This is a genomic window from Allobosea lathyri (assembly GCF_900108245.1).
Classification (GTDB): Bacteria; Pseudomonadota; Alphaproteobacteria; order Rhizobiales; family Beijerinckiaceae; genus Allobosea; species Allobosea lathyri.
Genome location: NZ_FNUY01000011.1, coordinates 1 through 56,466, shown reverse-complemented (window position 1 = coordinate 56,466; position 56,466 = coordinate 1). Strand labels below are relative to the sequence as shown.

Here is a 56,466-nt window from a genome sequence, read left to right as displayed (position 1 = left end):
CGAACTGGCGAGCATGGATGCCCCGCCCGATTGGCGCCGCGCGGACATCCTGCTGCGACAAGCCCTCTCGACCTATCCGGGATCGGGTCCCGTGTCGGACGAGACGAAGATATCGCGCTGGATGGGGCACCGGCCCTCGACGCCGGACGGGCTGCCTGTGATCGCGCCGTCCTCGGCCTCGCCAGACATCGTCTACGCCTTCGGGCACGGCCATGTCGGACTGGCGACGGGACCATGCAGCGGTCGCCTCGCAGCCGATCTGGTCGGTGGCCTGAAGTCTGCGATCGATCTGACACCCTTCGCCGCGAAGCGCTTCTGAGCGACGGATCGCCCCGACTGCGCGGCAGCGCGCAGTCGGCACGATGTTCGCATGCGCCGGGCTCCGCGGTTTGCGGTAACGTGAACGCGAGATCGCCGGCCGCCGCCAATGCAGAGCATGACGCAGAGCATCAAAATCCTCATCGTCGATGCCAATCCGGTTCGCGCCGCGATCATCGAGGAAGGATTGCGCGAGGCCGGTTCGCACGAGATCGTCAGGGTCGGTGGCACAAATGGGCTCGTCGCGGCGATCGAATTGCATGATCCCGACGTCGTCGTCATCGACCTCGAAGACCCCAGCCGCGATGCGCTTGCCGACATGTTCCTGGTCAGCCGCCATGTCCGGCGGCCGATCACCATGTTCGTCGACCAGTCGGATTCGGCCTCGATCGAGGCCGCCGTGGAGGCCGGCGTCTCCGCCTATATCGTCGATGGCCTGAAGAAGGAGCGCATGCAGGCGATCCTGCAGACCTGCATCAGCCGCTTCAACGCCTTCCGCAAACTGCGCGAGGAACTCGACGAGGCCCGCTCGCAGTTGGAGGAGCGCAAGCTGATCGACCGCGCCAAGGGCATCGTCATGCGCATGAAGAACCTGCCCGAGGAGGAGGCCTACGCCCTGCTGCGGCGCACGGCCATGAACGAGAAGCGCAAGCTCGTCGACATCGCACGTTCCATCATCACAGCCGCCGAGGTGCTGAAATGACCCTGCACCTGCGTGTCGGCTTCATGCCGCTGGTCGACTGTGCGCTCGTCATCCTCGCCAAGGACGAGGGTTTCGCGGAAGCCGAAGGCCTCAATCTCGAACTCGTCCGCGAGGTCTCCTGGTCCAACCTGCGCGACAAGCTCAATGTCCGGCTGCTCGATGCCGCCCATATGCTGGGGCCTGCGGCGGTTGCAGCCACGCTGGGGATCGGCGGCGTCAAGGCGCCGATGGCGGTGCCGATCGCGCTCAATCTCGATGGCAGCGCGATCACCATATCCTTGCGCCGCTTCGAGGAGATGGCGCGGCTGGCCGATGGCGATATGGCCGATCCGGCGGTGTCGGCGCGGGCTCTTGCCGCCATGATCGCGCGCCGCAAGGCGTCGGGCTTGCCGCCGCTGACTTTTGCCGCCGTCTTCGGCTTCTCCAGCCACACCTATCTGCTCTGCGAGTGGATGGCCGAGGCCGGGTTGAAGCTCGGCGAGGATGTCCGCTTCGAGATCGTGCCGCCGCCGCAGACTGTCGAGGCCCTGACCAGCGGTCGGGTCGACGGTTTCTGCGCCGGTGCGCCCTGGAATGCGGCTGCCGTCGCGGCCGGGATCGGTGCGATGGTCCTGTGCGGTGTCGATCTGCGCCGCAATTGTCCCGACAAGGTCCTCGCCTGGCGCGCCGACGATGCGGAGCGTCGCGCCGCCGCGGTCTCGAAACTCAACGCTGCGATCCTGCGCGCGAGCGACTGGGCCTGCCGGCCCGAAAACCGCGACCGCCTCGCCATGCATCTCTCGAAGCCGGACCGCCTCGCTCTGCCCCAGGACATTCTCGAACCGGTGCTGCACGGGGAGCTGCGCCAGGGAGCCGGCCGGCCGCCCCGCCAGATCGAGCGCTTCATCCGGTTCGACCGCGAGGCCTTGCGGCCCGATCCCGATCACGCGCATTGGATTCTCGCAGGCATGGAGCAGGCGGGCCAGATCGTCCGCAGCCCGGAGATGACCGAGCAGGCCCGGGCGATTTTTCGTCCTGCCCTATTCGAAGGCAGCTGACGCCGCTGCTGTGTCGTTGCATGTTTTTTGCGCAACTGCAGTAGAATTGTGCGGCGCAACAAAGCCCGCCTTGCGACGGCTGACGGAATTGAGGCACGTCTAAGCTATTGCAATTCAAAGGACCGGCAGGGTTTCAGCCAGTTGGCACGGTCCTTGTAAGAAATTCCGTGACGCGGCCAAGGCTGCCCGCGCCCTTTTCAGATCGAGACGCACAGCAACGCCGCTGTCGAACGTGCCTTTCCGAGGTGCTTTCGCGCGGCGTTTTTCGTTCCGGCGCAGACGCATTTCACCCCAACGCGAGTCCACCCGAGAGGCGATCGATGACCGAGACAGTCGAGACCAAGGCGAGGAAGACCGCCACCAGCCGCCGCCAGCTCATCCAGCTGTCGGGCGCGGCGGCGCTGCTGAGCGCTGCCAGGCTGGCTCTGCCGTCAGGTGCCTTCGCGCAATCCGCCGGTCCCGAGGTCAAGGGCACGCGGCTCGGCTATATCGCGCTGACCGACGCCGCCCCGCTCGTCATCGCCAAGGAGAAAGGCCTCTTCGCCAAATACGGCCTGCCCGACATGGACATCGCCAAACAGGCCTCCTGGGGCGCGACGCGCGACAACATGGCGCTCGGCTTCAAGGCCAACGGCATCGATGGCGGTCACATCCTGCGGCCCAAGACGCATCTCTACTCCACCGGCAAGGTCATGCAGAACGGCCAGCCGCTGCCGATGTACACGCTGCTCAACCTGAACCAGGACGGCCAGGCGATCTCGGTCTCCAACGAATACAAGGACCTGAACGTCCAGAAGGACGCCTCACCGCTGAAGCAGGCCTTCGAGCGCAAGAAGGCAGCCGGCAAGGAGCTCACGGCCGCGATGACCTTTCCGGGCGGCACGCACGATCTCTGGATCCGCTACTGGCTCGCCGCTGGCGGCATCGACCCCGACAGCGACATCAAGGTCATCGTCGTGCCGCCGCCGCAGATGGTGGCGAATATGAAGGTCGGCACGATGGACTGCTTCTGCGTCGGCGAACCCTGGAACGAGCAGCTCGTCAACCAGAACATCGGCTACACCGCCCTGACCACCGGCGAACTCTGGTTCAAGCATCCCGAGAAGATCCTGGGCATGCGCGCCGATTTCGTCGACGCCAACCCCAGGGCGACGCAAGCCATCCTGATGGCGGTGATGGAAGCCCAGATGTGGGCCGACAAGATGGAGAACCGCCAGGAACTCTCCGAGATTGTCGGCAAGCGGCAATGGTTCAACGTCCCCGTCACCGACATCAACAAGCGCCTGCAGGGCGACATCAACTACGGCAATGGCCGCGAGGCCAAGGGCACCAACCTCTACATGAAGTTCTGGGGCGAGGGCGGCGAGGTCTCCCATCCCTTCAAGAGCCATGACAGCTGGTTCGTCACCGAGAACATCCGCTGGGGCAAGTTCGAGCCGACGATCGACATCAAGGCTCTCGTCGACAAGACCAACCGTGCCGATCTCTGGCGCGAGGCCGCAAGGACGCTGGGCGTCGCGGGCGCCCCGACCAGCGATTCACGCGGCGTCGAGACCTTCTTCGACGGCGCGAAATTCGATCCCGCCGCGCCGCTGGATTACCTGAAGGCGCTCAAGATCAAGCGGATCGCTTGAGGATGACACATCGCACCCTCAGCCCTCATCCTGAGGAGCGCTCCGCAGGAGTGCGTCTCGAAGGAGATTCCAGCGCGCTCTGGACCCTCCTTCGAGACGCCGCTGCGCGGCTCGTCGGGATGAGGGCTGAGGGTGTTTTTCGCTTCGCAATGTCGGCACTGCCCCCCACCTCAACCCTCCCCACCGCAAGCGGGGGGAGGGAGTAATGGCCGAGCCGCTGATCATCGTGGGCAAGGGCATGGCGGCGACGCGGCTGGTCGACGAACTCAGCCAGCGCGCGCTCGGCCGCTATTCCATCGCGGTGATCGGAGCGGAAGACCGGCTGGCCTATAACCGCGTGCTGCTATCGCCGCTGCTGGCGGGCGAAATCGCCGAGCTCGATATCGAGCTGAAGCCCGCCGCCTGGTGGAAGGCGCGCGGCGTCTCCACGCTCTATGGCCGCGCCGTCGCCGGCATCGACCGCGCCGCCAGGACCGTCACGCTGGAGGACGGCCTGAACCTGCCCTATGGCAAGCTCGTCCTCGCCACCGGCTCCAGGCCGCTGAAGCCGGCTTTTCCCGGCGGCGAACTGCCGGGCGTCGCGACCTTCCGCGACACCGCCGATGTCGGCATGATGCGGGCCTATGCGCAGCGCGGGGCGCGCATCGTCGTGATCGGCGGCGGCCTGCTCGGGCTCGAGGCGGCCTATGGCCTCGCGAAGGCCGGCGGCAACGTCACGCTGCTGCATCTGGTCGACCGGTTGATGGAGCGCCAGCTCGACGCGGAGGGCGCCGCCCTGCTCGCCTCGGCAATGGCCGCGCGCGGCATCGCTGTCAGGCTGAACAGCGCCACAAAGGGCTTCATCGGAAATGGCAAGGTCGAGGGTGTCCAGCTGGCCGACGGCACGATCATCCCGGCCGATCTCGTGGTCATCGCCATCGGCGTGCGACCCAACACTGACCTAGCCAAGGCGGCGGGTCTTGCCGTCGATCGCGGCATCGTCGTCGATGACGGTCTGGCCAGCGACGACGCGAACATCTTCGCTATAGGCGAATGCGCGCAGCATCGCGGCTGCGTCTACGGGCTGGTCGAGCCGGCCTATGAGCAGGCGCGGGTGCTGGCGATGCGGCTTGCCGGCCAGAAACATGCCGGACTAGACGCCGCCTATCCCGGCTCTCTGCTCGCCACCAATCTCAAGGTCAGTGGTGTCGGCGTCTTCTCGGCCGGCGAGTTCGAGGCCGGGGAGGGGGCCGAGATCGTCGTGCTCCGCGACCGCGCCGCCGGCATCTACCGCAAATTCGTGCTGCGTGAGGGCCGGCTCGCGGGCTGCGTGCTGGTCGGGGACACGCAAGGGGCGCTGTTCTATCTCGGTTTGATCCGCTCCGGCCAGGACATCACGGCGATCCGCGCCGACCTGCCTTTCGGCGAATCCTATTGCGCCGACGGGCGCATCGGGGAGGCGGCCTGACATGCGCGTCGACGACACGCTTCCCGGCCCCGGCATGGCGGACGCCGCGATCCGCACGACCTGCCCCTATTGCGGCGTTGGCTGCGGCGTGCTCGCGACGCCAGACGGCAAGGGTGGGGCGCTGATCGCCGGCGATCCGGCTCATCCGGCTAATCGTGGCCGGCTCTGCTCGAAGGGCTCGGCGCTCGGCGAGACGCTGGGGCTGGGCAGCCGCGTGCTCCACCCGCTGATGCGCAATGAGGCCGGCGGTTATGACCGCGTGTCCTGGGATATCGCGCTCGACGCCGTCGCGGACGGGTTGAAGGCCATCATCGCTCGTGAAGGCCCCGAGGCCGTCGCCTTCTACCTCTCCGGCCAGCTTCTCACCGAGGATTACTACGTCGCCAACAAGCTGATGAAGGGTTTCATCGGCTCGCCCCATGTCGACACGAATTCGCGGCTCTGCATGTCCTCGACCGTCGCCGGCCACAAGCGCGTCTTCGGCTCCGATACCGTGCCCGGCAATTACGAGGACCTCGACTGCGCCGATCTGATCGTGCTGGTCGGCTCCAACACCGCCTGGTGCCATCCGGTCCTGTTCCGGCGCATCCAGCAGAACCGCAACGAACGTGGCGCGAGAGTCGTGGTCATCGATCCCCGCGTGACCGCCACAGCCGAGGATTGCGACCTCGTGCTGCCGCTCAAGCCGGGCTCTGACAGCGTGCTCTTCGCCGGCCTGCTCGTGCACCTCACCGAGGCCGGCCTGATCGACCAGACCTATCTCGAACGCCATACCAGCGGCTTCGATGCGACACTGGAGAATGCGCGCGCGATTGCGCCCGATCTCGCGTCGATCGCGCTTCGCACGGGGCTGAACGCTAACGACATCGCAGCCTTCTATGCGCTCTGGGCCGGCACGCCGGCCGTGGTCACGGCCTGGAGCCAGGGCGTCAACCAGTCGGCGCAAGGGACCGACAAGGTCGCCGCGATCCTGCATTGCCACCTCGCCACCGGCCGCATCGGCCGGCCCGGGGGCGGTCCGTTCTCGCTGACCGGACAGCCCAACGCCATGGGCGGGCGCGAGGTCGGCGGGCTCGCCAACATGCTCGCGGCCCATATGGGCTACACGCCCGTCGAGATCGACCGCGTCCGCCGCTTCTGGAACGCGCCGAACATGGCCCGCAGCGAAGGCCTCAAGGCCGTCCAGATGCTCGATGCCGTCGCCGAAAAGCGCATTCGGGCGCTTTGGGTGATGGCGACCAACCCCGCCGTCTCACTTCCAGATGCCGACAAGGTGAGCGCTGCCTTGAACGGGCTCGATCTCTTCATCGTATCCGAAAACGTGCTCTCCAACGACACGCTCGCAGCCAAGCCGCATATCATCCTGCCCGCCGCCGCCTGGGGCGAAAAGGATGGCACGGTCACCAATTCCGAACGCCGCATCTCGCGCCAGCGTGGCTTCCTGCCCCTGCCGGGCGAGGTGAAGCCGGATTGGTGGATCATCTGCGAGGTGGCCAGGCGGCTGGGCTTCGGCGCGGCCTTCGGCTTCCGGAATGGGTCGGAGATCTATGCGGAACATGCCGCGCTGTCCGCCTTCGAGAACGAGGGCAGCCGCGATTTCGATATCGGCGCGCATGCGGGCCTGTCCAAGCACGCCTATGATCGGTTGAAACCCGTGCAGTGGCCGGTTCCCATCGGCCAGCCACAGGGCACAGAACGTCTCTTCGCCGATGGCGGCTTCTTCACGCCAGATCGCCGCGCCAAGCTTTCGACGCTCGCGATCCCGGAACTGGCGGCTGCGCGCAGCGACGCCTTTCCGCTGCTCCTGAACACCGGCCGCGTCCGCGACCACTGGCACACGATGACGCGCACGGGCCTGAGCCCGCGCCTGTCCGCCCATATCGGCGAGCCCTGCATCTTCGTTCATCCGGCCGACGCCGCCCGCTTCGGCCTCGCCGAGGGCGGCTTCGCCCGCATCGCCAATGCGCATGGCGCGGTCATCCTCAAGGTTTCGCTCGATCCCGGCGCGCAACCGGGCTCGCTCTTCGCGCCGATCCACTGGTCGGGCGAGACGGCCTCGCATGCCCGCATTGGCGCCGCCGTCCAGCCTGCCTGCGACCCCTATTCCGGCCAGCCCGAGCTCAAGGCGACGCCATCATCGATCGCGCCGGTCGCTTACGCCTCGCAGGGCTTCGTGCTTTCGCGGGGGACCTTTGCTCTGCCGGCGGGCAGCTGGTGGGCGAAGCTCGCCGTCGAAGGCGGCGAGGGCCGGCTCTTTGCAACCGACGCCACGCTCGACGACCTGATGGCCGCCGTTCGGGATGCCTTTGGCACGGCCGATCTGATCGAGATGATCGACCGCGACAGCGGCGTCTATCGCTGCGCCGTGACGCAGGGCGGCCGGCTCACTGCGGCCCTCTTCGTCGGCCCAGCCGGGCGCGCGCCGCTCTGGGATACGGTCAAGCTCGCCTTCGCCGATCCGCAGTCCGTGCCGGAAAACCGGCTCGCCCTGCTTGCAGGCCGCAGGCTCGACGGCGCCGCCGATCCCGGACCGACCGTCTGCGCCTGCTTCGGTGTCGGGCTGAACGCGATCCGCGCGGCTTTCACTGGTGGTGGCACGGTGACGCCCGAGGATATCGGCCGCCAGCTCAAGGCCGGCACGAATTGCGGCTCCTGCCTGCCGGAAATCCGGCGCATCGGCGCATCGGCGCGCGAGACGGTGGCGGCATGAACGGTGGCGGCATGAATGGTGGCGGGATGACGGGCGCAACGGAACAGCTCAATCAGGGGAGTATCGGGATGGGTCAGGCTGTCTTGAAGAGCGCGACATCGGGCGCGAAGATCGTCGCCCTGCCGGGCGCGAAGGCGGAGGTGGTGACGCTTCCGGGTGTCGCGACCAAGCGGCTCGCCGACCGGCTCGGCCCCTGGCTGCGCACCGCGCTCGTCAATCTCGTGCCGCCGCTGATCACGGTGGCGCTGATCCTGCTCGTCTGGCAGCTGGCCGCGCACGGTCCGCAATCGGCTCTGCCGACGCCGACCAGGATCTGGGCCGAGGCTCGCGATCTGATCACCGAACCGTTCTTCTGGAACGGCTCACAGGATATCGGGCTGGGCTGGCGCATCCTCGTCTCGCTCCAGCGCGTCGCCATCGGCTTCAGCCTTGCAGCCGTCGTCGGCGTGCTCCTGGGCGCGCTCGTTGGCCAGTCGGTCTGGGCGATGCGGGGCTTGGATCCGGTATTTCAGGTGCTGCGCACCGTGCCGCCGCTCGCCTGGCTGCCGCTTTCGCTGGCCGCCTTCCGCGACAGCCAGCCCTCGGCGATCTTCGTGATCTTCATCACAGCGATCTGGCCGGTGATCATCAACACGGCGGTCGGCATCCGCAATATCCCGCAGGACTATCGCAACGTCGCGCAGGTGCTGCGGCTGAACCAGATCGAGTTCTTCTTCAAGATCATGGTGCCCTCGGCCGCGCCTTATATTTTCACCGGCCTGCGCATCGGCGTCGGCCTGTCCTGGCTTGCGATCGTGGCAGCCGAGATGCTCACCGGCGGCGTCGGCATCGGCTTCTTCATCTGGGATGCGTGGAACTCCTCGCGCCTGTCCGACATCATCGTGGCGCTCGTCTATATCGGCGTCGTCGGCTTCATCCTCGACCGCCTTGTCGCCTTTGTCGGCACCATCGTCACCCGCGGCACCCTGACCAATTGAGGAGGATGCGATGAGCTATCTCAAGATCGATCACGTCGACAAAACCTTCCAGCGCGGCGGGGCAACGACCGAAGTCCTGAAGGACATCAACCTCGTCATCGACAAGGGCGAATATGTCTCGGTCATCGGCCATTCCGGCTGCGGCAAGTCCACTTTGCTCAACATCATCGCCGGCCTTACGCCGGTGAGCGCGGGCGCTGTGCTGCTCGAGAACAAGGAGGTCGCGGAGCCCGGCCCGGAGCGCGCTGTGGTATTCCAGAACCACTCCCTGCTGCCTTGGCTCAGCGTCTACGACAATGTCAGTCTGGCCGTGAACAAGGTGTTCGGGGGCAAGAAGACCCGGGCCGAGCGGCATGACTGGATCATGCACAATCTCGACCTCGTCCAGATGGCCCACGCCCGGGACAAGCGTCCGGCCGAAATCTCCGGCGGCATGAAGCAGCGCGTCGGCATCGCGCGCGGCCTCTCGATGGAGCCGAAGATCCTCTTGCTCGATGAGCCTTTCGGCGCGCTCGACGCGCTGACCCGCGCGCATCTGCAGGATTCGATCATGCAGATCCACGCGACGCTGGGAAACACCATGATCATGATCACCCATGACGTCGATGAGGCCGTGCTGTTGTCGGACCGGATCGTGATGATGACGAACGGACCCTCGGCTCGCATCGGCGAGGTCCTGGACATCAGGCTGGAGCGCCCGCGCAAGAGGCTCGATCTGGTCTCCGACCGCACCTACATCGCCGCCCGCGAGGCGGTGCTGAAATTCCTCTACGAGCGCCACCGCTTCGTCGAGGCGGCGTGATGATAGGTTCGATGAAGTGCAAAGCGCAGGGTGACCCCTTCTCCCCTCGGGGGAGAAGGTGGCCCGGCGAAGCCGGGCCGGATGAGGGAAGGAACCGCGACGAGGCAAGACTTCCCTCATCCGTCAGCGCTTCGCGCTGCCACCTTCTCCCCCGGGGGGAGAAGGGAGGGCGGCTGCCATGAGCGAAGACTTCAACCCTGATCAGAAGCGCTATCTCGAAGGCTTCATGAGCGGCATGCAGTCCGCGCGCGCCGCGCGTGGTCTCGGCCCGCTCGGCGGTGCTCCGGGCAGCGGCAAGGCCGCACCGTCGGGACCCGACAAGGAGCATACGGAAGCGCAGGGACGCACCATCGCCGCGGGCGGCAAACTCGTCGACCAGGAAAAGTGGAAGGCGGCCGAGCACCCTTTCGACGCCTATGCGCGCTTCAAGGACCAGGCGAATGCCGGCATCTATCCCAAGCCCGAGGATAATTTCCGCTGGCGCTATCACGGCCTGTTCTATGTCGCGCCGGCCCAGAACAGCTACATGTGCCGGCTGCGCATCCCCAACGGCATCCTGAAGGCCTGGCAGTTCGAGGGCGTGGCCGATCTCGCAGAGAAGCTCTGCGGCCCCTATGCCCATGTCACCACCCGCGCCAACCTGCAGGTCCGCGAGATATCGGCCGAAAACGCGCCGCTGCTGCTGGAGGGGCTCGCCGATCTCGGGCTCACCGCCAAGGGCTCGGGCGCCGACAATATCCGCAACGTCACGGGCTCGGCCACGGCGGGAATCGACCCGCTCGAACTGCTGGATACGCGGCCCCATGCCCGCGCCTGGCATCATCACATCCTGAACGACCGCTCGCTTTACGGCCTGCCGCGCAAGTTCAACGTCGCCTTCGACGGCGCGGGCTCGATCGCGACGCTGGAAGACACCAACGATATCGGCTTCCAGGCGATCGAGATCGGGGAGGGCGCCGCCTTCGACGGCCAGCCGGTCGCGCCCGGCATCTGGTATCGCCTCGCGCTGGGCGGCATCACCGGCCATCACGACCTCGCCCGCGACACCGGCGTCATCGTCGCGCCGTCCGACGCCGTCGCAGTGGCCGATGCCATCGTGCGCGTCTTCATCGCCAATGGCGACCGCACCAACCGCGCCAGATCGCGGCTTAAATACGTGCTCGACGCCTGGGGCTTCGACAAATTCCTCGACGCCGTCGAGGACAAGCTCGGTCGCAAGTTGATCCGCATCGATGCGGCCTTCGCGAAGCCGCGCCCGGTCTATGACCGCCTCGCCCATATCGGCGTGCACGAGCAGGTGCAAAGCGGCCTGAACTGGATCGGCGTGGCTCTGCCGGTCGGCAAGCTCACCGTCGCCCAGATGCGCACCATCGCCGCGATCGCCAATACCTGCGGCGATGGCGATATCCGCCTCACCGTCTGGCAGAACCTGCTGATCTCCGGTGTGCCCGACGCCAGGGTCGAGGACGCGCTGGCGAACCTCCAGGCCATCGGCCTCTCCGCCGAAACCTCGATCCTGCGCGCCGGGCTGATCGCCTGCACCGGCGCCACGGGGTGTAAATTCGCGGCAGCCCACACCAAGGAGGATGCGCTCGCCATCGCCGCCCATTGCGAGCCGCGCATCACGCTCGACACGCCCGTCAACATCCACCTGACCGGCTGCCACCACTCCTGCGCCCAGCACTATATCGGGGATATCGGCCTGATCGGCGCGAAGGTTCCGGTCAACGAGGATGGTGACACCGTGCCCGGCTACGATCTGCTCGTCGGCGGCGGCTATGGCGTCGATGGCGGCATGGCCAGGCCCTTCCGCGAGAAGGTCAGGGCGGAGGACGCACCGGCGCTGGTCGAGGCTGTGCTGCGCACATGGGCTGCACATCGCGCCACGCCGGATGAAAGCTTCGTGGCCTTCGCCCGTCGCCATGAGATCGCGGCGTTGCAGGCGCTGGTCGCCGAGACAGGAGGGGCGGCGTGAGCGCAGATCTCTCGATTGAGCATCATGGTTGCGGCAGGCCGCATTCCCTCCCCCCGCTTGCGGTGGGGAGGGCTAGGGTGGGGGGCCGGAAAGCCAGAGCTCTGTCCTTGACACCCGAGCCGAGCGGCACTGCCCCCCACCCCAACCCTCCCCACCGCAAGCGGGGGGAGGGGGCGGCAAGCGTCGCGGCCCGCTGTTTCGGAAAGGATGTGGCATGACCGTCCAAACCCCATCCCCCATCGTCCAGGTCCTGCCGGAAACCGCCCCCTTCAGCGAAGCGCAGCGCTCCTGGCTCAACGGCTTCTTTGCCGGCCTGCTCTCGCTCGACAATGCCGGCGTCACCGCCCTCTCGCCCTCCGAAAATGCGGCGGTGATGGGCGCGGCCGATGACGGCGCACCCTGGCACGATCCGGCGATGGAGCTGCCCGAGCGCATGAAGCTCGCCGAGGGCAAGCCGCTGCCGCGCAAGCTCTTCGCCGCGATGGCGCAGCAGGATTGCGGCCAGTGCGGCTATGTCTGCGAGACCTATTCGGCCGCGATCGCCGAGGGCAAGGAACCGCGCCTGAACCTCTGTGCGCCCGGCGGCAAGGACACGCTGCGGATGCTGAAGGTGCTGGTGGAGGAGGGAGGCTCAGTGCCCGCCGCCCCGGCCGAAAGTGTTCCGGCCGCCCCGACCGGACCCATCGGCCGCTCGCGCGAAAATCCGGCGCTCGCCACCTTCCTCTCGCGTCGCAAGCTCAATGGCGAGGGCTCCGAGAAGGAAACCTGGCATGTCGAGTTCGATCTTTCGGAGTGTGGGCTCGATTATATCGTCGGCGACGCCTTCGGCATCGTCGCACAGAACGATCCGCGTCTCGCCGATGCGGTGATCGCCCTGCTCGGCGCCCGGCCCGATGCGATGATCAACGGCAAGACCCTGCGCGATATTCTGATAGGCGACGTCGCGCTCGGGCCGGCGCCCGACGCGCTGTTCCAGTTGATCTCCTACGTCACTGGTGCCGAAACCCGCGCTAAGGCCAAGCGGCTGGCAGCTGGCGAAGATCCCGATGGCGATCTCGACCGGCTCGATGTTCTCGGCACACTGCACAAGTTCGGCAGCGCGCGGCTTTCGCCCGAGGCCTTCGTCGAGGCGCTCGATCCGCTGCAGCCGCGCCTCTATTCGATCTCGTCCTCGCATAACGCGATCCCCGGCCGCATCTCGCTGACGGTGGACACGGTGCGTTACAAGATAGGCACGCGCCCGCGCTGGGGCGTGGCCTCGACCTATCTGGCCGAGCGTGTCCAGCCCGGCGAGAAGGTGCCGGTCTATGTCCAGCGCGCCCATGGCTTCGGCCTGCCGGCAAACCCCGAGACGCCGGTCATCATGTGCGGGCCGGGCACCGGCATCGCGCCGTTCCGGGCTTTCCTGCATGATCGCAAGGCGACGAAGGCGTCGGGCAGGAACTGGCTGTTCTTCGGCCATCAGCGCCGCGCCAGCGATTTCTTCTACGAGGACGAACTGAACGCCATGAAGCAGGAGCGCATCCTCACCGGCCTGACACTGGCCTGGTCGCGCGATGGCAAGGACAAGATCTATGTCCAGGACCGCATGCGCGAGCGCGGTGCCGAACTCTTCGCCTGGCTGGAGGAGGGCGCGCATTTCTATGTCTGCGGCGATGCCAAGCGCATGGCCAAGGATGTCGAGCGCGCCATGGTCGATGTCGTCGCCGAGCACGGCAAACGTTCAGTCGACGAGGCTGTCACCTATGTCGCAAACCTCAAAAAGGCCGGGCGCTATCAGGCCGATGTCTACTGACTGCCGACCAATTTGATTTGAGGAGGTCGGGAAACACCGCGTCATCCCGGACAAGCGGGGAAGCCGCGCAGATCCGGGACCCATCGGAGGGCTCCGAGCCTTACGATGGATCCCGGGTCGACCTGCGGTCGCCCGGGATGATGGTGTGGTTCCGAGTGTGATCACAAGCGGTCGAACGCGAGACGACGCTGGGTGGCCTACAGGCGGCTCAGCCATACTCCCTGCCGTCTGCCACGTTGAGCGCCATTTGTCGTCCCTTGACGGCATTCGGCCAGCCCCGCGCGGCAGCGCCTTGACAGATCAGGCGCGGCCATCGGACCTTCCCCGCTATAAAAAATTGGGGAGGCTTCCGGATTATGCGCCTGTTCGCTGCGTCGCTTGCCACCGAAACCAACACCTTCTCGCCGATACCGACATCCCGCGCGAATTTCGAAGCTTCCGCCTATTTCCCGGCCGGGCAGCACCCCGACCGCGCGACGCACACCACGGCTCCGCTCTATGTGGCGCGGCAGCGTGCTCAGCGTGACGGGTTCACGCTCGTCGAAGGCTCCTGCTTCTGGGCCGAGCCGTCAGGGACCTGCGCCAAGGCCGATTATGAGGAGATGCGCGACGAAATCCTCGCGCAGTTGAAGGCGGTGCTGCCGGTCGACGGTGTGCTGCTCGGCCTCCACGGCGCGATGGTCGCCCATGGCTATGACGATTGCGAGGGCGACATCCTCGAACATGTCCGCGCGCTCGTCGGGCCGAAAGTGCCGATCGGCGTCGAGCTCGATCCGCATTGCCACCTCACCGAGAAACGCGTGCGTCTGGCTGACGCGATCATCCTCTACAAGGAATATCCGCACACCGATTTCGTCGAGCGCGCCGAGGAACTGGTCGACATCATCTTGGCGACCGTGCGCGGCGAAATCCGGCCGGTGATGTCGCTCTACGATTGCCGGATGATCGAGCTGGTGCCGACCACGCGCGAGCCCGGCCGCGCCTTCGTCGACAGGATGAGCGCGCTCGAAGGCAAGGACGGCGTGCTCTCGGTCTCGCTCGCCCATGGCTTCCAGCAGGGCGATGTGCCGGAGATCGGCACGCGCGTACTGGTGGTCACCGACAATGCCAAGGCCAAAGGAGATGCGCTGGCGACAGCGCTCGGCGAGGAGTTCCGTTCGCTGAAAGGCCAGTTCGCGCCGCCGGTCGTGCCGCTTGACGAGGCGCTGGACAGGGCGCTGGGCAGCACCGCCAACGGACCGAGCGTGATCGCTGATTCAACCGACAATGCCGGTGGCGGCGCGGCCTCCGACAACACCAACATCATCCACCGCATGCGCGAGCGCGGTATCACCGATGCGGCCATCGGCCCGGTCTGGGACCCGGTCGCCGTCGCGTTCTGCCTGACGGCGGGCGTCGGCGCGACCATTCCGCTGCGCTTTGGCGGCAAGGCGGCCTCCACATCGGGCGCGCCTGTCGACGGCGATGTCACCGTGCTCGGCGCCATCCGCGGGGGCACGCAGAGCTTCGGCACGGCAAAAGTGCCGATCGGCGACGCCGTCGGCATCCGCATCGACGGCATCGACGTGGCGCTGCTCTCGCATCGCACGCAGGCGCTGGGGCTCGAGATTTTCACCAGCGTCGGCATCGACCCGACGCAGAAGCGCATCGTCAGTGTCAAGTCGACCAACCATTTCCACGCGGCCTACGGGCCGATCGCCAGCGCGGTGATCTACACCGATGGCGGCGGCCCCTCGCATCTCGACGTGCGCAAATATCCCTATCGCAAGATCGACCGGCCGCTCTGGCCGCATGACCCGCTGCCGCCCGGCCGCATCGTGGTCTGATTTGGAGCTTGCGAAGGAGGTTCGCACCGTGAGTTAATGCCCTTGACCGGCCAGACGGGGCGAATGCCCGCAGGCCGCGAATATCCGTGCATGACTATCCTGGGGAGGAGAACGACATGACGACCACACGCCGCAGATTTGTTCAGGGCGGTATCGCCGCCAGTGCGCTGACCGCCGCTCCGGCCAGCGTCCGGGCGCAAACGACGCCGACAGCTGCCCGCACCATCCGCGCCGTGCTGCATGGCGATCTGCGCGTCTTCGATCCGGTCTGGACGACCGCGAACATGACCTCCTACCACGCGGCCATGGTCTACGACACGCTGTTCGGCGTGGACGACAAATTCGAGCCCAAGCCGCAGATGGTCTCGAAATGGTCGCTCTCGGACGACCGCAAGACCTATAATTTCGAACTGCGCGACGGCCTGCGCTTCACCGACGGCACGCCCGTCACGGCCAGGGATTGCGTCGCCTCGATCCGGCGCTGGGGCGCGCGCGACGGTGGCGGCCAGCACATGATGGCCCGCCTCGCCGACACGCCGATCAAGGACGACAAGACCTTCCAGATCGTGATGAAGGAGCCCTACAGCCTCGCGGTCGAATGGCTGGCCAAGGCTGCGACCAATGCCTGCTACATCATGCGCGAGAAGGAAGCGCAGACCGACCCCAACCAGCAGATCACCACGATCCTCGGCTCGGGGCCCTTCACCTTCAACCAGGACGCCGTCGTCCAGGGCCAGCGCTACGTCTATGACCGCAACGCGAATTACGTGCCGCGCTCGGAGCCGGCCGTCTTCACCTCCGGTGGCAAGGTCGTGAATGTCGACCGCGTGATCTACGAGAACATCGCCGATGAGGCGACGGCCATCGCCGCGATCCGCGCCGGCGAGATCGACATGATCGAATACCCCAATGTCGACCTGCTCGACACGCTCTCGGGCGAGAAGGCGATCAAGCTGGAGGTGCTGAACAAGCAGGGCCAGCTCGGCTGGGCGCGCGTCAACTGGCTCCATCCGCCGTTCAACAACGTCAAGGCCCGCCAGGCGATGCTGCATCTCATCCACCATACCGAGGTGATGAAGGCGACCTTCGGCGACGAGAAGTACTTCCGCGGCTGCTCCTCGCTGTTCGGCATGGGCACGCCGATGGAGAACGACGCCAATATCGACTGGTTCAAGGGCGGCCAGAACATCGAGAAGGCCAAGCAGCTGGTCAAGGAATCCGGCTATGACGGCCGGCCCGTGGTCGTGCTGCATGCGACCAACATCGCCTATATGAACAATGCCGCGACCCTGATCGCGCAATGGATGCGACAGGCCGGCTTCAACGTTTCGCTGCAGGCCTCCGACTGGGGGGCGGTCATCACCCGCCGCGCCGTGAAGGCGCCGCCCGATCAGGGCGGCTGGAACGTCTTCTTCACCTCGGGCTCGGTCAACGCCTTCGGCAACCCGGTCGCGCTCAGCGGCCATGCCGCCAATGGCGAGAAGGGCTGGTTTGGCTGGCCCACCGACGAGAAGCACGAGGCCTTCCGCGACAAATGGGCGGCTGCCGCCAACGACGCCGAGCGCAAGCAGATCGCGCGCGACATGCAGCAGAACGCCTGGGATTTCGTGCCGCACATGTATTACGGCCAGTGGTTCCAGCCTGCGGCGCTGCGCAATCTCACCGGGCTCATCGGCATGCCAGAGCTGATCCCGTTCTGGAACGTCAAGAAGGGCTAGGCGCCCTGTCATGTCGACTGGATGGAGAGCCGTCATCCTGGACAAGCCGCGCAAGCGGGCAGCTCCGGGATCCATCGTAAGGCACACTGTTCCTCGATGGATCCCGGGACGACCTGCGGTCGCCCAGGATGACGTTAATGTCCATGCAAGGCACCGCACGCGTTGGTTGGGAGCGTTGTCATCCCGGACAAGCCGCGAAGCGGCGCCGATCCGGGATCCATTCCGGAAGCTCTGTCGGAAGCGCTCCGGAATGGATCCCGGGTCTCCGCTACGCTGCGCCCGGGATGACCAATCGAGATCAACCTGAACGCGAAATGATCTAGCCCGCGCAGTGCTGGACCGAGGCGGGCGGGAACGCCGAGGGAGAACGTCCTATTCATGCTCAGCTATCTCACCCAGCGTCTCGCATCGACCATCCTGGTGATGACGCTCGTCGGCATCTTCGTGTTCCTGCTCCTGCATTTCTCGGCGGGCGATCCTGCCGCGATCATCGCCGGCGACTATGCGACGCCGCAGCAGATCGTCGCCATCCGCCAGCGCCTCGGGCTCGACGACCCCTTGCTCGTCCAGTTCTGGCGCTGGGCGCTGCGCGTGATCCAGGGCGATCTCGGCGTCTCCATCTTCTCGAACACGCCGGTCAGCGTGCTGATCCTCCAGCGCCTTGAGCCGACGCTCTCTCTGGCCCTGCTGACCATGATGTTTGCCGTCAGCATCGCAGTCACGTTCGGCGTGCTCGCCGCCTGGCGGGTCGGCAGCCTTGTCGACCGTGTCCTGATGGGCTTTTCGGTGCTCGGCTTCTCGATGCCGGCCTTCGTCGTTGGCTATGCGCTGATCTACATTTTCGCGATCGAGCTGCGTTGGCTGCCGGTGCAGGGCTATCGATCGATCGTCGAAGGGGTCGGCCCCTGGCTGCTGCATCTCATCCTGCCGACGCTGACGCTGGGCCTCGCCTATGTCGCGCTGATCGCGCGCATGACCCGCGCCTCGATGCTGGACGTGCTGGAGGAGGATTACATCCGCACCGCCAAAGCCAAGGGCGTCGCGACCCGCACCATGCTGATGAAGCACGCGCTGAAGAATGCCGGCGTCCCCATCGTCACCGTGGTCGGCATCGGCGTCGCCCTGCTGATCGGCGGCGTGGTGATCACCGAGACGGTCTTCAACATCCCCGGCATCGGCCGGCTCGTCGTCGACGCCATCTCGAAGCGCGATTACCCGATCATCCAGGGCGTCATCCTGCTGTTCTCCGGCGTCTATGTCCTCGTCAACCTCCTGGTGGATCTCTCCTACACGCTGATCGATCCAAGGATTCGCTACTGATGGCCGGGCAAACGATCATGAGCGCGATCACCGTGCCCACCGCCGATCCTGCGCGGCGCAGCCTACCCGCCCGCATCGCGCGTTTCGCGCGCCGCAACCCGACGATGCTGCTGGGCGGCGCCATCCTGCTCTTCTTCGTGTCGGTGGCGATCTTCGCGCCGCTCCTCTCCGGCGATCCGATGCTGAAGGCGCCGACGCGCCGGCTGCTGCCGCCCTCGGCCCAGTTCTGGTTCGGCACCGACCATCTCGGCCAGGACGTCTTCGCACGCACGGTGCATGGTGCGCGCGTCTCGCTGATCGTCGGCTTGAGCGTCGCGACGATCTCGATCCTGATCGGCCTGCTGATCGGGCTGATGGCCGGATATTATCGCTGGGTCGATGCGGTCGTGATGCGGCTGATGGACGGGCTGATGGCGATCCCGGCGATCCTGCTCGCCATCGCGCTGGTCGCGCTCAACCAGGGCAGCATCGGCGTCGTCGTCGCGGCCATCGCCATCCCCGAACTCCCGCGTGTGGTCCGGCTCGTCCGCTCGATCGTGCTCAGCGTGCGCGAATTGCCCTTCGTCGAGGCCGCCGTCTCCTGCGGCGCGCGCACGCCGCGCATCCTCCTGCTCCATCTGATGCCGAGCACGATCGCGCCGCTGATCGTGCAGGCGACCTATATCTGCGCCTCGGCGATCCTGGTCGAGGCTTCGCTGTCCTTTCTGGGAGCGGGCGTTCCGCCGGAAATCCCGAGCTGGGGCAACATGATCGCGTCCAGCAGGCTTTACCTCGCGCGTGCGCCCTGGACGATCTTCTGCCCCGCGATTGCGCTTGCCCTCGTCGTGCTGGCGGTCAACCTTCTCGGTGACGGCCTGCGCGACAAGCTCGATCCCCGGCTCTCCCGCCGGATGTGACGCAAGCAGCATCGCGACTCATGTGAGCGGCTCGCGTCACCCATCACAAACTGAGGCTTGCGGGTCAGGCCGGGTTGGCGATCCTGCCGACCCGGCTTTCGCGCCGGCTGCTTCGTCCAACCGTCCGCAAGGGTCACCGCATGTTTCTCACCAACAAGGATGTCGTCGATCTCGTCGCATGGAGACATCAGCTGCATCGTGCCCCGGAAATCTCGGGCGAGGAACGGGAGACGGCGCGCGCTGTGGTGAGCTTCCTGGCGTCGAGCGAGCCGGACCAAGTCATCACCGGCCTCGGCGGCCATGGCGTCGCGGCTGTTTATGAGGGGCGCGAGCCCGGCCCAACCGTGATGATCCGGGCCGAGCTGGACGCCCTGCCGATCGAGGAAATATCCGAAAGCGCGCATCGCTCCGCTGTGCCGGGCAAGGGCCATCTCTGCGGCCATGACGGGCACATGACCATCATCGCGGCGCTGTCGCGCGGCCTTGGCCGCGACCGGCCCCGGCGCGGCCGCGCCGTACTGCTCTTCCAGCCGGCGGAGGAGACCGGCGCCGGAGCCGCCGCCGTTCTGGCCGATCCGAAATTCGCCGAGATCGCCCCCGACTTCGCCTTCTCCCTGCACAACAAGCCCGGCCTGCCGCTCGGCTATGTCGCGCTGTCCGAGGGGCCGGCGAACTGTGCGTCGCGCGGCCTCAGGATCGTCTTGTCCGGTACGACGTCCCATGCCGCCACGCCCGAGCTCGGCGTTTCGCCGATGCCGGCGGTGGCGCGGCTGATGCCGGCCTTGACCGCGCTTGGCCCCGGTGGTTCGCTCGACGAGGCGTATGCGCTGGTTACGATCACCCATGCGACGATCGGCGAGGCGGCTTTCGGCATCGCGCCGGGCCGCGCCGAGATCTGGGCGACGCTGCGCACCCTGACGGATGCGCAGATGGGCTCGCTCTGTGAGAGGGCCGAGGCACTGGTGCAGGAGGTGGCGGCGCAGACGGGTCTTGTCGCCGCGATGACCTATCACGACGTCTTCCATCACTGCGAGAACGACGCCGAGGCGGTCTCCCTGCTGCGCCGGGCGCTCGACGACGAGAAGTTCAAGCACGGGCCGACAGCACCGCAGCGCGGCTCGGAGGATTTCGGCCTGTTCGGGCGGGAGGCGAAATCGGCGATGTTCCTGCTGGGCGCGGGCGAAACCTCACCGGCCCTGCACAATCCCGATTATGATTTCCCCGACGCCCTGATCGAGCCCGGCTCGCGCGTCTTCATGCGCGCCTTGCGCAACATGCTCGGCTGAGCGGCGGCGGCAAACGATCGGTCCCGCTGGCAGGACGAAAGGACATCTGGATGCTCGACTGGTCGCAGGCGCTGACTGAAGCCACGGAGATCACTGAGGGCTGGACGCGCGAGCTCGGTCCCGGCGGTGCCATCGTGCTGTTCGATCGCGACGGCATCCAAGAGGCGCTTGGCGGCGGCCTCGCGGTGATCGAGCATGGCCTGCCGTTCACGCCCGACACGACCAATCGCCTCGCCTCGATCAGCAAACATATCCTTGCAACCCTGCTGCTGCTGGAGGGCGTGCCGCTCGATGCCCCGCTCGGGAACTGGCTCGAGGATCTGCCGGAGGCGCTGGCGCAGGTGCAGCTCGGGCGCGCGCTCGACATGAGCGGCGCCTTGCCGGACATGATGGAGGTGCTCTGGCAGCAGGGCTCGCCCTTCACCGCCAGCCTGGGCCGCGACGAGATCGGCGCCGTTCTGCGCCGCCTGCCCGGCCTCAACGCCGCCCCCGGCACGGAAATGGCCTATTCCAACACCGGCTGGCGTCTGGGGCAATCGATTCTGGAAAGCCGGACGGGGGTGGCCTATCGCGCTTCCGTCGCCGGGCTGGTCGGGCCGCTGGGCCTGCCGATCCGCTTCGTCAACGACGAGAGCGAGGTCGTGCCGGGGCTCGCCACGGGCTATTGGCGCGGCGAGACCGGCTGGCGGCGCGGGCGCTATGGCCCGCATTTCTCGGCCTCGGGCGGCATGGCCGGCAGCGCGGCCGGGCTGGCGGGCTGGGCCTCGGCGCTGCTGGCAGGGCGGGCTCCGCTGGCCGGCATGCTGGAAAAGCTGACCGCGCCGCGGCATTTCGTTGATGGCAGCGAAAGCGCCTATCGCCTCGGGCTGGTCAGCAGCAGGCTGGGCGATGTCGCGCTGGTCGGCCATGGCGGCTCGCTGCCGGGCTACCGCAATCATGTTCTGATGGCGCCGGCCCTCGGTGTCGGCGTTGTCGTGCTGACCAATCGCGAGGAGGATGCGCTCTGGCCGGCTCTGCGCGTCCTTGCGGCTCTGCTCGGCCAGGCCTTGCCCGCGCCGGTTCAGGGCGCACCGCTGGGCCTCTTCGCCGAGGATGAGGGGCTGTTCTGGGCCGAATTCACCCCGGACGCGATCAGCGTCATGGGCGGCTATGAGCGGCTGGTCAGCGACGGCGCGGGCGGAATGCGAAGCCTGCCGGCCTATCTCGACATCCGGTTGCGGCACGCGGCCGACGACGTCGTCGAGGGCATGATCGGGGGTATGCGCCGTCGCCTGACGCGGGTTCCGCCGACGCCTCTGGACGCAAGTCTGGCAGGAACATGGCGCGAGCGAAGCTTCGGCGTCGAGATGGCGATCCGGGCCGATGGCACCGCCCGCATGCCCTGGGCTGGCGGCGTCGGGGTCGAATCCACCCTCACGCCCTTGCCCGGCGGCCGCGCCCTGGCCGATCTCATGCACGGCCCCTGGCGGCATCGGCCCTGTCTTTGCTTGCAGGCCGACGGGTCGCTCAAGCTTGCCAGCCACAGGGCGCGCGTCCTGCAATTCGATCGTATAGCCAAGGGAGCGACCACATGATCTCCGCACGCATTGCCGCAATTCTGCTCGGGACGGCTTGCCTGTTTCCCGGTGCTGCCGCGCAGGCCCAGCCCGCGCCGGAGCGCATCCTGCGCGTCGCGCCCCATGCCGATCTGAAAACGCTCGACCCGGTCGCGGCCTCGATCGTGATCACCCGCATGCATGGCCTGATGATCTATGAGACGCTGTTCGCCTGGGATGCCAGCCTCAACCCGAAGCCGCAGATGGTCGAGAGCTTCTCGACCTCAGACGACAAGCTGACATGGAGCTTCACCCTGCGGCCGGGCCTGAAATTCCATGACGGCCAGCCGGTGACGACGAAAGACGTCATACCCTCGCTGAAGCGCTGGATGGCGCGCGACACCATCGGCGGCAAGCTCGGCGAGTACACCGAGGGTATGGAAGCCGTCGACGACAGGACCTTCAAGCTCAAGCTGAAGCGGCCGATGGCTCTGGTGCCCTTCGCACTGGGCTCGGCGGTCGGGCAGATCCCCGTGATCATGCGCGAGAGCGACGCGACCAGCGACCCGATGAAGCCGGTCACCGAGACCATCGGCAGCGGCCCGTTCCGCTTCAACAAGGCGGAATGGCGCAGCGGCGCCAAGGTCGTCTACGACCGCAACCCCGATTATGTGCCGCGCGCCGAGCCCGCCGACGGGCTCGCCGGCGGCCGCGTGGTCAAGGTCGACCGGGTCGAGTGGATGATCATGCCCGATCCGGCGACGGCAGCCGCAGCGCTCCAGACCGGCGAGATCGACATCTGGGAGCAGCCGAGCCAGGACCTGATCCCGGTCGTCGCGCGCGACAAGAACGTCAAGGTCGAGCGCTACAGCAACCTGTCGAACCAGGTCATGCTGCGGCCCAACCAGCTTCACCCGCCCTTCGACAATCCCAAGGCCAGGCTCGCCCTGGCCTACGCCACCGATCAGGCCGATTTCCTGGCCGGTGGCTATGGCGACGAGGAATGGTGGAAGCGCTGCAATTCCTACTTCATCTGCGGCGGTCCCAACGGCACAGAGGCGGGCGCGGAGATGTTCGGCAAGCCCGATCTCGCCAAGGCCAGGCAGCTGCTGGCGGAGAGCGGCTACAAGGGCGAGAAGCTGGTGCTCAGCTCGAGCATGGACATCGCGCCGATCGGCCGCATGGCCGAAGTCGCTGCCGACAGCCTGAAGAAGGTCGGCTTCAACATCGATCTGCAATTCTCCGACTGGGGCACGGTCACGACGCGCCAGCAGAACCGGGGCACGAACGACCAGGGCGGCTGGAACCTGTTCGTCACCACTGCCTCGGGGGCGACCATGCAGTCGCCGCTGACCAATATCGGCACCAACATGGCCTGCGAAAAGGCCTGGGCCGGCTGGCCCTGCGACGCGCAGGCCGAGAAGCTGCGCGGCGCGGTGGTCGATGCGCCCGACGACGCCAGCCGAAAAGTGGCGGTCGAGGCTCTGCACAGGCGCCTTGCCGAAATGCAGCCCTATCGCGTGCTCGGCCAGTTCAACCAGCCCTATGCCAAGCGCATCAACGTCTCCGGCGTGCTGGCCGCGCCGGTCATGCTGTTCTGGAACATCGAGAAGAAGTGAGACGTGCCGGCTGGTCTGAACCCCAGGGCAGCCCGCCCGAACACGGACCCGCGCCGTCATCCCGGACAAGCGGCAAAGCCGCGGAGATCCGGGATCCATCGTAGGGAACGGAGCTCTACGATGGATCCCGGGTCTGCGCTTCGCTACGCCCGGGATGACGGGGTTGGGTCGGTCGGAGAATAAACGGGAGCCCACCATCCCTCAGGGCAGGTTCTCGCGAAAGATGATCTCGGTATTGGCGCGCGTCGTGCCTTCGCTGGCCGGTCGTCCCGCCCGGAGATTGGCGAAGATCGAGATGCAGCTCATCAGCGCCGCCTGCGGATGCTGGGTGATGACGGCGTCGATCGTGCCGTCGATCAGCAGGGCGCGGGTATCGGGCGTCAGGCCGTGGCCGACGAAGACCACATCGTTCTGGCGTCCGGCCTCCTTGAGCGCGCGCGCGATGCCCTCGGCGCCGCCGCCGATATTGTAGATGCCGGCGAGATCGGGATGCTGCGCGAGCAGCGTCTTGGTCTGGCGGTAGTTGCGGGCCTCCTCGTCATGGCCCTCGCGCAGGCCCACCACCTCGATCGCGGGGAAGACCTCCTGGAACAGGTGCAGGAAGCCCATCTCGCGCTCCTCATGGGCTCGGTAGCTCAGGCTGCCGGCGATCATCGCGACCTTGGCGGGCCTGGGCCCGATGAAGCGCGCGATGATATAGGCGGCAGTGCGCCCCGCCGAGCGGTTGTCGAGCCCGACATAGGCCGCGCGCCGGGTGTTGGCGATGTCGGAGATCAGCGTCACCGTCGGCACGTCGCGTTCGGCGAGCCAGTCCACGGCCTCGCGCACAGTCGGATGCTCCAGCGCCATGAAGGCGATGCCGTCGACATCGCGCCCGACGCGGCGCAGATGCTGCGCCAGCAGTTCCGGCTTGAAGCTCTCGATGTAATCGACCCGCGCCCGCATGTTGAAGGAGGCGAGCTGGTCCTGCGAACTGGCGATCGAGCGGCCGAGCATGCTGAGGAAGCGGTTCGTGCCCGCCGGCAGCAGGAAGGCGAGCCGCAGCGGCTTGAGCGCGCTCGCCGGCAGCGCGCCATCCATGACATAGCCGAGTTCGGCCGCGGCCTTGAGCACGCGCTGCACCGTAACAGCGCGCACGCCGGGCCGCTGGTTCAGCACCCTGTCGACGGTGGCGGTGGAAACGCCGGCCAGAATCGCGACATCGGCGATCCCAGCCATCTGCCGGCGCTTCGGCGCCGCATCGGCGGGCATGTCCGCCGGCATCTCCAGCGCCAGGTCGCTCGGCTCCCGTTTCATTCAAAATCCATCAAAAGACATCAGAAATTGAGTTTGACCTACCTCATCCGCAATTCCTATCGTTTTGGCAAGAACACGACGATCAATCAGGTCGCATAGCGATCCAGGGAGGTGACGATGACCAATGTGACCCGCCGCACGGTGCTGCGCACGCTTGCTGCCACGCCTGCCATTCCACTCATCGGCATGCCGCATGTCGCGCGCGCCGCCGAGATCGAGCTGAAATACGGCAACAACCTGCCGCTCAGCCATCCGCTCAACGTCCGCGCCGCTGAAGCTGCCGAGCAGGTCAAGGCGAAGACCAACGGCCGGGTCGAGATCAAGATCTTCCCGAACAACCAGCTCGGCGGCGACACCGACATGCTGAGCCAGGTCCGCAATGGCGGCATCACCTTCTTCACTCCCTCGGCGCTGGTCATCGCGACGCTGGTGCCGGTCGCGGCGATCAACGCGGTGGGCTTCGCCTTCGCCGATTACGATCAGGTCTGGAAGGCGATGGACGGCCCGCTCGGCGCCCATGTCCGCGCCGCCATCGCCAAGGTGAACCTCTTCGCCTTCGAGAAGATGTGGGATAACGGCTTCCGCCAGATGACCACCTCGGGCAAGCCGATCGAGCAGGCCAAGGACATGTCGGGCCTGAAGATCCGCGTGCCGGTCAGCCCGCTCTCGATCTCGATGTTCAAGTCGCTCGATGCGGCCCCCGCCAGCCTCCAGTTCAGCGAGGTCTATTCCTCGCTCCAGACCAAGGTCGTCGACGCGCAGGAGAACCCGCTGCCGATCATCCAGGTCGCCAAGCTCTACGAAGTCCAGAAGAACTGCGCCGTCTCGAACCATATCTGGGACGGTTTCTGGTTCATCGCCAATGGTCGCGCCTGGAATGCTTTGCCGGCCGACATCAAGACGATCGTCGGCGATGCGATCAACGAAGCCGGCGTCAGGCAGCGCGGTGACATTAAGTCGCTGAACGAGACGGTTCAGGCCGATCTTCAGTCGAAGGGCCTCGCCTTCAACAAGACGAATCCAGAGAGCTTCCGCGCCAAGCTGCGCGATGCGGGCTTCTACAAGGAGTGGCAGGAGCGTTTCGGAGCGGAAGCCTGGGGACTGCTTGAAGGCGCTGTCGGAAAACTCGCCTGACAAAAGCTGTCGCGAGCCTATAAGGCGCATAAAAAAACACAACAGGAAGCGCCCCATGGATATCCAGGCAGCGACGATGCATGCACAGGCCGCCCCGCCCACCACCGGGCTCGGGCGGGCGGCCGACCGGTTCGACCGGGTGATCGGCGGCGTGGTCGAGGCCGCCGCAGCCCTGCTCGTGCTGATCGAGATGGTGATCCTGGCGGCCGGCGTGACCGCCCGCTACGTCTTCCACGCGCCGCTGGTCTGGTCGGACGAACTGGCCTCGATCCTGTTCCTCTGGCTTTCCATGCTCGGCACCGTCGTCGCGCTGCGGCGTGGCGAGCACATGCGCATGACCGGCCTCGTCAGCCGTGTCGGACCGGGCACGCGCGCGCTGCTGGAAGCGCTGGCGATCACGGCCTCGATCGCCTTCCTGCTGCTGATCATTCCCCATGCGATCGAATATGCGGAGGAGGAGAGCTTCATCGTCACTCCGGCGCTGGAGATCACCAATGCCTGGCGCGCGGCCGCGATCCCGATCGGCATGGGGCTGATGCTGCTGGCGGCTGGCGCAAGGCTGCTGCGCTTCAACCAGCTCAAGCCGGTCCTGCTCGCAGTCGGCATCACAGTTGCGCTCGTGCTGCTGTTCTGGCTCGCCGGCCCGGCGCTGAAGCCGCTCGGCAAGCTCAACCTCATCATCTTCTTCGTCGGCGTCGTCGCGCTCAACGTCTTCTCCGGCGTGCCGATCGCCTTCTCCTTCGCGCTTGCGACCTTCGGCTATCTCGCCTGCACCACCACGACGCCGCTGATCGTCATGGTCGGCCGGCTCGACGAGGGCATGAGCCATCTGATCCTGCTCGCCGTGCCGCTGTTCATCTTTCTGGGCGCGCTCATCGAGATGACCGGCATGGCCAAGGCGATGATCCAGTTCCTCGCCAGCCTGCTCGGCCATGTCCGGGGCGGCCTGTCCTATGTGCTGGTCGGGGCGATGTATCTGGTCTCCGGCATCTCGGGCTCGAAGATCGCCGACATGGCGGCGATCGCGCCCGTGCTCTTCCCGGAAATGAAGAAGCGCGGCGCCAAGCCCGGCGATCTCGTCGCCCTGCTGGCGGCGACCGGCGCGCAGACCGAGACGATTCCGCCTTCCATCGTTCTGATCACGATCGGCTCCGTCACCGGCGTCTCGATCGCCGCGCTCTTCACCGGCGGCATGCTGCCGGCGGTCGTGCTGGGCCTGGCGCTTTGCATCGTGGTCTGGTGGCGCTATCGCGGCGAGGATCTCAGCCATGTCGTGCGCCAGTCGAAGCGCGAGATCGCCAAGCTCGCGTTGATCGCGCTGCCGGCCGTGGCGCTGCCCTTCGTCATCCGCGCGGCGGTCGTCGAGGGTGTCGCGACCGCGACCGAAGTCTCCACTATCGGCATCGTCTATTCGATCGTGGCGGGGCTGGTGATCTACCGCCAGTTCGACTGGCGTCGCCTGCCGAAGATGCTGATCGACACGGCCTCGCTGACCGGCGCTATCATCTTCATCGTCGGCTGCGCCACCGCCATGGCCTGGGGGCTGACGCAATCGGGTTTCTCGCAGGACCTCGCCCGCGCCATGGCGTCGGTGCCCGGCGGAACCTGGGGCTTCCTCGCCATCTCGATCGTCGCCTTCATCATCCTCGGCAGCGTTCTCGAAGGCATTCCTGCCATCGTGCTGTTCGGCCCGCTGCTGTTCCCGATCGCCAAGCAGGTCGGCGTGCACGAGGTGCATTACGCGATGGTGGTAGTGTTCGCGATGGGCATCGGCCTCTTCGCCCCGCCCTTCGGCGTCGGCTATTACGGCGCCTGCGCGATCAGCAAGGTCAATCCCGACGAGGGCCTGAAATATATCGGCGGCTACATGCTGGCGCTGTTCCTAGGCCTCATCGTCGTCGCGGCCGTGCCCTGGTTCTCCACCGGCTTCCTGAAGTTTTAGAGCTTTCGCGCTTCCAACAAAAAGGCACCCGTCATGAGCCGCTTCTTCGGCCAGATCCGTCAGGCTGGCTATGTCGTCCCCGATATCGAGGCGGCCATGGACTATTGGAGCCGGGTGCTCGGCGTCGGTCCCTTCTTCTACAATCCGAAGGTGCCCATCAAAAACTATCGCTACAAGGGCGAGGCCTACGAGCCGCACAACTCGGTCGCGCTGGCCAATTCCGGCCCGCTCCAGGTCGAACTGATCCAGTGCCGCAATGCCGTGCCGTCCATGTACAAGGACTTCACGGACGCAGGCCATACCGGCCTCCAGCATGTCGCCTACTGGACCGACAGCTATGACGCCGATCTCGAGCGCCTGACCAAGCAGGGCTTCAAGGCGGTGATGTCGGGGGAGGTCGGCGAGCGCGGGCGCTTCGTCTATTTCGACACCCACTACCATCCGGGCACGGTGATCGAGCTCTCCGAGGTCGCCGGCCCCAAGGGCGAGATGTTCCGCCTGATCCGCGAGGCCGCCGAGACCTGGGACGGCAAGGACCCGGTCCGGCCCTTCCCGGATCTCAGCAAGCTCTGAGGCTCGACTGTAATCCCTCAGCCCTCATCCTGAGGAGCCGCGTAGCGGCGTCTCGAAGGATGGTCCAGACTACGCTGGAGCCATCCTTCGAGACGCAGGGCTTACGCCCTGCTTCTGTCGATGAGGGCTCGACAAATGCAACGTCAGCGAGACGGCCCGATGACCAGCGACCGCTTCGAAGCCACCTATCTGATCGAGACCCCGCTCGACCCTGCAAAGGTTGCCGAGGTGATGGCCGGCGAGCAGTCGAGCGGCACCTTCACCCGCGTCGCCGGCGAGACCGACGAATTGCGCAGCCGCACGCGCGCGGTCGTCACGAAGGTGGAGGCGCTCGACACGGCCGATACGCCGAGCCTGCCCAATGCCTGGCTGGCGAAGAAGGGCATCTCCGGGCCATGGCGCCGCGCCCGCATCGCGATCTCCTTCCCCGTCGACAATGTCGGCGCCAATCTGGCGACGCTGGCCTCGATCGTGGCGGGCAATCTCTATGATCTCGGCGAGGTGACGGGCCTCAGGCTGGATACGATCACGTTGCCGGCCTCGTTTCGCAGCCGCTTCCCGTTGCCGACGCAGGGCATTGCCGGCACGCGCAAGCTCACCGGCGTCGCAAGCGGTCCGCTGGTCGGCTCGATCATCAAGCCCAATGTGGGCCTGAGCCCGTCGGAAACCGCTGCGCTGGTCGCGAAGCTCTGCGAAGCCGGCCTCGATTTCATCAAGGATGACGAGATTTCGGCCGACCCGGTCCATGCGCCGCTGGCACAACGCGTGCCGGCCGTGATGGAGGTCGTGCGCCGCCATAAGGATCGCACCGGCAAGGCGGTGATGGTCGCCTTCAACATCACCGACGAGACCGACGCTATGAAACGCCATGCCGATCTCGTGGCGCGCGAGGGCGGCACCTGCGTCATGGCAAGCCTGAACTGGTGCGGCTTTTCCGCCATCGAGACCCTGCGCCGCGCCACCGATCTCGCTTTGCATGGCCACCGCAACGGCTTCGGCGCGCTCTCGCGCCACCCGCTGCTCGGCATCTCCTTCCAGGCCTACCAGACGCTCTGGCGGCTCGCCGGCATCGACCACATGCATGTCCACGGCCTGCAGGGAAAATTCGCGCAGGAAGATGCGGAGGTCGTGTCCTCGGCGCGCGATTGCGTGACGCCGCTGAGCGCGGGCATCGACGACCGCGTGCTGCCCGCCTTCTCCTCGGGCCAATGGGCCGGCACGGCCCAGCCGACCTGGGACGCGATCGGCCATGACGACCTGCTCTTCATGGCGGGCGGCGGCATCCTCGCCCATCCCGGCGGCCCGGCGGCGGGCGTCGCCAGCATCCGGCAGGCCTGGGCTGCCGTCGCCGACGGCACCTCGCTGGACGCTGCCGCCCGCTCGCATGCGGAACTGCGGCAGGCGCTCGATTTCTTCGGCAAAGCCGCCGGCTGACGCGTTATGGCGAGCCCGTCCCCCTTCTATGGCTGGTATGGCGACGATTTCACCGGCGCCACCGACACCCTGTCGGCGCTGGCCGAGCAGGGCCGGCGCGCGCTGCTCTTCCTGCGCATCCCGACGCCCGCGCAAATGGCCGCCGCCGGGCCTCTCGATGCGCTCGGCATCGCCGGCGCCACCCGCTCGATGGCGCCCGACGCCATGGCGCTGGAGCTTGACGAAGCCGGTCGCTTCTTCGCCGGGCAGGGCGTCTCGATCCTCCACTACAAATGCTGCTCGACCTTCGACAGCGCCCCGCATGTCGGCAGCATCGGCGCGGCCGTCAGGGCGCTGCGCCCGCATTTCCGCAACCCGTTCCTGCCGGTCGTCGGCGGCCAGCCCAATCTCGGACGCTACTGCCTGTTCGGAAACCTGTTCGCAGCGGCGGGCATTGGTGGCCCGGTCCACCGCATCGACCGCCACCCCACCATGAGCGTCCACCCGGTCACGCCGATGGCGGAGGCCGATCTGCGCCGGCATCTGGCGGCACAGGGGTTTGAGCGGATCGCCCTCGTCGATTACCGCAGCTATGACGAAACGGCGCAGGATGCGCTCGCCACAGGCCTGGCCACCGAGCCCGACGCGGTCCTCCTAGATGTCTCCAGCGTCTCCGATCTGGCCGTGATCGGGCGACTGATTTCGCAAAGGCTCGGGCAGCTTCCGATGCTCGCGGTCGGCCCGAGCTCTGTCGCCCAATCGCTCGCGGGCGTCTGGGGCGAGGCGGTGGATCACGCCGATCTTCCGCAGGGCGACAGGTCGCCGATGCGCGATGGCCCGGTGCTGGCGCTGGTCGGCAGCCTCTCGCCGGTGACCCGCAATCAGGTCGAGGGGGCCTCGGGTTTCGGGAAGCTCGCAATCGATCCGCAAAGGCTCCTCGGCGACCCCGCTTATATCGAGGCGCTGCGCCAAGAGACCGTCCGGCTGCTCGCGGACGGCAATGTCATGCTGATAACCGATCGGCCTTCGCAGGCTCCGGAGAATGCGGGCGGCGTCGCGGCTGCCACGGGGCTGTTGCTGCGCGCTATTATCGCGGAGACCCGGCTGTCCCGGCTCATCGTGGCTGGCGGCGACACGTCAAGCCTCGCGATCAAATCGCTCGATATCTGGGGCCTGTCCTATCGCGCGCCGCTGGTTGCGGGCGCGCCGCTCTGCCGCGCGCATAGCGATGACGAGCACCTGGACGGCCTCGATATCGTCCTGAAGGGCGGCCAGATGGGGCCACCTGACTTTTTTGCGCTGGCACAAAATGTGATCGTGCACGGAAACGCGCCGTCATCCTGGACAAGCCGCGCAGCGGCGCAGATCCGGGATCCATCGTAGGGCGATAGCGCTCTATGATGGATCCCGGGCCGACCTGCGGTCGCCCAGGATGACGCGGTGTTTCCGAGCCCAGACAGAACCCCTACAGCGTCACCCGCCAGACGAAGTCGCGCGCCTGTCCCGGCGGCAGCAGCAGAATGCCCGGCTTGTCCACGATCTCGCCCTGCCAGCCGATCGGGCTCGCCATGCTGAACCAGGGCTCGATGCACAGGAACGGCGCCCCGCTCGGCTTCGACCAGATGCCGAGGTCCTTGTAGCCGTCCCAGTCGACGGTGAGGCTGCGCTTCGTCGCGCCCGCAGCGTCGCGCGCGACGAAGCGCGCCGACCGGCTTTCGACGGCGGGAATGACGATTGCGTCGTTCGTGAAGAGGGCGGGGGCTAGAGCCAATTCGGTGCCGTCGAAAGGCAGGGGGATTTCCGGGCCGAGCAGGCCGCCGGCCACGCCGAGGCCCGGTCCAGGCTCAGGCTTTTCGAAGGCGAGGAGATGCGCCTCCTGCGCCACCCCCTCCGCCAGCGGCCAGCGGAAGGCCGGATGCGCGCCGATCCCGCAAGGCAGCACAGTATCGCCGGGATTCGTGATCCGCGACGTCACCGACAACGTCGTGCCCTCGACTTCGTAGATCATCTGCAGGACGAAGCGGAACGGATAGGTGGCAAGCGTGGCGGCGCTCTCGCGCAACTGCAGCACGGCGCGGGTCTTCGTGCGCTCGACCCAGCCGAACAGGCTGTCGCGGGCAAAGCCGTGCTGGGTCAGGCGATAGGCCTTGCCCTCATGAATCAAAGTGTCGTCGGTCAGTTTCCCCACGATCGGGAACAGCACCGGCGCATGGCGCGGCCATTCCGGGCCGCCATGCCAGAGTGCTTCGCCATCCTTGTTCGACAGGCTGATGAGCTCGGCGCCATCGGCCTTGATCGTGGCCGAAAGGGTTTCTGACCCGATAATGTGCTGGTCGATCATGCTGCGTCCGTTCCTGCGATGCTGCCGTGATAGCCGATCGCATGGCGGTGTGGAACGTCGCGCGAGGCCATTTGACCGCGCCGCATGTCCAGCATGACGCGGTGGTTCCAAGCTAACCAAATGCACTCAGGGACGGTCGAATTCCACCCGCCAACGACTCACGCAGACGTGACGGCAAACGGGATAAATCCACCCGAAAGCACTGTTCTGCTCCAAAACCTGTCCTGCGAAGCAGATCCTTCCGGCTTGGCCGCTTATTCGCGTGAACCGTTTCCTTGACCATCCCTGATGCGAATTCGATCTTGCAGGCCCCTCATTCGACGGCTCCGCGCCGCTCTCATTTTCCGACCAGGACAGCGAACCATGACGACCAGCGCCAACGGCCGCACGGCGGATCACGCGATCGATCCGATTTTCCTGGAGCGCTGGTCGCCGCGCGCCTTCACCCCCGAATTGATTTCGCAGGCCGATCTTCAGGTGCTGTTCGAGGCGGCGCGCTGGGCGCCGTCCTCCTATAATTCCCAGCCCTGGCGCTTCGTCTATGCAAGGCGCGGCACCGCCCATTGGGACAGGCTGCTCGGCCTCTTCAACCCGTTCAACCTGTCCTGGGCGAAGAATGCCGCGGCCCTGATCATCGTCGTCTCCAAGGAGACGATGGCGGTCCCCGGAAAGGACGAGGAAATCCCGTCCCACAGCCATTCCTTCGATGCCGGCGCGGCCTGGGCGAGCCTGGCTCTGCAGGCCACCCGGCTGGGCTGGCAGGCGCATGGCATGGCCGGCTTCGACCGCGAGCGCGCCGTGACGGAACTCAACGTGCCCGCCGGCTATCGCGTCGAGGCCGCCATCGCGATCGGCAAGCCCGGCGACAAGGATCAACTGCCGGAAGCGATGCGGGCGCGCGAGACGCCGAGCCAGCGCAATCCGATCACGGCGACGACCTTCGAAGGCGCGTTTCCGGCGGCTTGATATCGCCGCTTTCCGTCCTTGACGCGCCATGCCACGTTCAGCGTGACCGGAGATCCAATGCCGCTGTCCATCGATCACATCGTCATCGCCGTCACCGATCTCGATCAGGCGGTTGCGGATTACGAGACCCTAGGCTTCACCGTGCTTGAGGGCGGCGAGCATCCGCGCGGCTCGTGCAATGCGCTGGTCGCCTTCGAGGATGGCGCTTATCTGGAGATCATCGCCTTCTCCCGCCCGGTGCCGGATTTCCGCTGGTGGCGCGTGCTCGACCAGGCCGGCAGCGGATTGGTTGATTACGCCCTGCTGCCGGACAGTCTCGACGAGGGGCTTGCCCGCGCCCGCGCTGGAGGCATCGAGATCGAGGGGCCGATCGATGGGGCGCGTCTGCAGCCCGATGGCGTGCGCCTCGCCTGGCGCTCGGCCCGGCCGCCCGAGCCCGATATCCCCTTCCTCGTCGAGGATGTCACGCCGCGTGCCCTGCGCGTGCCCGAAGGCGCTGCGCGCCGCCATGCCAACGGCGTGACTGGCGTCGCGGGCGTGACCGTGGCGGTGCGTGATCTCGCCGTCTCGACGGCGCGCTATCGCACCTTGCTTGGCGTGGCGCCTGCGTCCAGCGGCGGCGTGCCCGGCCTGGGCTTCGGTCTCGTGCAGTTCCGGCTGGAACGCCAGACCTTGTCGCTGGCGGAGGGGCGCGCCGAGGCCTGCGAAGGCCTGACGCGCCATCTCGGCAGGCGCGGCCAGGGCGCCTATGCGATCTCCTTTTACGGCCCGTCGGACAAGGTGCTCGATCGCGGGCTCGCCCATGGCGCGCGGCTGGAGATTGTCCGTTCGTTCTAAGGCTACATTCGAATAATTCTATTTATCTAATAAAAACAAATACTTGTACAGGGCGACGCTCGCGCCTATCTGTCCGCTTGGTCTGGAGAATCAACGCGGACGGAGGTGGCGGGATGGGCGGGATCACAGAGGCGGACGTCGCGGCGGCGATCGGCCGGATCGACGAGATCATCATTCGCGAGGTCGTCCGCACCCAGGCCAGCCGGCTGGAACTGCGCCGCGCGATTGCGCTTGCAAAGGGCCCGGCCGATATCGCGGCCAGCTTGGCGCTGCCGCCCCGGATGCAGCGGCTCATCGACCTGATGGCCGTGGCGTTGCCCGAGGCCAGGCGCTCAACGCTGGAGACAAGCCGTGCCGCCTGAAGCCGATATGCGGGAGCCCCACGCGCCCGAGCCCTGGGACACGATCCGCAGCGATATCCGCGATACCGTCATGGTCGCCTTCTGCAAGGCGCTGCACGGCACCCAGCTTTCGCCGCTGGCGGTGATCGAGCTGATGGCCGAGGCGGTCGGATCGGTCTATCGCGAAGTGGCCGATGCGCATCAGGGCGACCGGTCCTGCCCCTGCGGCTGGCAGCCGAGCCCGCTTGCTGACATCGCCGCGATGCAGGCCGCGCTCGCGGCCACCGCCGCGCCGGCCCCGGGCATCGATCTCCTGCGTATCGAGGTTCAGGGGCGCGCTTGAAGCAGGTCGTGCCTCTCCCTTCCCGGTGATGACATGCTATGCCGCGACGACTGACGGGCAGCGCCCGGATCGCGAGGCATGATGCGCAACATCCTGATCATCGGCATCGGTGCCGGTAATCCCGACCACATGACGGTTCAGGCCATCGAGGCGCTCAACCGGGCCGATGTGCTGTTCATGCCCGACAAGGGCACCGAGAAGGCCGCGCTCCAGCAGCTGCGCCGCCGGATTTGCGATCGCTTCATCCGCAATCCCGACTATCGCACGGTCACGGTCGCGATTCCGCAGCGCGCCCCGGCCGGCTCCGATTATCGCGGCAGCGTCGATGACTGGCATGCGCGGATCGCCGCGAGCTATCAGCGCCTGTTCAGTGAGGAACTGGCCGAGGGCCAATGCGGCGCGCTGCTCGTCTGGGGCGATCCGGCGCTTTACGACAGCACGCTGCGGATCGTCGAGCGCATCCGCGCCAGCGGCTTTGCCCTCGACTACGAGGTCATCCCCGGTATCAGCAGCGTGCAGGTGCTTGCGGCGCGGCACCGCATCGCGCTGAATCGCATCGGCGAACCCGTACTGATCACCACCGGGCGCAAACTGGCCGATGGCTTCCCGGCCGACCAGGATAGCGTCGTCGTCATGCTCGATGGCGACCAGACCTTCAGGCATGTCGCGAGCGCGGAGCTCGATATCTATTGGGGCGCCTATCTCGGAACCCCCGACGAACTCCTCATCTCCGGCCGGCTGACCGAGGTGATGGCCGAGATCGAGGCCACAAGGGCGCAGGCGCGCCAGCGGCATGGCTGGATCATGGATGTCTATCTGCTCCGCAGGAACCGCCCGGCCTGATAAAGACAATTGACCATCCCTCAGCCCTCATCCTGAGGAGCCATTCCCTTGGGAATGGCGTCTCGAAGGATGCTCCAGATCTCGAAAGATGCTCCAAGAGGTTCCACGGACATCTGGAGCATCCTTCGAGACGGCCCTTTCGGGCCTCCTCAGGATGAGGGCTCAATTCTCAATCGGTTCTCTGAGGGTCCATGTCCTGCCTTGCCGGCTATGTCGGGCTCATGTGAAATGGCGGCGTTGAAGTCCGGGATGCGCTATGCCGTCGACCAAGCGTCACAAGAGCGAAGGCCAGCGTGACGAGCGCGATGTTCTCGATCTCGGCGGCTATGTCCCCTATTTCCTGACTGCGATCTCCAACACCTGGTCGCGCAGCTCGTCGCGGCTCTATCTGGAGCGCTTCGGCGTCGGCGTCACCGAATGGCGCGTGATGTCGCAACTCGCGATCGAGCCGGCGATCGCCGCCCAGCGCATCTGCGAGGTCATCGGCCTCGACAAGGGCGCCGTCAGCCGCAGTGTCGCCTCGCTGGTTGCGGCCGGCCATATCAGGGAAAGCGCCGATTTCCGCGATGGGCGCCGGCAGGTCCTCGAACTGACGGCAAGCGGCTACGCGCTGCACGACAAGCTGATCGCGCTGGCGACGGCGCGCGAGCAGATGATCCTCGAAGGCTTCACGGCGGCGGAGCGCGCGCAGTTCACCGGCTTTCTGCGCCGGCTTCATGCCCGATTGCCGGAACTGCGCGACTTCAGGCCCGCTTCAGAAGGCGAGGACGGGCAATAGAGCAGAGTCGCGAAAACGAGAACCGGAACACCGCACTAGAATCTGCTTATTTCCCAGGGAAACACCGGGTCATCCCGGGCTTGACCCGGGATCCATGCCGGAGCGCTTGCGATCGATGTTCAGGCATCCTCGGGATAGATACGGCGTCCGTTCCGAAGCGCTGGCCTCGCTCACCAGCGCCGGTAGCCGTAACCAAAACCGTAGCCGCCATAAGGGCCGCCGAAATCGCGATAGGCATAGGCCCGGCGGCTGTCGGCGCGGTCGAGGTCGATCGCCTGCAGGCACTGCGCGAAGGCATCCGTCCCGGTGCGGAAGCCGTAGCCGCGGCACTGCTCGACATCGAGCGCGCGCCGCTCCTCGATCGTGATGCAGCCGCCGGCTGTGACCGCCAGGGCCAGAATGGCAATCGTCGCGATTTTCATATGGCGGATCCTTCACAGCTCGGCATCGCTTGGAATACGAACCAAGGCCGCAAATGCGTCGAGATTGCGGAAACGGCAAGCGCGCAGAATACACCTCACGCGTAGCGGCGCGAGGCCGCTCCATGCGCCAGCCTGAGCGCGGCGACATCAAGCCCGGGCACGGCGCCGTCGATGACGCGCCAACGCCCCGCGACCATCACCCGGTCGGCCCGATTGGCGCCGCAGAGGATCAGCGCCGCGACGGGATCATGCGCGCCCGAAAACCGCAATTCGTCGAGCTTGAACAAGGCGAGATCGGCCTGCATGCCCGGCGCGATCATGCCGATATCCGAGCGGCCGAGGCAGCGCGCCGAGCCCTCCGTCGCCCAGCGGATGACGTCGCGGGCCGTCACGGCAGTGGCGCTCTCATAGCGCAGCCGGTTGATCAGGAGCGCGTGGCGCAGCTCTTCCATCAGGTTCGAGCCGTCATTGCTGGCCGAGCCGTCGACACCCAGCCCCAGCGGCGCGCCCGAAGCCTCCAATTCCCGCGTGCGGCAGAAGCCCGAGGCGAGTACACCGTTCGATGTCGGGCAGTGGCAGACACCGACGCCGGCCCGGCCGAGCCGCTCGCATTCCTCGCAGGAGAAATGCACGCCATGCGCCAGCCAGGTTTTTGGCCGCATCCAGCCGGTCTCCTCGAGCAGGTCGAGCGGGCGCTTGCCATAAACCTCAAGGCAATAGGCGTCCTCGTCTTTTGTTTCCGCCAGATGGGTGTGCAGCGGGGCGTCGAAGCGCGCCGCGAGTTCGGCGCTTTTCGCCATCAGCGACGGCGTCACCGAGAAGGGCGAGCAGGGCGCGAGCGCGATCTGGATCATGCTGCCGGGCGCAGGATCGTGGAACAGGTTCAGCACCCGTTCGCTGTCGGCGAGGATCGTGTCCTCGTCCTGAACCACGCTGTCCGGAGGCAGGCCGCCATCTTTCTGCGACAGGTTCATCGAACCGCGCGAGATCGTGGCGCGGAGACCGAGCGCGCGGGCCTCCTCGACAGCGATATCGACCGCATTCTCCAGCCCTTTGGGATAAAGGTAGTGGTGGTCGGCCGCCGTGGTGCAGCCCGATAGCAGCAGTTCCGTCAGCGCGACGCGGATCGCCAGCCTGAGATCGTCCGGGGTCAGCCGCGCCCAGAGCGGATAGAGCGCGGTCAGCCAGGGAAAGAGCTCGCGGTCGATCGCGGCCGGATGGGCCCGGGTCAGCGTCTGGTAGAAATGGTGGTGGGTGTTGATCAGCCCGGGCAGCACGACATGCTGCGAGGCATCGAAGGTCTCGTCGACGGGGAGGGCAGGCGTTGCGCCCGAGGCGACGCATTCGACGACCACGGAACCGTCGATGACGACGCCGCCGCCGGCGTTCTCTGCGACGATGCCAAGCGGGTTTTTGAGCCAGAGACGCATGAGCCGGGTCCTTGTGAGGCGAGCGACAATGCCTCTTACGTCATTGCGAGCGTAGCGAAGCAATCCAATTTCGTAGAGCGCTGCATCTGGATTGCTTCGCTACGCTCGCAATGACGCTCCAGCGCTCGCCAACCTTGACGGCGCCCTCCTCATCCGCCATCGCTCGCGCGACTTTTCGCGACCGCCGGAGCGCTGCCATGTCCTTGACCGATCTCGCCGCCACCATCGACGCTGCCTGGGAAGCCCGGGCCGAGATCGGCATCAACACCAAGGGGGCCGTCCGCGAGGCCGTCGAGCAGGTCATCGAGATGCTCGACGCCGGCCAGGCGCGCGTCGCCGAGAAGGTCGACGGCGAATGGGTCACGCATCAATGGCTGAAGAAGGCCGTGCTGCTCTCGTTCCGCCTGACCGACAACCAGATCATGGCGAATGGCCCCGGCGAGGGCGTGTTCTGGGACAAGGTGCCCTCGAAATTCGAGGGCTGGGGCGAGAATCGCTTCCGCGCCGCCGGCTTCCGCGTCGTGCCGCCGGCCGCCGCGCGCAAGGGCTCCTTCATCGCCCCCAATGTCGTGCTGATGCCGTCCTTCGTGAATATCGGCGCTTTCGTCGATTCAGGCACGATGGTCGACACCTGGGCGACGGTCGGCTCCTGCGCGCAGATCGGCAAGAACGTCCATCTGTCCGGCGGCGTCGGCATTGGCGGCGTGCTCGAGCCGCTGCAGGCCAACCCGACCATCATCGAGGACAACTGCTTCGTCGGCGCGCGCTCCGAGGTGGTCGAGGGCGTCATCGTCGGCGAGGGCTCGGTGATCTCGATGGGCGTGTTCATCTCGGCCTCGACCAAGATCGTCGACCGCGCCACGGGCCAGGTCCATATCGGCAAGGTGCCGCCCTATTCGGTGGTCGTCTCGGGCTCGCTGCCCGGCAAGCCGCTGAACGACGGCACGCCCGGCCCCTCGCTCTATTGCGCGGTGATCGTGAAGACCGTCGACGCCCAGACCCGCGCCAAGACCGGCATCAACGAGCTGCTGCGGGACTGATCGAACTTGGGACGTCATCCTGGGCGCCCGCAGGGCGTCCCGGGATCCATCATAAAGGGCCATGCCCTCCGATGGATCCCGGCGCTCCGCTTCGCTGCGGCCAGGATGACGCGCTTGATGCTGTGAAGCCCTCAGCCGATCGGCGCGGGCGCACCAGTGCCTTCAGCCGCCGGTGCAGCAGGCGTCGCCGCCGGGCTCGTCGTCGTCGCGGCCAGCGCATCGCGCAGGGCCTGCTCGCGGGTGTGGTCGAGCGAGGTCTTCAGCACCACGCCGCCGGTGCCCTTGATCGCTTCGAGAACCTTGTCGCCGGTCATCTTGTTGATCAGCACGAAGAGCGCGGCATTGCCCGGCTGCAGGCTGGCCGAGAGCTCCTTCATGAAGCCGTCATTGACGCCGTAATCGGTCAGGGCGCCGCCGAGCGCGCCCGATGCCGCGCCGATCGCTGCGCCGAATACCGGCATCAGGAAGATCGCGCCGATCAGCAGGCCCCAGAAGCCGCCCGAGGCCGCGCCCATCGCGGTCGTGTTGAGCAGCTGGTTCAGCTTGATCTTGCCGCCTTCATGCATCACGGCGATGGCCGCGTCGCTGATCTCGATCAGGTAATCCTTCTGCAGCGAGATCACCTTCTGGCGCATTTCCTCGGCGCGGGCCTCGGTCGGATAGACGATGACGACGAGATCGGACATGGCGACACTCCGTTGCAAAGGGCGACTGCAGCAAAACGACTGCAGCAAAACGACTTCAGACACGCGACCCAATATGGGCGCGACTGATCCTGCCGTGAAGGCGTGACAGGCGGATGGCGAACGCGCAAGCGCCCCGCCGGTTCCCTGTCGCGCGCCTATTCTCCCGACGCCGCTTTCGCCGCTTCGACCGCCCCGCTGCGTAACGGCAGCTCCTTCATGCGCGCCAGGAAGAGCAGCGCCATCGCGAAGCCCAAGAAGGTCGCCGAGAAGACGTATTGAAACAGCTGCACCATCGTCGCGCGATCGACGGTGCCGAGCTTCAATGCCTCAGGCGAGAGCCCGGCGCCGGCGCCCCCGACCCCGCCCAGCACGATCGCCCCGAACACCGCGACGATCAGCGCCCCGCCGATCTGGCGGAAGAAATTGGCAACCGCAGTCGCCGTGCCGAGCTGGTGCGTCTGCACCGCGTTCTGGATCGAGACCGTCGCCACCGGCAACAGGCAGCCGAAGCCCAGGCTGATGATGGCAAGGATGACGCAAAAGGGCAGGAGCGGCATCCGCCCCGCATAGATCACCAGCAGCGCCATGCCGATCAGCGCCACGCTGAGGCCGGCGACCGGCACGCGCTTGTAATGGGTGAGCCGCGTCATCGCCCGGCCCGACAGGGTCGCGCCGACCACCGTGCCGCAGGTCAAGGGCAGCAGCCCGAGCCCCGACGAGCTCGCGCTCAGGCCGGCCACGGTCTCGAAATAGAGCGGCAGGTAGATGGTGAGGCCGATGAAGGTGCCCATGCCGAATCCGGCGGCGATGGTGCCCATGCGCACCACCGGATTGGCCAGGATATCGAGCGGGATCAGCGGCTCGTCGGCGGTCCGCAGCCGCCAGGCGAAAGCCAGCCAGAGCACGAGCGAGAACGCCACAAGACCGGCGATCGGCCATGAGCGCCACGGATAGGAGGTGCCGCCCCAGGAGAGCGCCAGCAGCAGCGTCATCGTCGCGCCGGTCATCAGCACGGCGCCGAGGACGTCGAGCTTGTGCGGGCGCTCATGGCGCGGCAGCCGCTTCAGCGTCGAACTCGTCATCCAATAGGCGGCAAGGCCCAGAGGCAGGTTGATCCAGAAGATCACCGACCAGTGCAGCGCCTCGGCGATCACCCCGCCCAGGACCGGCCCGAGCAGCGAGGAGGCGAAGAACACGCTGGCGAAATAGACCTGATATTTGCCGCGCTCCTTGGGCGGCACCATGTCGGCGATGATGGTCTGCGCCAGCGCGATCAGCCCGCCGCCGCCCAGCCCCTGGACGAAGCGCGCCAGCACGAGCATGAGCAGAGTCGGCGCCAGCGCGCAGGCGATCGAACCGACGATGAAGATCACGATCGCCGAGAGCAGCGTCACCCGCCGGCCATGGATATCGGCGAGCTTGCCATAGAGCGGCGTCACGGCCGTAGACGCCAAGAGATAGGTCGTCACGATCCAGGGCAGATGGGTGACGTCGCCGAGTTCGCGTCCGATCGTCGGCATCGCCGTGGCGACGATGGTCTGGTCAAGCGCCGCCAGGAACATGGCGAGCATGATGCCGATGATGATGGAGCGAATATCCGCATGGGTAAGGGGCGCTGTCTGCGCCCCCGTCTCGACCCGTTTATCCATTAGAAAACTGCGCCTGCCCGTGCATAGGGAGAATGGCGGAAGTGTAAACTTGGGATGAGGCATGCGCTAGGGGCGGGGCGTGCCGGCTACGCATGGCGCCTCGACCATTGCCGTGATGTCTCCACGGCGCGCAACGGGAGCCTTGTCCGAAACAGTCGCTGCTACAAGGTTTCTGCACACGGAAATCTTGTTCGCACGCATGCATTGCAATCTCTGATAGGGTCTGACCATGTCCGTCGGAGGATCACGGGCCATTCGTCGCTATTGAGCCGGCGAGGCGGCGCTGCCGCCGGCGGTCATAGGCCGTTCCCCGTCACGTCTCCAGGGAGGAGCGACATCATGGCACTCAATTTTCCAAACCCGGTTCGCAGTTTCGATCCCGGCCGGTTCTGCGTCAGCTTCTGGGGTTCCGACGCCTCGCTCGAGATCACCTTCCAGGTCGAGATCGACGCTCTCAGGAAGCTGAAACCGAGCGTCGGCGACAGCGAGGCGCAGATGCTGGAAGCTTTCGACCAGAACCGGGAGGCGATCCTGACGGCGGCCTCTACGGCCTATGGCCGGCACAAGGCCAATTATCACCGCATCACGGCGGCCGACGTCTCGGCCGGGTCGCGCTGACCCGAGGCGATTGTCTCGACGGCCTCAGCCTCTCGCCGAAGGGGGCGAGGCCGTTCAACAGGAGGATGAAGACATGGCTCGTCCCGTCTACAAGCTCGGCGACATGGTCAATCTCACCACGGATTTTTCCGATCGGCCCAGAATTGGCCCCTTCGAGATCACGCGCCTGATGCCTCCGCGCGACAACAAGGAGGAGCAGTACCGCGTGCGCGGCCCAGACGGTCTTGAGCGCGCCATCGGATATCACGAGATCGTCGAGGACACGCCCGTTCGTGAGTAAGGCGCGCGTCCCTTCTCCCCTCGCGGGAGAAGGTGGCTCGGCGCAGCCGAGACGGATGAGGGGGCGCTCGACGGTACCCGCGTCATGCTCGGGCTCGACCCGAGCATCTCTGAAACCAGAGTCTTCTTGTCCGGAGATTCCCGAATCTTCGCTTCGCTGAGCCCGAGAATGACGGGAAGGGCACGGCGCCCCCTCATCCGCCCCTGCCGGGGCACCTTCTCCCGCGAGGGGAGAAGGGAAGCGGGTGTTGCGGGATAAGCGCGCCACCTTATCCCCGCGCGCCAAACCCATGCCTATTCTCCCCCCGCTTCACCCGACCAAGGGGGCTGTCGCGAGGCATCGTGCGGCCGGGTGGAGTTGCGGGTTTCGGGAGGTTGCGCCGTTGCGGGCGTTGCCTTCCGGAGGCGCCGGCGGCCGCCATCATCAGGTGACCCAGGCTGAATGGTCTCAAGGGAATGTGATCATAAAGCGCCGCCGGAGGCCAAAGACACCCGCGCGCGGGACGAGGCGGCGGCCTGTGACGCTGCTTCGACACGACATTCGACATCGACATCGGCACGCAGCCGTCGACTGCGACGCCACCTCGTCCCGCGCATCCCCTCTTTCGGATACGCCACAACAAGCGGAAACCCTCGCGGCGGCATGGCCGGCGAGGCTTTCTGCGCGCGCAGCGGCTTCTCTTCTCCCCTCGCGGGAGAAGGTGCCCGAAGGGCGGATGAGGGGGCGCCGCGAGCTTTCCAGCTACTCCGGTTCAACCCTCGACCACGAGGGCGCAGCGCCCCCTCATCGGTCAGCAGAGAAGGGCAGAACAGCCTCGGCTCAGCCCTGAACGGCGCCTGGGTCCATCCACATCAGCTCCCAGACATGGCCGTCGAGGTCCTGGAAGCCGTGGCCATACATGAAGCCGTGATCCTGCGGCGCGTTATAGGTCGTGCCACCCGCCGCCACGGCCGTCTTCACCATGGCGTCGACGGCTTCGCGGCTGTCGCGGGAGAGGCAGGTCAGCACCTCAACGCTCTTGCTCGTATCGGCGATCGGCTTCGGCGAGAAGCTCAGGAACTTCTCATGCGTCAGCAGCATCGCGAAGATCGTGTCGCTGATCACCATGCAGGTCGCGGTTTCGTCGGTGAACTGCGGATTGAACGAGAAGCCGAGCGCCTTGAAGAAGGTCACCGACCTGTCGAGGTCCTTCACGGGCAGGTTGACGAAGATCATCTGGGGCATGGTGTGTCCTTTGCTGGGGGGAGGGCAGTGCCGAGGGGCTGGTGAACGGAAAATATCTCAGAACAGGGCCTGAAGCTGCTGCCGCAGCGGGGCAGGATCGCCGCCGGGCAGCAACGCGTCGACAGCCTCATGCGTGCGCCGCCAGATCGGCACGGCGCTGGCGAGAAGTGCCGATCCCTCCGCGGTGAGGCTGAGCAGCCGGCTGCGTCTGTCCTTGGGGTCGCGCGCCACGCTGAGCAGGCCGCGACGCTCCAGCGGCTTCAGCGCGGCGGTCAATGTCGTGCGGTCCATGGCGAGCAGATGGGCCACCGGCCCGAGGCTCGGCGGCTGCGGGCGGTTCAGCGACATCAGCAGCGAGAACTGGCCGTTGGTGAGGCCAAGCGGCCGCAGGGCCTCATCGAAACGCCGCGCCAGCGCGCGCGCCGCCCGCTGCACATGCAGGCACAGGCAATGGTCGCGAACATGCAGCGTGGTCTCGAAAGGCACTGCCTCAAGAGCATGGTCGACGGTGATTGCGACAACTTTTGACATGATGTTTTTATGTTGATATCAACTTAATATGTCAAGTGCCGTGTGAAGCACGTACCGTTTCAACAAGTACTGGAAAGGGAGAGAGATCATGCAGCATCATCCGGTCGTCTCGCGTGAGGAATGGCTGACCGCGCGCAAGGCCCTGCTGGCTCGCGAGAAGGAGGCGACACATCTGCGCGACAGGCTGAACGCCGAGCGTCTGGCGCTGCCCTGGGTCAGGGTCGACAAGGACTATGTCTTCGATACGCTGGCCGGAAAGCGGACGCTGGCCGATCTGTTCGAGGGCCGCAGCCAGCTCATGGTCTATCATTTCATGCTGGGGCCCGATTGGGCTGCCGGCTGCCCGAGCTGCTCCTTTGTCGCCGATCATCTCGAGGGCGCACTGGTGCATCTCAATCACCACGACGTGACGCTGACCGCGATCTCGCGCGCACCGCTCGACAAGATCGAGGCCTACAAGCGCCGCATGGGCTGGAGCTTTCCCTGGGCCTCCTCCTTCGCCAACAGCTTCAACCAGGATTTTCATGTCTCCTTCAGCAAGGAGGAGCTGGCGGGCGACAAGGTGCTCTACAATTTCCAGCCGATCCCCACGTCGGAGGCCTTCGACGAATTGCCGGGCCTGAGCGCTTTCAGCCGCAACGAAGCTGGCGAGGTGTTTCACACCTACTCGACCTATGCGCGCGGGCTGGAGGAACTCGTCGGGACCTTCTCGATCCTCGATCGCGCCCCCAAGGGCCGCAATGAGGGCACGATCATGGATTTCGTGCGCCGCCATGACGAATATGAGGACGCGCCCAAGGCCCATGCCTGCTGCGCCTGAGCCTTCCCTGCTGCGCCTGAGCGTCTGGAGAACTGTCGGATGCGGGCTCAGGCCCGCGCCACGCTCGCCCGCTTCACGATTGCAGCCAGTTCGGGCGACGGGTCGAGCGTGCCGAAGACATAGCCCCAATCGGCATCGAGACGGGAGCGGCAGAAAGTTTCGAACACCGTGGCGTCGGCATGCTCCAGCAGCTCCGACGCCTGCAGCGCATAGGCCATCATATTGGCGAGCCGCCGGCCGTGCCCGTCATCGTTGCGGGGTTTCGCCACCTCCGTGCCGAGCCGGTCGAGCCAGCGGTCGAGCGCGCGGTTGGCTCCGCGCGCGGCCCCGACCTCGGCCATGAAGGCCTCCTTGGTCCGGGGATCGCGGTTGAAGCTCCTGAGCACATCCATGCACATCATGTTCGAGGTCCCCTCCCAGATCGCGTTCAGCGGCGCCTCGCGATAGAGCCGGGCCATCGGGTTTTCCTCGATGAAGCCGTTGCCGCCATGGCATTCGAGCGCCTCCACCACGAAGGCCGCCGCGCGCTTGCAGTTCCAGAACTTCGCCAGCGGCGTCGCGACGCGCGCGACATGGCGTTCCTGCTCCGAGGTCTCCATCGCGTCCGTGGCGGCGGCGACGCGAAACGCCATCAGCGTCGAGGCCTCGGAGTCGATCGCGAGATCGGCCAGGATGTTGGTCATCATCGGCTGCTCGGCGAGCGACAAGCCGAAACCCCGGCGCGATTGCGTGTGGTTGAGCGCTAATGTCAGCGCCTGCCGCATCAGCCCGGCCGAGCCGATGGCGAAATCGAGCCGGGTGAGATGGGCATGTGAGAGGATTTCCTTGATCCCCGCGCCCTCCTCGCCGACGAGCCATCCCAGGCATTCGCGGAACTCGACTTCGCAGGAGGCATTGGAGCGGTTGCCGGCCTTGTTCTTGAGACGCTGGATCTGCAGCCGGTTGCGGCTGCCATCTGGCAGGAAACCCGGCGCAAACAGGCAGGACACGCCGGTCTCGGTTTGGGCCAGCGTGAAGAACCCGTCCGATTGCGGCACCGAGAAGAACCATTTGTGCCCGGTGATCAGATAGACGCGCCCCTCCGGCGTATCCTCCAGGTAGCGCGCCGTCGTCTGGGTCTGGCGCAGGTCGGAGCCGCCCTGCTTTTCCGTCATCGCATAGCCGATCGTGGCGCCCGTCTTCTGCGACACCGGTAGCGGGCGCCGGTCATAGAGCCCGCTGGTGATCCTCTCGCGCCAGAGCGCGAATTCCGGCTGGGCCAGCCCGGGGAAGGCGGCATAGGTCATGCCGGTCGGGCAGGCCGTGCCCTGCTCGATCTGGTTCCAGACATAGGAGAGCACGCCGCGCGCGGCATGGCCGTTGGGTTGGGCCGTCGTCCAGGCCAGGGAGGGAACCCCATGCTTGAAAGCGAGCGCCATCAGCTCGTGCCAGGCAGGATGGAATTCGACCCAATCGATGCGATTGCCGAAGCGGTCATGCGTCTTGAGTTCGGGCGAAAAGATATTCGCAAGCCGGGCCAGTTCCTGCGTCGCCTCGTCCCCGGCATGGGCGCCGAGCGCAGCGGCCTGCTCCGCCACCCAGGGAGCCAGCCGGGCGACGACGCCCTGCAGCACGGCATCGTCGGAAAAGGCGTTCCAGCCGACGGCCAGGCGGGCCTGATTGAGGACCTGGTGGGTGGGTTGAGCCAGAGAATGCATCGGCCATGGCCTTTCGCGTCATGGTCGGCCTTGTGCCGACCATCCACGTCTTGCGACGCGGATACCAGGAGATTTGGACGAAGGAAGACGTGGATGCCCGGGACAAGCCCGAGCATGACGGTGCGGACTATTCGGCGGCTTCGCGCGGCGTTGGCATTGGCAGCGCTGGCACCTCGCAGCCCGTGACGCAGCAGCGCCCTGGCTGTTTCGACACCCGCGTTCCATCCGCCAGCACGCCGCGATCGAGCAGGGTTTCGACCAGCGCGACCTTCTCCATCACCGGATAATTCCGCCAGATCTCGCGCTTCATCGCCTCGGGCGAGCCGCCGCCATGCAGCGAGATCACCGAATACCAGCCGGCCTCCTTCGAGACGGTCAGGTCCTCGATGAAGCGCGCGACCTCGGCCCGCTGCTCGTAGGGAATGTCCGGCCGCCCCGTCAGCACGGCGGAAAGCGAGGCGGCGGTTTCGGGATTGTGGTCCTCGTCGGGGCCGGGCAGCGCCACGATCAGACCTCCGGAGACGTAGTGAGCGATGCGATGCATGTCGTAGATCTTGGTAGCGAGCAGCAGCTTGCCGATATTGGCGAAAATTGTATCGGGCATCACCGATCCCGCCGGATCCTTCTGGCAATAGACGGAGGCCGCGACACCGCAGGCGAAAAAGCTCTCGGTGATCGTGATCAGCTCGACCATCTGCTCGCGGACATGGCCGTGCCGCTCGATATCGAGCCCATTGGCCTCGATCATCAACGCGCCCGCGCCGATCAGCAGGTCGCCGAAGCCGGCCCGCGCGCCGATGCAGGAATGGCGGTGATGCGTGGCGTAGCTCGTGGTCAGGAAGCCGCCTTCCTCGGTCTCGCCGGCGAGGAACACCCGCTCCCAGGGAACGAAGACATCGTCGAACATCACGACGCCGGTCGACTGGCCGTATTTCGCCGAGAATTTCGCTGCGGGATCGCCGGGACGCCCGGCGGGCCGCGCGACGATGGTCACGCCTTCCGCATCGCAGGGCACGGCGCAGCAGACGGCGAAGTCCTCGTCGCCGGCCACATGGGTGCGGCAGGGCATCACCAGGAATTCGTGCATATAGGGCGCGCCGGTCACGATCGCCTTGGTGCCGCGAATGACGATGCCCCCCGCCCTGCGCTCCCTGATATGGACGTAGGCGTCGCGATTTTCCTGCGCGCCCGGCCGCTTCGAGCGGTCGCCCTTGGCATCGGTCATGGCGACGCCGAGCGTCAGGTCCCGGTCCTGAACCTCGTGCAGATAGGCACGGAAGCGCTGCGCGTAATCCGTGCCATGCGCAGCATCCGTTCGCGCGGTCGCCTGCCAGAGCCCGTTCAGGGCGTCATGGGTGAGGTAGCGCTGGGCGCAGCCGGAGATCTTGCAGACCAGCCTGACCGCCTCGAGCTTGGCGAGCAGATCGCTCGAACTCTCGTTGATGTGCAGCATGCGGTTGACGGTCTTGCCTGACGAACCCTGCCGCGCCGTCATGATCGGCGTATAGGCGGCATCATGGGCGAGATCGTAGGTCACGCCGACCGCGTTGATGCCGGGCGCCAGAAGCGGCTCGTCGGCGACGCTCTCGACCTGCCGGCCATTGACGAAGACGCGCGGGCGGTAGGACCGCAGCGACTCCCGATATCCTGCCGCATCCATAAGCATGGCGTTCTCTCCCGGCACGGCGTTCCCGTGAATTTTGCTATTGCTGATAAAATTGAACGCCGTTAGATTTTTCGTCAACCGAATTCTGGAATGCGTCGAGGATGCCCGTGACCGAGGCGATGCGAGGCCGCCGCAAGCGCGCCGTGACCGGTCTCAAGCGCGGCCTGATCCTCGATGCTGCCCGCGCGGTCTTCGAGCGCGACGGGCTCGACGGCGCGTCGTTGCGGGCGATCGCGGCCGAGGCCGGCTACACTCCGGCGGCGCTCTATTTCCACTTCGACTCCAAGGAGGCGCTCTATGCCGAAGTGCTGGGCCAGTCGCTCGACGCGCTGAAGGCCTCCGTCGATGCAGGTGTTACGGGGGCTGCGTCCCCGGCCGGGCGTTTCGCAGCCGCTGCGCTCGCCTTCTTCGATTTCTACGCCACCCATCCGCGCGATCTCGATCTCGGCTTCTATCTGTTTCGCGGCGGCATGCGGCCGCACGGGCTGGGCCGCGATCGCGACAAGGCGCTGAACGAAGCGCTGGAGGCGGCGCTCTGGCCGATCCTCGAGGCCGCCGAGGCGATGGGCGCCGACGAGGCGACGGCCCGGCTGCTGATGGCGGACACTTTCGCCCATGCCGTGGGTGTGCTCCTGATGATGCATACGCAGCGCATCCGCATGTTCGGGCTGGCGCCGCGTGCACTGATGGAGCGCTATGTCGAGACCGAGTTGATGAAATTGACGTCGCCGGATGGGCGCGGGAACCCTCTCCTGGAGGGAAAGGGCAGGGTGAGGGGTAGGCCGTTGGACACAGAAGCCAAGACCTCACCGCCGTCTCGCCTGAGAGGCCTTTTGAAAATCGAGCCCTCATCCTGAGGAGCCGCAAAGCGGCGTCTCGAAGGATGCTCCAGCTGGTTCCGGAGCCTCCTGAAACATCCTTCGAGACGCCATTCCCCGGAAAATGGCTCCTCAGGATGAGGGCTGAAAGGCAGCAAGCGGTCACTGAATGCTCGATTGAAGCTGATGAGCCTATACTAACGCCTTCTCCTCACAGGACGGGGTAAACCCCCGCGACCGATATTGGAGCATGGAAGCTGGATGAGCCTTTTGAACGCAAAGACCGCGACCCTCGTGATCGTCGATTTCCAGTCGAGGCTGATGCCGGCGATCCATGACGGCACGCGCATGGTCGAGAACGCTAAGCGGCTGGTCGATGCCGCGAAACTGCTTGCCGTACCGGTCCTGATGACCGAGCAGAATCCGGCGGGCCTGGGCGGCACCGTGCCCGAGCTGGCCGATGCAGGCCCCGTTATCACGAAGATGAGCTTCGATTCCTGCGCGGAACCCGCCTTTCTGGAGGCGCTGGCCGGCGATGGCGAACTCGTGCTCTGCGGCTGCGAGGCCCATGTCTGCGTCGGCCAGACCGTGTTGAGCCTGCTCGAACACAAGCGCCGCGTCGTCGTCGTGCAGGATGCGATCGGCTCGCGCGCGCCCGAATCCAAGGAGGTCGCGCTCAGGCGGATGGAACGGCACGGCGCCGAGATCGTCACGACCGAAATGGTGGTGTTCGAATGGCTGCGGACTGCGGCGCATCCGCAGTTCCGGCCGGTATCGAAGCTGATCCGCTAGAGAATGCGACCGGGACCATCACGATGACAACGCCTGCGATCTGGTATTTCGACATCATCTCGCCCTTCGCCCATATCGCGCTGGCGCGGCTGGAGGCGATCAGGGCCAGGCGCGCCGTGCTGCTCCGGCCGATCGTGTTCGGGGCGGTCCTGAAACATTGGGGCCAGCTCGGCCCTGCCGAGATCGCGCCCAAGCGCGTCCACACCTACAGGCTGGCGACACATGCGGCGGCAGCCCTCGGCGTACCCTTCCGCTTTCCGCCGTCGCATCCCTTCAACCCGCTCGCCATGCTGCGCCTGCTGACCGCGCTGGAGGGCAACCCCACCGCCGTGCGCGAGGCCTTTCATCTGGTCTGGGGCGAGGGCCACGACGCCAACGACCCGCAAGTGCTGGCCCGAGTCGCCGCAGCCGCAGGCGATCCCGCCGCGCTGGATCGCATCGGCGAGCAGGCGGTCAAGGACCGGCTCCGCAATGCCACGGAGGAGGCGGTCGCTGCCGGCATCTTCGGCGTGCCGAGCCTGCTGATCGACGGCGAGATCTTCTGGGGTGTCGACGCCATGGCGATGGCGGGGGACTATCTCGCCGCGCCCGCCGCATTCCTCAGCGGCGAGATCGCCCGCGTCTCCGATTTGCCGGTCGGGCTGGAGCGCGCCCGTTCGTGAGGCTCAGAGCGGCTTCTTGATCCATTTCGCGATGACGCCGACGATCCCCTCACGGAAGAGCAGGACGCAGATCACGAAGATCACGCCCTGGACGACCGTGACCCAGGCACCGAGGCTGGCGAGATAGTTCTGCATGGAGACGATGACGAGCGCGCCGACGATCGGACCGAACACGGTGCCGAGACCTCCGACCAGCGTCATCAGCACGACTTCGCCCGACATCGACCAGTAGACATCGGTCAGCGAAGCCAGCTGGAAGACGATCGCCTTGGTCGCGCCGGCCAGCCCCGCCAGCGTCGCCGACAGCACGAAGACCGTGAGCTTGTACTGGTTGGCGCGGTAGCCGAGCGAGATCGCGCGCGGCTCGTTGTCCCGGATCGCCTTGCAGACCTGTCCGAAGGGCGAGTGGATGATGCGGTAGATCGCCAGCAGCCCGGCCATGAAGATGATCGCGACCACCCAATAGAGCGTGCGGTCGTCGGCGAGGTTGATCAGCCCGAACAGCTTGCCGCGCGGCACCGCCTGGATGCCGTCCTCGCCGCCGGTGAATCTTGGCGTCTGCAGCGAGAAGAAGAACACCATCTGCGCCAGAGCCAGCGTGATCATGGCGAAATAGATGCCTTGTCGCCGGATCGCGAGCGCGCCGAACAGAGCGCCCAGCAGGGCGGCGACGCAGGTGCCGAGCAGGATCGCCAATTCCGGCGTCAGGCCCCAGTTCTTGGCGGTGTAGGCGCTGACATAGCTCGCCATGCCGAAATAGGCGGCGTGGCCGAAGGAGAGCAGGCCGCCATAGCCAAGCAGAAGATTGAAGGCGAGCGCGAACAGCGCGAAGCACAGCACCTTCATCACGAAGACCGGGTAGGCGATGAAGGGGGCGACCGCGAGCGCGATGGCGATCCCGATGAAGATCATCCGGTGCAGGCGCGCCGTGCCATGATCGATCTCGATCACGGCCAGACCGGCGGCAGGCGCATCGGTGGAGGCAACGTTTGCCATGTCAGGTCCTTACAGCTGCGTCGGGGTGCCGGACTTGCGGCCACCAACGCTCTTCCGTCATTGCGAGGAGCGCAGCGACGAAGCAATCGAGGGGGACGTCGAGCGAGCCTTCTGGATTGCTTCGCTGCGCTCGCAATGACGGGAGAGCGGTCACGTCGTGCGCCCGAACAGGCCGGCCGGCTTCACCAGCAGCACCAGCACCATGATGATGAAGATCACGGTCGCGGCCGCTTCCGGATAGAACACCTTGGTCAGGCCCTCGATCAATCCGAGCCCGAAGCCGGTGATGATCGCGCCCAGGATCGAACCCATGCCGCCGATGACGACGACGGCGAAGACGACGATGATCAGGTCGGCGCCCATATTGGGGTTGACCGAATAGATCGGCGCGGCGAGCACGCCGGCAAAGGCGGCGAGCGCGACGCCGAAGCCGTATGTCAGCGTGACTAGCAGGGGCACGTTGATGCCGAAGGCCTGGGTCAGCGTCGGATTCTCGGTCGCGGCGCGCAGATAGGCGCCGAGCCGCGTCTTCTCGATCAGGAACCATGTCGCCAGGCAGACCACGAGCGAGGCGGCGATCACCCAGGCGCGATAGTTCGGCAGGAACATGAAGCCGAGATTCTGGCCGCCGGTGAGTTGCGGCGGGATCTGGTAGGGCAGGCCCGACGAGCCATATTGATTGCGAAACAGGCCCTGGATGATCAGGGCGAGGCCGAAGGTCAAAAGCAGCCCGTAGAGATGGTCGAGATTGGCCAGCCTCGCGATCAGCACCCGTTCGATGATCACGCCGAACACGCCGACGATCAGCGGGGCCAGCAACAGCGCGGCCCAGTAATTGATCCCGAAATAGTTCAGGCACATCCAGGCGACGAAGGCGCCCATCATATACTGCGCGCCATGGGCGAAGTTGATGATGTTGAGCAGCCCGAAGATCACCGCCAGCCCCAGGCTGAGGATGGCATAGAACGAGCCGTTGATCAGGCCGAGCAGGACCTGGCCGAACAAGGCTTGCGGGGGAATTCCGAGAAGCTCGAACATGCGTGGCTCAGATCGCTCTTGATTGGATAAGCAGTGAAAGTCTCGCCGTCATCCTGGCCGTAGCGAAGCGGAGTGCCGGGATCCATCGGAGAGCTCGGAGCTTTACGATGGATCCCGGGACGACCTTCGGTCGCCCAGGATGACGGCGCGCCTTATCGGTAGCCAGGGCTTGCCCGCCCTTACTTCTTGACGAGCGGGCACTCGCTCTCGGAGAGCGGGCGGAAGGCCTGTTCGGCGGGCAGCACCGCGATCTGCTTGTAATAGTCCCAGGGCGCCTTCGACTCCGAGGGCTTCTTGACCTCGAACAGATACACATCATGCATCTTGCGGCCATCGGCACGCACCGTACCCTTGCCGAACAGCGGATCGTCGGTCGGCAGCTCCTTCATCTTGGCGACCACGGTCGCACTGTCCTTGCTCTTCGCCGCCTCGACCGCCTTGAGGTAATGCAGCATGCCCGAATAGACGCCGGCCTGGACCATGCTCGGCTTCTTGCCGCCATTGGCCTTGGCGAAACGCTCGGAGAAGGCGCGGGTGCCGTCATTGCTGTCCCAGTAGAAGGACTCCGTCAGGACGAGGCCCTGTGCCGTCTGCAGACCGAGCGCGTGCACGTCGGTGATGAAGACCAGCAGCCCGGCGAGCTTCTGCCCGCCCGCGACGATGCCGAATTCGCCGGCCTGCTTGATCGAGTTGATCGTGTCGCCGCCGGCATTGGCGAGACCGATGACCTTGGCCTTGGAGGCCTGCGCCTGCAGCAGGAAGGACGAGAAGTCGGTGCCGGGGAAGGGCGTGCGGACGGCGCCGAGCACCTTGCCGCCATTCTTGACCACCACCGCCGAGGCATCGCGCTCCAGCGCATGGCCGAAGGCATAGTCCGCGGTCAGGAAATACCAGCTGTCGCCGCCGGCCTTGACCATCGCGCCGCCGGTGCCCTGGGCGAGCGCATAGGTGTCGTAGGTCCAGTGGATCGTGTTGGGCGTGCAGGCCTTTCCGGTCAGGTCGGAAGCGGCTGCGCCCGAATTGATGTGGACCTTGTTCTTGTCCTTGGTGATCTGGCTGACGGCCAGCGCGACCGAGGAGGTGGGGACGTCGAGGATCAAGTCGACGCCGTCCTGATCGTACCAGGTCCGGGCGATGGTCGAGCCGACATCGGGCTTGTTCTGGTGGTCGGCCGAGACGATCTCGACCTTGATGCCCTTCTCGGCGGCCTTGAAGTCTTCGACGGCCATTTTCGCGGCGATGACCGAGCCTTCGCCGGAGAGGTCGGCATAGAGGCCGGACCGGTCGTTGAGGACGCCGGCCTTGATGGAGATCTGCTGGGCAAGCACCGGGCTCGACATCAGCGCCGCAAAGGCGGTTGTGGTCAGAAGCGTCTTGAATGTCATCATGTCTCTCCCTGGAATGAATGTCGGTTTCGACGTTGTTCTTGTTTTTGAAGCTCTGGGTCGTGATCGCTGTCCCGGATCGGGAGCTTCAGACCCCGAGATAGGAATGCAGCTTGTCGATGTTTTGATCGAGCTCCTGGTTCGGGATCATGTCGATCACCTTGCCCTGCTCGACGACATAGTGCCGGTCGGCGACGGTGGCGGCGAAGCGGAAGTTCTGCTCGACCAGGATGATGGTGAAACCCTCGCGCTTCAGCTTCGAGATCGTGCGGCCGATCTGCTCGATGATGACCGGCGCCAGACCCTCGGTGGGTTCGTCCAGCAGCAGCAGATTGGCGCCCGTGCGCAGGATGCGGCCGATCGCCAGCATCTGCTGCTCGCCGCCCGAAAGCTTGGTGCCCTGGCTCTTCAGCCGCTCCTTCAGATTGGGAAAGAGCTCGAAGATCTGCTCCAGCGAGAGCCCGCCCGGCTTCACCTGCGGCGGTAGCATCAGGTTTTCTTCGACGTTCAGGCTGGCATAGATGCCGCGCTCCTCCGGCACGAAGCCGATGCCGAGACGGGCGATGGCGCGCGAGGGCAATGCGATCGTCTCCTTGCCCTCCAGCTTGATCGAGCCCTTGCGCTTGCCCATGATGCCGATGATCGACTTCAGGGTGGTCGTCTTGCCGGCGCCGTTGCGGCCGAGCAGCGTCACCACCTCGCCGGGCGCGACGTCGAAATCGATGCCATGCAGCACATGGGATTCGCCGTACCAGGCCTCGAGCCCGCGCACGGAGAGCAATGGTGCGGCTGCGGTCGCGGAGGTCGGTTTCATAGTCGTCTCAGTGAGCATGATCGCCTCCCGAGCCGATATAGGCCTCGATCACGCGCGCATCCTTCGAGACGCTGGCATAATCGCCCTCCGCCAGAACCTGCCCGCGCGCCAGCACGGTGATGCGGTCAGAGAGCGAGGCGACGACGGAGAGATTGTGCTCGACCATCAGGATGGTGCGGTTGACCGAGACCTTGCGGATCAACGCCTCGATGCGCTCGACATCCTCGCGTCCCATCCCGGCCATCGGCTCGTCGAGCAGCATCATCTCAGGGTCGAGCGCCAGCGTGGTCGCGATTTCCAGCGCGCGCTTGCGGCCATAGGAAAGCTCGACGGCCGGCAGCTCGACGAAAGCCGACAGGCCGACGGCCTCGACCAGGCGACGGGCCTCCTCGTCGAGCGGCTTCAGCGCGGCTTCCGAGCGCCAGAAGTCGAACGAATCGCCGCGCTTGCGCTGCAATGCGATGCGCACATTGGTGAGGACGCTGAGCTGCGGAAAGACCGCAGAGATCTGGAAGGAGCGGACAAGCCCGAGCCGAGCGATCTCGGCAGGCTTTTCGCGGGTGATGTCGCGGCCGTTATAGACGATGGCGCCCTTGCTCGGCGCAAGAAATTTAGTCAGCAAATTGAAGAAGGTCGTCTTTCCCGCGCCGTTGGGGCCGATCAACGCATGGATCGACCCGCGCTTGACCTTCAGATCAACGCCGTTCACGGCCGTGAAGCCGCCAAAGTCTTTTGTCAGTCCCGAGGTAGATAGAATAATATCCTCAGGCATGCTGCATGCCGCGTATCATTGTCTTGTTCTTTCTTGTTTTTACCGCTTCCCCTTGCATGGCATGCTGCACCGCGCTCATGGCATGAGTCAACGCCGCGGCGACGCAAACGGCCTTTTGAAACCGGTCTCATCCCTTCGTCGTAGATGCTTCCCGCCTCATGCGAACGAATGACGCGGTGCGGCGCGGCGCGGCGCATCCTGCCGGCAAGGCGTATTGTTGTTAAATGTCTTGCTGATCTTCGCCTATCGCTACCCCCGGGAGCAGCCGCCGTCGGCCGGTTCCTGGGTAGCGCGATCATGGGGTGGCATTGGCGGGATTGGCTTTCGCCGGCGCTGATATCCTGCTTGGCTCAGAACCGCGCCGTCATCCTGGGCGACCGCAGGTCGTCCCGGCAACTGTGTTTCATCGTGGCTGGAAGGAGCGTTTGTCGCGCAGGACGGCGTTTGCGGTGACGAGGATTTTTCGGGCGATGGCGATGAGGGCGACCTTTGCGGGTTTTCCGGCGGCAGTCATGGTTTTGTAGAGGGTCGCGAAGCGCGAGCGGGAGCGGATGGTTGCGACGGCGGCCATGTAGAGGGCCTGTCGCAGGCGCGGTCTGCCCCCGGCAATGGCGCGCTTGCCGCGGAAGGCGCCGCTGTCGCGGTTGAGCGGCGCGAGGCCCGCCAGAGCGGCGATGGTCTTGGGCGAACGCTGGCCGAGCTCGGGCATGAGCGCGAGCAG

At 66.1% G+C, this 56,466-nt stretch carries 51 protein-coding genes (1 of these 51 only partly in view); 35 read left to right on the top strand and 16 right to left on the bottom strand.

Translation table 11 applies throughout. The annotated features are described in order from the left end of the window. The 17 genes from C4S73_RS22100 to C4S73_RS22020 form a co-directional block, all read left to right on the top strand. Nucleotides 1-319: the 3' portion of an NAD(P)/FAD-dependent oxidoreductase gene (locus C4S73_RS22100; RefSeq protein WP_103874750.1), read on the top strand. The gene continues 941 nt to the left of window position 1, outside the view; the window shows 319 of its 1,260 coding nt (coding positions 942-1,260); its start codon lies off the left edge, out of view; the stop codon is at nt 317-319. A gap of 117 nt (nt 320-436) precedes the next feature. Next, nucleotides 437-1,021, top strand: a complete 585-nt coding sequence (locus C4S73_RS22095) for an ANTAR domain-containing response regulator (protein WP_103874866.1) — start codon at nt 437-439, stop codon at nt 1,019-1,021. Then, nucleotides 1,018-2,058 carry a CmpA/NrtA family ABC transporter substrate-binding protein gene (locus C4S73_RS22090; RefSeq protein ID WP_103874748.1) on the top strand — a complete coding sequence of 347 codons (1,041 nt, stop codon included), beginning with the start codon at nt 1,018-1,020 and terminating at the stop codon, nt 2,056-2,058. Before C4S73_RS22095 ends, C4S73_RS22090 begins: the two co-directional genes overlap by 4 nt. 320 nt (nt 2,059-2,378) lie before the next feature. Further along, nucleotides 2,379-3,692 (top strand): CmpA/NrtA family ABC transporter substrate-binding protein, encoded by a 1,314-nt coding sequence (locus C4S73_RS22085; RefSeq protein ID WP_103874746.1) that lies wholly within the window; start codon nt 2,379-2,381, stop codon nt 3,690-3,692. Between the two features lie 205 nt (nt 3,693-3,897). Continuing rightward, the gene (locus tag C4S73_RS22080) at nt 3,898-5,139 is read left to right on the top strand and encodes an NAD(P)/FAD-dependent oxidoreductase (RefSeq protein WP_103874744.1); all 1,242 of its coding nucleotides are present in this window, start codon (nt 3,898-3,900) and stop codon (nt 5,137-5,139) included. Between the two features lies 1 nt (nt 5,140). Continuing rightward, a complete protein-coding gene (locus tag C4S73_RS22075; protein WP_244595725.1) occupies nt 5,141-7,849 on the top strand; it encodes a nitrate reductase in 2,709 nt (902 codons plus the stop codon). A 68-nt stretch (nt 7,850-7,917) separates the two neighbouring features. Continuing rightward, entirely contained in the window at nt 7,918-8,826 is a 909-nt protein-coding gene (gene ntrB / locus C4S73_RS22070) for a nitrate ABC transporter permease (RefSeq protein WP_103874864.1), read from the top strand. A 10-nt stretch (nt 8,827-8,836) separates the two neighbouring features. Next, nucleotides 8,837-9,628 carry an ABC transporter ATP-binding protein gene (locus C4S73_RS22065; RefSeq protein WP_103874742.1) on the top strand — a complete coding sequence of 264 codons (792 nt, stop codon included), beginning with the start codon at nt 8,837-8,839 and terminating at the stop codon, nt 9,626-9,628. 178 nt (nt 9,629-9,806) lie between these two features. Continuing rightward, on the top strand, nt 9,807-11,603 hold the full coding sequence (locus C4S73_RS22060) for a NirA family protein (protein WP_103874740.1): 1,797 nt from the start codon (nt 9,807-9,809) through the stop codon (nt 11,601-11,603). Between the two features lie 214 nt (nt 11,604-11,817). Next, nucleotides 11,818-13,398, top strand: a complete 1,581-nt coding sequence (locus C4S73_RS22055; protein WP_103874738.1) for a sulfite reductase subunit alpha — start codon at nt 11,818-11,820, stop codon at nt 13,396-13,398. A 356-nt stretch (nt 13,399-13,754) separates the two neighbouring features. Further along, a complete protein-coding gene (locus C4S73_RS22050) occupies nt 13,755-15,224 on the top strand; it encodes a M81 family metallopeptidase (protein ID WP_103874736.1) in 1,470 nt (489 codons plus the stop codon). Between the two features lie 116 nt (nt 15,225-15,340). Next, nucleotides 15,341-16,942, top strand: a complete 1,602-nt coding sequence (locus C4S73_RS22045) for an ABC transporter substrate-binding protein (protein ID WP_103874734.1) — start codon at nt 15,341-15,343, stop codon at nt 16,940-16,942. 378 nt (nt 16,943-17,320) lie between these two features. Further along, nucleotides 17,321-18,262, top strand: a complete 942-nt coding sequence (locus C4S73_RS22040) for an ABC transporter permease (RefSeq protein ID WP_103874732.1) — start codon at nt 17,321-17,323, stop codon at nt 18,260-18,262. Between the two features lie 17 nt (nt 18,263-18,279). After that, on the top strand, nt 18,280-19,158 hold the full coding sequence (locus C4S73_RS22035; RefSeq protein ID WP_103874863.1) for an ABC transporter permease: 879 nt from the start codon (nt 18,280-18,282) through the stop codon (nt 19,156-19,158). 140 nt (nt 19,159-19,298) lie between these two features. Then, nucleotides 19,299-20,444 (top strand): amidohydrolase, encoded by a 1,146-nt coding sequence (locus C4S73_RS22030; RefSeq protein WP_103874862.1) that lies wholly within the window; start codon nt 19,299-19,301, stop codon nt 20,442-20,444. A 50-nt stretch (nt 20,445-20,494) separates the two neighbouring features. Beyond that, nucleotides 20,495-22,018, top strand: a complete 1,524-nt coding sequence (locus tag C4S73_RS22025; RefSeq protein ID WP_103874730.1) for a serine hydrolase domain-containing protein — start codon at nt 20,495-20,497, stop codon at nt 22,016-22,018. Continuing rightward, entirely contained in the window at nt 22,015-23,598 is a 1,584-nt protein-coding gene (locus C4S73_RS22020) for an ABC transporter substrate-binding protein (protein WP_103874728.1), read from the top strand. The genes C4S73_RS22025 and C4S73_RS22020 overlap by 4 nt, the downstream gene beginning before the upstream one ends. Nucleotides 23,599-23,799: 201 nt before the next feature. Here C4S73_RS22020 and C4S73_RS22015 read toward each other — a convergent pair whose 3' ends face one another. Next, nucleotides 23,800-24,894: a LacI family DNA-binding transcriptional regulator gene (locus C4S73_RS22015; RefSeq protein WP_244595724.1), complete on the bottom strand. Its 1,095-nt coding sequence runs from the start codon at nt 24,892-24,894 to the stop codon at nt 23,800-23,802. Between the two features lie 117 nt (nt 24,895-25,011). On the opposite strand from C4S73_RS22015, the gene C4S73_RS22010 reads away from it, so the two are divergent. The 5 genes from C4S73_RS22010 (at nt 25,012) to C4S73_RS21990 (ending at nt 31,339) form a co-directional block, all read left to right on the top strand. Continuing rightward, nucleotides 25,012-26,028, top strand: coding sequence for a TRAP transporter substrate-binding protein (locus tag C4S73_RS22010; RefSeq protein ID WP_103874727.1), 1,017 nt, complete (start codon nt 25,012-25,014; stop codon nt 26,026-26,028). Nucleotides 26,029-26,083: 55 nt separating this feature from the next. Further along, complete coding sequence (locus tag C4S73_RS22005; RefSeq protein ID WP_103874725.1) at nt 26,084-27,970, top strand: TRAP transporter large permease; 1,887 nt, start codon at nt 26,084-26,086, stop codon at nt 27,968-27,970. Between the two features lie 33 nt (nt 27,971-28,003). After that, nucleotides 28,004-28,543, top strand: a complete 540-nt coding sequence (locus tag C4S73_RS22000; RefSeq protein WP_103874723.1) for a VOC family protein — start codon at nt 28,004-28,006, stop codon at nt 28,541-28,543. A gap of 159 nt (nt 28,544-28,702) precedes the next feature. Further along, nucleotides 28,703-29,977: a ribulose-bisphosphate carboxylase large subunit family protein gene (locus C4S73_RS21995; RefSeq protein ID WP_103874721.1), complete on the top strand. Its 1,275-nt coding sequence runs from the start codon at nt 28,703-28,705 to the stop codon at nt 29,975-29,977. A gap of 6 nt (nt 29,978-29,983) precedes the next feature. After that, the gene (locus C4S73_RS21990; RefSeq protein ID WP_103874719.1) at nt 29,984-31,339 is read left to right on the top strand and encodes a four-carbon acid sugar kinase family protein; all 1,356 of its coding nucleotides are present in this window, start codon (nt 29,984-29,986) and stop codon (nt 31,337-31,339) included. Between the two features lie 82 nt (nt 31,340-31,421). Here the strand turns inward: C4S73_RS21990 and C4S73_RS21985 are convergent, their stop codons facing one another. Further along, nucleotides 31,422-32,297: an aldose 1-epimerase family protein gene (locus C4S73_RS21985; protein ID WP_103874718.1), complete on the bottom strand. Its 876-nt coding sequence runs from the start codon at nt 32,295-32,297 to the stop codon at nt 31,422-31,424. Nucleotides 32,298-32,660: 363 nt separating this feature from the next. Here C4S73_RS21985 and C4S73_RS21980 point away from each other — a divergent pair, with 363 nt between their 5' ends. The 6 genes from C4S73_RS21980 (at nt 32,661) to C4S73_RS21955 (ending at nt 36,405) form a co-directional block, all read left to right on the top strand. Then, nucleotides 32,661-33,263: a nitroreductase family protein gene (locus C4S73_RS21980; protein ID WP_103874716.1), complete on the top strand. Its 603-nt coding sequence runs from the start codon at nt 32,661-32,663 to the stop codon at nt 33,261-33,263. Between the two features lie 57 nt (nt 33,264-33,320). Further along, nucleotides 33,321-34,100 (top strand): VOC family protein, encoded by a 780-nt coding sequence (locus C4S73_RS21975; protein WP_103874715.1) that lies wholly within the window; start codon nt 33,321-33,323, stop codon nt 34,098-34,100. Between the two features lie 113 nt (nt 34,101-34,213). Then, nucleotides 34,214-34,462: a hypothetical protein gene (locus tag C4S73_RS21970; protein ID WP_103874714.1), complete on the top strand. Its 249-nt coding sequence runs from the start codon at nt 34,214-34,216 to the stop codon at nt 34,460-34,462. Further along, nucleotides 34,452-34,784: a hypothetical protein gene (locus tag C4S73_RS21965; protein WP_103874712.1), complete on the top strand. Its 333-nt coding sequence runs from the start codon at nt 34,452-34,454 to the stop codon at nt 34,782-34,784. Before C4S73_RS21970 ends, C4S73_RS21965 begins: the two co-directional genes overlap by 11 nt. Before the next feature lie 81 nt (nt 34,785-34,865). After that, nucleotides 34,866-35,627, top strand: coding sequence for a precorrin-6A synthase (deacetylating) (gene cobF / locus C4S73_RS21960; RefSeq protein ID WP_103874860.1), 762 nt, complete (start codon nt 34,866-34,868; stop codon nt 35,625-35,627). A gap of 256 nt (nt 35,628-35,883) precedes the next feature. Beyond that, the gene (locus tag C4S73_RS21955; RefSeq protein ID WP_103874710.1) at nt 35,884-36,405 is read left to right on the top strand and encodes a MarR family winged helix-turn-helix transcriptional regulator; all 522 of its coding nucleotides are present in this window, start codon (nt 35,884-35,886) and stop codon (nt 36,403-36,405) included. A 170-nt stretch (nt 36,406-36,575) separates the two neighbouring features. On the opposite strand, the gene C4S73_RS21950 is transcribed toward C4S73_RS21955, so the two are convergent. Together C4S73_RS21950 and C4S73_RS21945 are read right to left on the bottom strand one after the other, a co-directional pair. Continuing rightward, the gene (locus C4S73_RS21950; protein ID WP_103874709.1) at nt 36,576-36,827 is read right to left on the bottom strand and encodes a hypothetical protein; all 252 of its coding nucleotides are present in this window, start codon (nt 36,825-36,827) and stop codon (nt 36,576-36,578) included. Nucleotides 36,828-36,922: 95 nt separating this feature from the next. Next, a complete protein-coding gene (locus C4S73_RS21945; protein ID WP_103874707.1) occupies nt 36,923-38,257 on the bottom strand; it encodes an 8-oxoguanine deaminase in 1,335 nt (444 codons plus the stop codon). Between the two features lie 197 nt (nt 38,258-38,454). On the opposite strand from C4S73_RS21945, the gene dapD reads away from it, so the two are divergent. Next, entirely contained in the window at nt 38,455-39,297 is an 843-nt protein-coding gene (dapD, locus tag C4S73_RS21940) for a 2,3,4,5-tetrahydropyridine-2,6-dicarboxylate N-succinyltransferase (protein WP_103874706.1), read from the top strand. Between the two features lie 131 nt (nt 39,298-39,428). Here dapD and C4S73_RS21935 read toward each other — a convergent pair whose 3' ends face one another. Further along, complete coding sequence (locus C4S73_RS21935; RefSeq protein ID WP_103874704.1) at nt 39,429-39,983, bottom strand: DUF1269 domain-containing protein; 555 nt, start codon at nt 39,981-39,983, stop codon at nt 39,429-39,431. 155 nt (nt 39,984-40,138) lie between these two features. Continuing rightward, nucleotides 40,139-41,632 carry an MDR family MFS transporter gene (locus C4S73_RS21930; protein ID WP_103874702.1) on the bottom strand — a complete coding sequence of 498 codons (1,494 nt, stop codon included), beginning with the start codon at nt 41,630-41,632 and terminating at the stop codon, nt 40,139-40,141. A gap of 339 nt (nt 41,633-41,971) precedes the next feature. Between C4S73_RS21930 and C4S73_RS21925 the strand changes: the two genes are divergently transcribed. After that, nucleotides 41,972-42,250: a DUF1488 family protein gene (locus tag C4S73_RS21925; protein ID WP_103874700.1), complete on the top strand. Its 279-nt coding sequence runs from the start codon at nt 41,972-41,974 to the stop codon at nt 42,248-42,250. Nucleotides 42,251-42,323: 73 nt separating this feature from the next. After that, nucleotides 42,324-42,530 carry a hypothetical protein gene (locus C4S73_RS21920; protein ID WP_103874698.1) on the top strand — a complete coding sequence of 69 codons (207 nt, stop codon included), beginning with the start codon at nt 42,324-42,326 and terminating at the stop codon, nt 42,528-42,530. An 819-nt stretch (nt 42,531-43,349) separates the two neighbouring features. Here the strand turns inward: C4S73_RS21920 and C4S73_RS21915 are convergent. Both C4S73_RS21915 and C4S73_RS21910 read right to left on the bottom strand, forming a co-directional pair. Next, nucleotides 43,350-43,754: a VOC family protein gene (locus tag C4S73_RS21915; RefSeq protein ID WP_103874696.1), complete on the bottom strand. Its 405-nt coding sequence runs from the start codon at nt 43,752-43,754 to the stop codon at nt 43,350-43,352. A 57-nt stretch (nt 43,755-43,811) separates the two neighbouring features. Then, nucleotides 43,812-44,285, bottom strand: a complete 474-nt coding sequence (locus C4S73_RS21910) for a MarR family winged helix-turn-helix transcriptional regulator (protein ID WP_103874694.1) — start codon at nt 44,283-44,285, stop codon at nt 43,812-43,814. A gap of 88 nt (nt 44,286-44,373) precedes the next feature. Here C4S73_RS21910 and C4S73_RS21905 point away from each other — a divergent pair, with 88 nt between their 5' ends. Next, nucleotides 44,374-45,105, top strand: a complete 732-nt coding sequence (locus C4S73_RS21905) for a DUF899 domain-containing protein (protein ID WP_103874692.1) — start codon at nt 44,374-44,376, stop codon at nt 45,103-45,105. A gap of 47 nt (nt 45,106-45,152) precedes the next feature. Here C4S73_RS21905 and C4S73_RS21900 read toward each other — a convergent pair whose 3' ends face one another. Together C4S73_RS21900 and C4S73_RS21895 are read right to left on the bottom strand one after the other, a co-directional pair. After that, nucleotides 45,153-46,802 (bottom strand): acyl-CoA dehydrogenase family protein, encoded by a 1,650-nt coding sequence (locus C4S73_RS21900; protein ID WP_103874690.1) that lies wholly within the window; start codon nt 46,800-46,802, stop codon nt 45,153-45,155. A 127-nt stretch (nt 46,803-46,929) separates the two neighbouring features. Next, nucleotides 46,930-48,468, bottom strand: a complete 1,539-nt coding sequence (locus C4S73_RS21895; RefSeq protein ID WP_103874689.1) for a 4-hydroxyphenylacetate 3-hydroxylase family protein — start codon at nt 48,466-48,468, stop codon at nt 46,930-46,932. Nucleotides 48,469-48,569: 101 nt separating this feature from the next. On the opposite strand from C4S73_RS21895, the gene C4S73_RS21890 reads away from it, so the two are divergent. The 3 genes from C4S73_RS21890 (at nt 48,570) to C4S73_RS21880 (ending at nt 50,740) form a co-directional block, all read left to right on the top strand. After that, nucleotides 48,570-49,325: a TetR/AcrR family transcriptional regulator gene (locus tag C4S73_RS21890; protein ID WP_244595723.1), complete on the top strand. Its 756-nt coding sequence runs from the start codon at nt 48,570-48,572 to the stop codon at nt 49,323-49,325. A 222-nt stretch (nt 49,326-49,547) separates the two neighbouring features. Continuing rightward, on the top strand, nt 49,548-50,078 hold the full coding sequence (locus tag C4S73_RS21885; RefSeq protein WP_103874687.1) for a hydrolase: 531 nt from the start codon (nt 49,548-49,550) through the stop codon (nt 50,076-50,078). 23 nt (nt 50,079-50,101) lie between these two features. Continuing rightward, complete coding sequence (locus C4S73_RS21880) at nt 50,102-50,740, top strand: 2-hydroxychromene-2-carboxylate isomerase (RefSeq protein ID WP_160115874.1); 639 nt, start codon at nt 50,102-50,104, stop codon at nt 50,738-50,740. Nucleotides 50,741-50,743: 3 nt separating this feature from the next. Here C4S73_RS21880 and C4S73_RS21875 read toward each other — a convergent pair whose 3' ends face one another. The 6 genes from C4S73_RS21875 to C4S73_RS21850 all read right to left on the bottom strand — a co-directional run. Beyond that, nucleotides 50,744-51,736, bottom strand: a complete 993-nt coding sequence (locus tag C4S73_RS21875; RefSeq protein ID WP_103874684.1) for a branched-chain amino acid ABC transporter permease — start codon at nt 51,734-51,736, stop codon at nt 50,744-50,746. Between the two features lie 150 nt (nt 51,737-51,886). After that, nucleotides 51,887-52,774: a branched-chain amino acid ABC transporter permease gene (locus C4S73_RS21870; protein ID WP_103874683.1), complete on the bottom strand. Its 888-nt coding sequence runs from the start codon at nt 52,772-52,774 to the stop codon at nt 51,887-51,889. Between the two features lie 179 nt (nt 52,775-52,953). Continuing rightward, the gene (locus tag C4S73_RS21865; protein ID WP_425290364.1) at nt 52,954-54,159 is read right to left on the bottom strand and encodes an ABC transporter substrate-binding protein; all 1,206 of its coding nucleotides are present in this window, start codon (nt 54,157-54,159) and stop codon (nt 52,954-52,956) included. 88 nt (nt 54,160-54,247) lie between these two features. Next, on the bottom strand, nt 54,248-54,973 hold the full coding sequence (locus C4S73_RS21860; RefSeq protein ID WP_244595722.1) for an ABC transporter ATP-binding protein: 726 nt from the start codon (nt 54,971-54,973) through the stop codon (nt 54,248-54,250). A gap of 7 nt (nt 54,974-54,980) precedes the next feature. Further along, nucleotides 54,981-55,745: an ABC transporter ATP-binding protein gene (locus C4S73_RS21855; protein WP_103874679.1), complete on the bottom strand. Its 765-nt coding sequence runs from the start codon at nt 55,743-55,745 to the stop codon at nt 54,981-54,983. Nucleotides 55,746-56,148: 403 nt separating this feature from the next. Continuing rightward, nucleotides 56,149-56,466 (bottom strand): transposase (locus C4S73_RS21850; protein WP_146071295.1); only part of this gene is annotated, 318 nt, incomplete at its 5' end.

What these genes read in the sequence shown, in the direction of transcription:
- C4S73_RS22095 (WP_103874866.1), top strand. Translation starts at nt 437, where the DNA reads ATGACGCAGAGCATCAAAATCCTCATCGTCGATGCCAATCCGGTTCGC.
- C4S73_RS22090 (WP_103874748.1), top strand. Translation starts at nt 1,018, where the DNA reads ATGACCCTGCACCTGCGTGTCGGCTTCATGCCGCTGGTCGACTGTGCG.
- C4S73_RS22085 (WP_103874746.1), top strand. Translation starts at nt 2,379, where the DNA reads ATGACCGAGACAGTCGAGACCAAGGCGAGGAAGACCGCCACCAGCCGC.
- C4S73_RS22080 (WP_103874744.1), top strand. Translation starts at nt 3,898, where the DNA reads ATGGCCGAGCCGCTGATCATCGTGGGCAAGGGCATGGCGGCGACGCGG.
- C4S73_RS22075 (WP_244595725.1), top strand. Translation starts at nt 5,141, where the DNA reads ATGCGCGTCGACGACACGCTTCCCGGCCCCGGCATGGCGGACGCCGCG.
- ntrB (WP_103874864.1), top strand. Translation starts at nt 7,918, where the DNA reads ATGGGTCAGGCTGTCTTGAAGAGCGCGACATCGGGCGCGAAGATCGTC.
- C4S73_RS22065 (WP_103874742.1), top strand. Translation starts at nt 8,837, where the DNA reads ATGAGCTATCTCAAGATCGATCACGTCGACAAAACCTTCCAGCGCGGC.
- C4S73_RS22060 (WP_103874740.1), top strand. Translation starts at nt 9,807, where the DNA reads ATGAGCGAAGACTTCAACCCTGATCAGAAGCGCTATCTCGAAGGCTTC.
- C4S73_RS22055 (WP_103874738.1), top strand. Translation starts at nt 11,818, where the DNA reads ATGACCGTCCAAACCCCATCCCCCATCGTCCAGGTCCTGCCGGAAACC.
- C4S73_RS22050 (WP_103874736.1), top strand. Translation starts at nt 13,755, where the DNA reads ATGCGCCTGTTCGCTGCGTCGCTTGCCACCGAAACCAACACCTTCTCG.
- C4S73_RS22045 (WP_103874734.1), top strand. Translation starts at nt 15,341, where the DNA reads ATGACGACCACACGCCGCAGATTTGTTCAGGGCGGTATCGCCGCCAGT.
- C4S73_RS22040 (WP_103874732.1), top strand. Translation starts at nt 17,321, where the DNA reads ATGCTCAGCTATCTCACCCAGCGTCTCGCATCGACCATCCTGGTGATG.
- C4S73_RS22035 (WP_103874863.1), top strand. Translation starts at nt 18,280, where the DNA reads ATGAGCGCGATCACCGTGCCCACCGCCGATCCTGCGCGGCGCAGCCTA.
- C4S73_RS22030 (WP_103874862.1), top strand. Translation starts at nt 19,299, where the DNA reads ATGTTTCTCACCAACAAGGATGTCGTCGATCTCGTCGCATGGAGACAT.
- C4S73_RS22025 (WP_103874730.1), top strand. Translation starts at nt 20,495, where the DNA reads ATGCTCGACTGGTCGCAGGCGCTGACTGAAGCCACGGAGATCACTGAG.
- C4S73_RS22020 (WP_103874728.1), top strand. Translation starts at nt 22,015, where the DNA reads ATGATCTCCGCACGCATTGCCGCAATTCTGCTCGGGACGGCTTGCCTG.
- C4S73_RS22015 (WP_244595724.1), bottom strand. Translation starts at nt 24,894, where the DNA reads ATGAAACGGGAGCCGAGCGACCTGGCGCTGGAGATGCCGGCGGACATG.
- C4S73_RS22010 (WP_103874727.1), top strand. Translation starts at nt 25,012, where the DNA reads ATGACCAATGTGACCCGCCGCACGGTGCTGCGCACGCTTGCTGCCACG.
- C4S73_RS22005 (WP_103874725.1), top strand. Translation starts at nt 26,084, where the DNA reads ATGGATATCCAGGCAGCGACGATGCATGCACAGGCCGCCCCGCCCACC.
- C4S73_RS22000 (WP_103874723.1), top strand. Translation starts at nt 28,004, where the DNA reads ATGAGCCGCTTCTTCGGCCAGATCCGTCAGGCTGGCTATGTCGTCCCC.
- C4S73_RS21995 (WP_103874721.1), top strand. Translation starts at nt 28,703, where the DNA reads ATGACCAGCGACCGCTTCGAAGCCACCTATCTGATCGAGACCCCGCTC.
- C4S73_RS21990 (WP_103874719.1), top strand. Translation starts at nt 29,984, where the DNA reads ATGGCGAGCCCGTCCCCCTTCTATGGCTGGTATGGCGACGATTTCACC.
- C4S73_RS21985 (WP_103874718.1), bottom strand. Translation starts at nt 32,297, where the DNA reads ATGATCGACCAGCACATTATCGGGTCAGAAACCCTTTCGGCCACGATC.
- C4S73_RS21980 (WP_103874716.1), top strand. Translation starts at nt 32,661, where the DNA reads ATGACGACCAGCGCCAACGGCCGCACGGCGGATCACGCGATCGATCCG.
- C4S73_RS21975 (WP_103874715.1), top strand. Translation starts at nt 33,321, where the DNA reads ATGCCGCTGTCCATCGATCACATCGTCATCGCCGTCACCGATCTCGAT.
- C4S73_RS21970 (WP_103874714.1), top strand. Translation starts at nt 34,214, where the DNA reads ATGGGCGGGATCACAGAGGCGGACGTCGCGGCGGCGATCGGCCGGATC.
- cobF (WP_103874860.1), top strand. Translation starts at nt 34,866, where the DNA reads ATGCGCAACATCCTGATCATCGGCATCGGTGCCGGTAATCCCGACCAC.
- C4S73_RS21955 (WP_103874710.1), top strand. Translation starts at nt 35,884, where the DNA reads ATGCCGTCGACCAAGCGTCACAAGAGCGAAGGCCAGCGTGACGAGCGC.
- C4S73_RS21950 (WP_103874709.1), bottom strand. Translation starts at nt 36,827, where the DNA reads ATGAAAATCGCGACGATTGCCATTCTGGCCCTGGCGGTCACAGCCGGC.
- C4S73_RS21945 (WP_103874707.1), bottom strand. Translation starts at nt 38,257, where the DNA reads ATGCGTCTCTGGCTCAAAAACCCGCTTGGCATCGTCGCAGAGAACGCC.
- dapD (WP_103874706.1), top strand. Translation starts at nt 38,455, where the DNA reads ATGTCCTTGACCGATCTCGCCGCCACCATCGACGCTGCCTGGGAAGCC.
- C4S73_RS21935 (WP_103874704.1), bottom strand. Translation starts at nt 39,983, where the DNA reads ATGTCCGATCTCGTCGTCATCGTCTATCCGACCGAGGCCCGCGCCGAG.
- C4S73_RS21930 (WP_103874702.1), bottom strand. Translation starts at nt 41,632, where the DNA reads ATGGATAAACGGGTCGAGACGGGGGCGCAGACAGCGCCCCTTACCCAT.
- C4S73_RS21925 (WP_103874700.1), top strand. Translation starts at nt 41,972, where the DNA reads ATGGCACTCAATTTTCCAAACCCGGTTCGCAGTTTCGATCCCGGCCGG.
- C4S73_RS21920 (WP_103874698.1), top strand. Translation starts at nt 42,324, where the DNA reads ATGGCTCGTCCCGTCTACAAGCTCGGCGACATGGTCAATCTCACCACG.
- C4S73_RS21915 (WP_103874696.1), bottom strand. Translation starts at nt 43,754, where the DNA reads ATGCCCCAGATGATCTTCGTCAACCTGCCCGTGAAGGACCTCGACAGG.
- C4S73_RS21910 (WP_103874694.1), bottom strand. Translation starts at nt 44,285, where the DNA reads ATGTCAAAAGTTGTCGCAATCACCGTCGACCATGCTCTTGAGGCAGTG.
- C4S73_RS21905 (WP_103874692.1), top strand. Translation starts at nt 44,374, where the DNA reads ATGCAGCATCATCCGGTCGTCTCGCGTGAGGAATGGCTGACCGCGCGC.
- C4S73_RS21900 (WP_103874690.1), bottom strand. Translation starts at nt 46,802, where the DNA reads ATGCATTCTCTGGCTCAACCCACCCACCAGGTCCTCAATCAGGCCCGC.
- C4S73_RS21895 (WP_103874689.1), bottom strand. Translation starts at nt 48,468, where the DNA reads ATGCTTATGGATGCGGCAGGATATCGGGAGTCGCTGCGGTCCTACCGC.
- C4S73_RS21890 (WP_244595723.1), top strand. Translation starts at nt 48,570, where the DNA reads ATGCCCGTGACCGAGGCGATGCGAGGCCGCCGCAAGCGCGCCGTGACC.
- C4S73_RS21885 (WP_103874687.1), top strand. Translation starts at nt 49,548, where the DNA reads ATGAGCCTTTTGAACGCAAAGACCGCGACCCTCGTGATCGTCGATTTC.
- C4S73_RS21880 (WP_160115874.1), top strand. Translation starts at nt 50,102, where the DNA reads ATGACAACGCCTGCGATCTGGTATTTCGACATCATCTCGCCCTTCGCC.
- C4S73_RS21875 (WP_103874684.1), bottom strand. Translation starts at nt 51,736, where the DNA reads ATGGCAAACGTTGCCTCCACCGATGCGCCTGCCGCCGGTCTGGCCGTG.
- C4S73_RS21870 (WP_103874683.1), bottom strand. Translation starts at nt 52,774, where the DNA reads ATGTTCGAGCTTCTCGGAATTCCCCCGCAAGCCTTGTTCGGCCAGGTC.
- C4S73_RS21865 (WP_425290364.1), bottom strand. Translation starts at nt 54,159, where the DNA reads ATGACATTCAAGACGCTTCTGACCACAACCGCCTTTGCGGCGCTGATG.
- C4S73_RS21860 (WP_244595722.1), bottom strand. Translation starts at nt 54,973, where the DNA reads ATGAAACCGACCTCCGCGACCGCAGCCGCACCATTGCTCTCCGTGCGC.
- C4S73_RS21855 (WP_103874679.1), bottom strand. Translation starts at nt 55,745, where the DNA reads ATGCCTGAGGATATTATTCTATCTACCTCGGGACTGACAAAAGACTTT.